This is a genomic window from Paenibacillus sp. NMA1017 (genome assembly GCF_058895805.1).
The window spans coordinates 115,343-173,013 of the sequence record NZ_JBZXYR010000001.1; the positions used below are offsets into that span (position 1 = coordinate 115,343).

At 44.7% G+C, this 57,671-nt stretch carries 51 protein-coding genes (2 of these 51 running past the window's edge); 9 read left to right on the forward strand and 42 right to left on the reverse strand.

Annotated elements, in window-relative coordinates; genetic code table 11:
- Both AC5ELV_RS00535 and AC5ELV_RS00540 read right to left on the reverse strand, forming a co-directional pair.
- Window positions 1-281, reverse strand: partial view of an ATP-binding cassette domain-containing protein gene (locus AC5ELV_RS00535; protein WP_493428741.1) — the 5' end (the start) only. The gene continues 739 nt to the left of window position 1, outside the view; the window shows 281 of its 1,020 coding nt (coding positions 1-281); its start codon is at window positions 279-281; its stop codon lies beyond the left edge, outside the window.
- Between the two features lie 78 nt (window positions 282-359).
- Window positions 360-689: an antibiotic biosynthesis monooxygenase family protein gene (locus AC5ELV_RS00540; protein WP_493428742.1), complete on the reverse strand. Its 330-nt coding sequence runs from the start codon at window positions 687-689 to the stop codon at window positions 360-362.
- A 107-nt stretch (window positions 690-796) separates the two neighbouring features.
- On the opposite strand from AC5ELV_RS00540, the gene AC5ELV_RS00545 reads away from it, so the two are divergent.
- The gene (locus AC5ELV_RS00545) at window positions 797-1,681 is read left to right on the forward strand and encodes a LysR family transcriptional regulator (RefSeq protein ID WP_493428743.1); all 885 of its coding nucleotides are present in this window, start codon (window positions 797-799) and stop codon (window positions 1,679-1,681) included.
- A gap of 5 nt (window positions 1,682-1,686) precedes the next feature.
- Here AC5ELV_RS00545 and AC5ELV_RS00550 read toward each other — a convergent pair whose 3' ends face one another.
- From AC5ELV_RS00550 to AC5ELV_RS00580, 7 genes are all read right to left on the reverse strand, one after another.
- Window positions 1,687-2,874: a GTP-binding protein gene (locus AC5ELV_RS00550; protein WP_493428744.1), complete on the reverse strand. Its 1,188-nt coding sequence runs from the start codon at window positions 2,872-2,874 to the stop codon at window positions 1,687-1,689.
- 340 nt (window positions 2,875-3,214) lie between these two features.
- Window positions 3,215-4,189, reverse strand: coding sequence for an aldo/keto reductase (locus AC5ELV_RS00555; protein ID WP_493428745.1), 975 nt, complete (start codon window positions 4,187-4,189; stop codon window positions 3,215-3,217).
- Between the two features lie 406 nt (window positions 4,190-4,595).
- On the reverse strand, window positions 4,596-7,271 hold the full coding sequence (locus AC5ELV_RS00560; RefSeq protein WP_493428746.1) for a YhgE/Pip domain-containing protein: 2,676 nt from the start codon (window positions 7,269-7,271) through the stop codon (window positions 4,596-4,598).
- Window positions 7,272-7,480: 209 nt separating this feature from the next.
- Window positions 7,481-8,032: a DUF2062 domain-containing protein gene (locus tag AC5ELV_RS00565; RefSeq protein WP_493428747.1), complete on the reverse strand. Its 552-nt coding sequence runs from the start codon at window positions 8,030-8,032 to the stop codon at window positions 7,481-7,483.
- A 191-nt stretch (window positions 8,033-8,223) separates the two neighbouring features.
- On the reverse strand, window positions 8,224-10,677 hold the full coding sequence (locus tag AC5ELV_RS00570; RefSeq protein WP_493428748.1) for a glycogen/starch/alpha-glucan phosphorylase: 2,454 nt from the start codon (window positions 10,675-10,677) through the stop codon (window positions 8,224-8,226).
- 45 nt (window positions 10,678-10,722) lie between these two features.
- Window positions 10,723-11,826: a glucose-1-phosphate adenylyltransferase subunit GlgD gene (gene glgD, locus AC5ELV_RS00575; protein ID WP_480282431.1), complete on the reverse strand. Its 1,104-nt coding sequence runs from the start codon at window positions 11,824-11,826 to the stop codon at window positions 10,723-10,725.
- Between the two features lie 23 nt (window positions 11,827-11,849).
- The gene (locus AC5ELV_RS00580) at window positions 11,850-12,995 is read right to left on the reverse strand and encodes a glucose-1-phosphate adenylyltransferase (protein WP_493428749.1); all 1,146 of its coding nucleotides are present in this window, start codon (window positions 12,993-12,995) and stop codon (window positions 11,850-11,852) included.
- A 255-nt stretch (window positions 12,996-13,250) separates the two neighbouring features.
- Between AC5ELV_RS00580 and AC5ELV_RS00585 the strand changes: the two genes are divergently transcribed.
- Window positions 13,251-13,388 carry a hypothetical protein gene (locus tag AC5ELV_RS00585; protein WP_013370876.1) on the forward strand — a complete coding sequence of 46 codons (138 nt, stop codon included), beginning with the start codon at window positions 13,251-13,253 and terminating at the stop codon, window positions 13,386-13,388.
- 115 nt (window positions 13,389-13,503) lie between these two features.
- On the opposite strand, the gene AC5ELV_RS00590 is transcribed toward AC5ELV_RS00585, so the two are convergent.
- The 6 genes from AC5ELV_RS00590 to AC5ELV_RS00615 all read right to left on the reverse strand — a co-directional run bounded on the left by AC5ELV_RS00590 (window position 13,504) and on the right by AC5ELV_RS00615 (window position 20,759).
- Entirely contained in the window at window positions 13,504-14,316 is an 813-nt protein-coding gene (locus AC5ELV_RS00590) for a DUF3891 family protein (protein WP_493428750.1), read from the reverse strand.
- Window positions 14,317-14,448: 132 nt separating this feature from the next.
- Window positions 14,449-15,237 (reverse strand): response regulator transcription factor, encoded by a 789-nt coding sequence (locus tag AC5ELV_RS00595; RefSeq protein ID WP_493428751.1) that lies wholly within the window; start codon window positions 15,235-15,237, stop codon window positions 14,449-14,451.
- Entirely contained in the window at window positions 15,209-17,173 is a 1,965-nt protein-coding gene (locus tag AC5ELV_RS00600) for a sensor histidine kinase (protein WP_493428752.1), read from the reverse strand. The genes AC5ELV_RS00595 and AC5ELV_RS00600 overlap by 29 nt, the downstream gene beginning before the upstream one ends.
- A 45-nt stretch (window positions 17,174-17,218) precedes the next feature.
- Window positions 17,219-18,865 carry a type 2 periplasmic-binding domain-containing protein gene (locus tag AC5ELV_RS00605; protein WP_493429332.1) on the reverse strand — a complete coding sequence of 549 codons (1,647 nt, stop codon included), beginning with the start codon at window positions 18,863-18,865 and terminating at the stop codon, window positions 17,219-17,221.
- A gap of 26 nt (window positions 18,866-18,891) precedes the next feature.
- Window positions 18,892-19,779 (reverse strand): carbohydrate ABC transporter permease, encoded by an 888-nt coding sequence (locus tag AC5ELV_RS00610; protein WP_493428753.1) that lies wholly within the window; start codon window positions 19,777-19,779, stop codon window positions 18,892-18,894.
- A 14-nt stretch (window positions 19,780-19,793) separates the two neighbouring features.
- Complete coding sequence (locus tag AC5ELV_RS00615) at window positions 19,794-20,759, reverse strand: ABC transporter permease (protein ID WP_493428754.1); 966 nt, start codon at window positions 20,757-20,759, stop codon at window positions 19,794-19,796.
- A gap of 253 nt (window positions 20,760-21,012) precedes the next feature.
- Between AC5ELV_RS00615 and AC5ELV_RS00620 the strand changes: the two genes are divergently transcribed.
- Window positions 21,013-21,903, forward strand: coding sequence for a hypothetical protein (locus tag AC5ELV_RS00620; RefSeq protein WP_493428755.1), 891 nt, complete (start codon window positions 21,013-21,015; stop codon window positions 21,901-21,903).
- Between the two features lie 260 nt (window positions 21,904-22,163).
- Here AC5ELV_RS00620 and AC5ELV_RS00625 read toward each other — a convergent pair whose 3' ends face one another.
- The 4 genes from AC5ELV_RS00625 to AC5ELV_RS00640 all read right to left on the reverse strand — a co-directional run bounded on the left by AC5ELV_RS00625 (window position 22,164) and on the right by AC5ELV_RS00640 (window position 26,784).
- A complete protein-coding gene (locus AC5ELV_RS00625; RefSeq protein WP_493428756.1) occupies window positions 22,164-23,021 on the reverse strand; it encodes a DNA-binding protein in 858 nt (285 codons plus the stop codon).
- 181 nt (window positions 23,022-23,202) lie between these two features.
- On the reverse strand, window positions 23,203-23,649 hold the full coding sequence (locus AC5ELV_RS00630; RefSeq protein WP_493428757.1) for an acetyltransferase: 447 nt from the start codon (window positions 23,647-23,649) through the stop codon (window positions 23,203-23,205).
- A gap of 124 nt (window positions 23,650-23,773) precedes the next feature.
- Complete coding sequence (locus AC5ELV_RS00635) at window positions 23,774-25,273, reverse strand: UxaA family hydrolase (RefSeq protein WP_493428758.1); 1,500 nt, start codon at window positions 25,271-25,273, stop codon at window positions 23,774-23,776.
- Window positions 25,274-25,290: 17 nt separating this feature from the next.
- On the reverse strand, window positions 25,291-26,784 hold the full coding sequence (locus tag AC5ELV_RS00640) for a tagaturonate reductase (protein ID WP_493428759.1): 1,494 nt from the start codon (window positions 26,782-26,784) through the stop codon (window positions 25,291-25,293).
- A gap of 314 nt (window positions 26,785-27,098) precedes the next feature.
- On the opposite strand from AC5ELV_RS00640, the gene poxB reads away from it, so the two are divergent.
- On the forward strand, window positions 27,099-28,823 hold the full coding sequence (gene poxB / locus AC5ELV_RS00645) for a ubiquinone-dependent pyruvate dehydrogenase (RefSeq protein WP_493428760.1): 1,725 nt from the start codon (window positions 27,099-27,101) through the stop codon (window positions 28,821-28,823).
- A 99-nt stretch (window positions 28,824-28,922) separates the two neighbouring features.
- On the opposite strand, the gene AC5ELV_RS00650 is transcribed toward poxB, so the two are convergent.
- From AC5ELV_RS00650 to uxaC, 3 genes are all read right to left on the reverse strand, one after another.
- Window positions 28,923-29,927, reverse strand: a complete 1,005-nt coding sequence (locus AC5ELV_RS00650) for a LacI family DNA-binding transcriptional regulator (RefSeq protein WP_493428761.1) — start codon at window positions 29,925-29,927, stop codon at window positions 28,923-28,925.
- An 87-nt stretch (window positions 29,928-30,014) separates the two neighbouring features.
- Window positions 30,015-31,415: an MFS transporter gene (locus AC5ELV_RS00655; RefSeq protein ID WP_493428762.1), complete on the reverse strand. Its 1,401-nt coding sequence runs from the start codon at window positions 31,413-31,415 to the stop codon at window positions 30,015-30,017.
- A gap of 173 nt (window positions 31,416-31,588) precedes the next feature.
- Window positions 31,589-33,013, reverse strand: coding sequence for a glucuronate isomerase (gene uxaC, locus AC5ELV_RS00660; RefSeq protein ID WP_493428763.1), 1,425 nt, complete (start codon window positions 33,011-33,013; stop codon window positions 31,589-31,591).
- A gap of 518 nt (window positions 33,014-33,531) precedes the next feature.
- On the opposite strand from uxaC, the gene alsS reads away from it, so the two are divergent.
- A complete protein-coding gene (gene alsS, locus AC5ELV_RS00665; RefSeq protein ID WP_493428764.1) occupies window positions 33,532-35,235 on the forward strand; it encodes an acetolactate synthase AlsS in 1,704 nt (567 codons plus the stop codon).
- Window positions 35,236-35,398: 163 nt separating this feature from the next.
- Window positions 35,399-36,145 carry an acetolactate decarboxylase gene (budA, locus tag AC5ELV_RS00670; RefSeq protein ID WP_493428765.1) on the forward strand — a complete coding sequence of 249 codons (747 nt, stop codon included), beginning with the start codon at window positions 35,399-35,401 and terminating at the stop codon, window positions 36,143-36,145.
- A gap of 591 nt (window positions 36,146-36,736) precedes the next feature.
- Here the strand turns inward: budA and AC5ELV_RS00675 are convergent.
- The 9 genes from AC5ELV_RS00675 to murI form a co-directional block, all read right to left on the reverse strand.
- On the reverse strand, window positions 36,737-37,345 hold the full coding sequence (locus tag AC5ELV_RS00675; protein ID WP_493428766.1) for a TIR domain-containing protein: 609 nt from the start codon (window positions 37,343-37,345) through the stop codon (window positions 36,737-36,739).
- Between the two features lie 68 nt (window positions 37,346-37,413).
- A complete protein-coding gene (locus AC5ELV_RS00680) occupies window positions 37,414-39,285 on the reverse strand; it encodes an SLOG domain-containing protein (protein ID WP_493428767.1) in 1,872 nt (623 codons plus the stop codon).
- A complete protein-coding gene (locus AC5ELV_RS00685; protein ID WP_493428768.1) occupies window positions 39,282-39,827 on the reverse strand; it encodes a TIR domain-containing protein in 546 nt (181 codons plus the stop codon). The genes AC5ELV_RS00680 and AC5ELV_RS00685 overlap by 4 nt, the downstream gene beginning before the upstream one ends.
- Window positions 39,828-39,849: 22 nt before the next feature.
- Window positions 39,850-41,211 (reverse strand): AbeC-like domain-containing protein, encoded by a 1,362-nt coding sequence (locus AC5ELV_RS00690; protein ID WP_493428769.1) that lies wholly within the window; start codon window positions 41,209-41,211, stop codon window positions 39,850-39,852.
- A gap of 170 nt (window positions 41,212-41,381) precedes the next feature.
- Window positions 41,382-42,362: a S8 family peptidase gene (locus AC5ELV_RS00695; RefSeq protein ID WP_493428770.1), complete on the reverse strand. Its 981-nt coding sequence runs from the start codon at window positions 42,360-42,362 to the stop codon at window positions 41,382-41,384.
- Between the two features lie 204 nt (window positions 42,363-42,566).
- Window positions 42,567-43,961 carry an MATE family efflux transporter gene (locus AC5ELV_RS00700; RefSeq protein ID WP_493428771.1) on the reverse strand — a complete coding sequence of 465 codons (1,395 nt, stop codon included), beginning with the start codon at window positions 43,959-43,961 and terminating at the stop codon, window positions 42,567-42,569.
- Window positions 43,962-44,035: 74 nt separating this feature from the next.
- Window positions 44,036-44,458: a metallothiol transferase FosB gene (gene fosB / locus AC5ELV_RS00705; RefSeq protein ID WP_493428772.1), complete on the reverse strand. Its 423-nt coding sequence runs from the start codon at window positions 44,456-44,458 to the stop codon at window positions 44,036-44,038.
- Window positions 44,459-44,472: 14 nt separating this feature from the next.
- Complete coding sequence (locus AC5ELV_RS00710; protein ID WP_493428773.1) at window positions 44,473-45,321, reverse strand: phosphotransferase; 849 nt, start codon at window positions 45,319-45,321, stop codon at window positions 44,473-44,475.
- Window positions 45,322-45,410: 89 nt separating this feature from the next.
- Complete coding sequence (gene murI, locus AC5ELV_RS00715; RefSeq protein ID WP_493428774.1) at window positions 45,411-46,265, reverse strand: glutamate racemase; 855 nt, start codon at window positions 46,263-46,265, stop codon at window positions 45,411-45,413.
- Between the two features lie 240 nt (window positions 46,266-46,505).
- Between murI and AC5ELV_RS00720 the strand changes: the two genes are divergently transcribed.
- Window positions 46,506-47,132, forward strand: coding sequence for an FMN-dependent NADH-azoreductase (locus AC5ELV_RS00720; RefSeq protein WP_493428775.1), 627 nt, complete (start codon window positions 46,506-46,508; stop codon window positions 47,130-47,132).
- A gap of 142 nt (window positions 47,133-47,274) precedes the next feature.
- Here the strand turns inward: AC5ELV_RS00720 and AC5ELV_RS00725 are convergent, their stop codons facing one another.
- The 9 genes from AC5ELV_RS00725 to zwf all read right to left on the reverse strand — a co-directional run bounded on the left by AC5ELV_RS00725 (window position 47,275) and on the right by zwf (window position 55,351).
- Complete coding sequence (locus AC5ELV_RS00725) at window positions 47,275-47,784, reverse strand: hypothetical protein (RefSeq protein ID WP_493428776.1); 510 nt, start codon at window positions 47,782-47,784, stop codon at window positions 47,275-47,277.
- Window positions 47,785-47,957: 173 nt separating this feature from the next.
- Window positions 47,958-48,113, reverse strand: coding sequence for a hypothetical protein (locus tag AC5ELV_RS00730; RefSeq protein WP_493428777.1), 156 nt, complete (start codon window positions 48,111-48,113; stop codon window positions 47,958-47,960).
- Window positions 48,114-48,823: 710 nt separating this feature from the next.
- Window positions 48,824-49,909 carry a lactonase family protein gene (locus tag AC5ELV_RS00735; protein WP_493428778.1) on the reverse strand — a complete coding sequence of 362 codons (1,086 nt, stop codon included), beginning with the start codon at window positions 49,907-49,909 and terminating at the stop codon, window positions 48,824-48,826.
- Window positions 49,910-49,978: 69 nt separating this feature from the next.
- Window positions 49,979-50,425: an OsmC family protein gene (locus AC5ELV_RS00740; RefSeq protein WP_493428779.1), complete on the reverse strand. Its 447-nt coding sequence runs from the start codon at window positions 50,423-50,425 to the stop codon at window positions 49,979-49,981.
- A gap of 55 nt (window positions 50,426-50,480) precedes the next feature.
- Complete coding sequence (locus tag AC5ELV_RS00745; RefSeq protein WP_493428780.1) at window positions 50,481-51,689, reverse strand: MFS transporter; 1,209 nt, start codon at window positions 51,687-51,689, stop codon at window positions 50,481-50,483.
- A gap of 234 nt (window positions 51,690-51,923) precedes the next feature.
- Entirely contained in the window at window positions 51,924-52,049 is a 126-nt protein-coding gene (locus AC5ELV_RS00750) for a hypothetical protein (RefSeq protein WP_493428781.1), read from the reverse strand.
- A gap of 21 nt (window positions 52,050-52,070) precedes the next feature.
- Entirely contained in the window at window positions 52,071-52,745 is a 675-nt protein-coding gene (locus AC5ELV_RS00755) for an SOS response-associated peptidase (protein WP_493428782.1), read from the reverse strand.
- A gap of 155 nt (window positions 52,746-52,900) precedes the next feature.
- Window positions 52,901-53,794 (reverse strand): phosphogluconate dehydrogenase (NAD(+)-dependent, decarboxylating), encoded by an 894-nt coding sequence (gene gnd, locus AC5ELV_RS00760; protein ID WP_272640535.1) that lies wholly within the window; start codon window positions 53,792-53,794, stop codon window positions 52,901-52,903.
- Window positions 53,795-53,848: 54 nt separating this feature from the next.
- Window positions 53,849-55,351 (reverse strand): glucose-6-phosphate dehydrogenase, encoded by a 1,503-nt coding sequence (gene zwf, locus AC5ELV_RS00765; protein ID WP_493428783.1) that lies wholly within the window; start codon window positions 55,349-55,351, stop codon window positions 53,849-53,851.
- Between the two features lie 290 nt (window positions 55,352-55,641).
- Here zwf and AC5ELV_RS00770 point away from each other — a divergent pair, with 290 nt between their 5' ends.
- Both AC5ELV_RS00770 and AC5ELV_RS00775 read left to right on the forward strand, forming a co-directional pair.
- Window positions 55,642-55,962 (forward strand): winged helix-turn-helix transcriptional regulator, encoded by a 321-nt coding sequence (locus AC5ELV_RS00770; RefSeq protein ID WP_007430161.1) that lies wholly within the window; start codon window positions 55,642-55,644, stop codon window positions 55,960-55,962.
- 142 nt (window positions 55,963-56,104) lie between these two features.
- Window positions 56,105-56,434: a hypothetical protein gene (locus AC5ELV_RS00775; protein WP_493428784.1), complete on the forward strand. Its 330-nt coding sequence runs from the start codon at window positions 56,105-56,107 to the stop codon at window positions 56,432-56,434.
- A gap of 10 nt (window positions 56,435-56,444) precedes the next feature.
- On the opposite strand, the gene AC5ELV_RS00780 is transcribed toward AC5ELV_RS00775, so the two are convergent.
- Together AC5ELV_RS00780 and AC5ELV_RS00785 are read right to left on the reverse strand one after the other, a co-directional pair.
- The gene (locus AC5ELV_RS00780) at window positions 56,445-57,368 is read right to left on the reverse strand and encodes an NAD(P)/FAD-dependent oxidoreductase (RefSeq protein ID WP_493428785.1); all 924 of its coding nucleotides are present in this window, start codon (window positions 57,366-57,368) and stop codon (window positions 56,445-56,447) included.
- Window positions 57,369-57,602: 234 nt separating this feature from the next.
- Window positions 57,603-57,671, reverse strand: the final stretch of a protein-coding gene (locus AC5ELV_RS00785; protein WP_025722870.1) for a nitroreductase family protein. It continues 534 nt past the right edge of the window; only the last 69 of its 603 coding nucleotides appear in the window; the start codon falls outside the window, past its right edge; its stop codon occupies window positions 57,603-57,605.

Here is a 57,671-nt window from a genome sequence, read left to right on the forward strand (position 1 = left end):
TACTGGCCTGTCACCCCGATCAATTGACGCACAACCTGCGGTTCCTTTACTGCATCGTGCCCGAAGATACGGGCCGATCCCCTATCAGGCCGCAATAATGTTGACAGCATTCGGATGGTAGTCGTCTTACCCGCTCCATTAGGACCGAGCACTCCGTAGATCGTGCCAGCATGTACATTCAGGTCGACACCGTCAACCGCATGCTTATCACCAAAAACTTTAACGAGTCCCCTTGCCTCAATGGCCAAGGTCTCTTTTCTGTCTGTATAATCCACATTCATATCCTCCCTATACGGTTTCTATAGAGAGGATAACCCACGTTTATGAACTGAATATGAATAGAACGATATTGAACCTATTTACACTGTAAAAAAATAATCTCGTTCTACCTTGCTCACTCTTAAACCAAATGTTTTATACCACTCGGATTTCCCTTTTTCCTGCGCTACCTTGTGCAGCTCGTTATGTTTCCAATTTTTTATAGCGTCTAGAGACTCCCAATAGGAAACTGTAATGCCTACTCCATTGTGGTCACGAACACTTTCCACACCTAGAAAACCAGGCTGCTCGGCAGCCAGTTCCACCATTTTGTCTCCCATCACTCCATATCCACCATCTCCTTCATTACGTTCAGAAGTAAAGATAGCCGCATAATAGGGCGGACGAGGAGTTTTAGCAATTGAGTTCATATGTTCCTCCTAAAACAAAAATAAATAACCTTTCTTAAATTTGATTATAATCATAAATATTAAATAAAAAAAATGAATATATCTGATATGATGCATGAATATATTTCATGGAGGTAGGAGGGAACACGAATTTGTTTAAATATAAGATTTTTCTTTGCGTAATTGAAATGGGAAGTTTCACAAAGGCCGGGGAAGTTTTAAATCTTACACAATCAGCAATCAGCCATGCGATCTCTGGATTGGAACATGAATTAGGGTTGACTCTTCTGATCCGAGGTCGTTCAGGCATCCGATTAACCAATAACGGGGAAAGATTGATGAAGCGATTTAGAGAGATCGTACAAATGGACGAAAAGCTCTACCAAGAGGTAGCTTTAATTAAAGGATTGGAACTCGGAACCGTAAAGATCGGCACATTTTCAAGCGTCTCCATTCATTGGCTGCCCCGTATTCTAAAAAAATTCAATGAGCAGTTTCCTCTTATTGAAATAAAACTGCTCGATGGGAACTACCATGAAATTGAGAGCTGGATAGTCAGTGGGGAAGCTGATTTTGGCTTTGTGAACCTACCCACGGTAGACGCATTAGAGACAATGCCATTAAAAGAAGAAAGCATGCTTTGTCTACTTCCTTCCGATCATATTCTTGGGAAGCAAGCCTCAATTCGAATAGAACAGCTCAGAGATGAGCCTTTCATTATGCCTGTTGCAGGCTGTGACACGGATGTAAGAAATATTTTTTCACAGCATAACATGTCACCCAAAATTAAATATGAATTAGAAGATGACCATGCGATTATGGCTATGGTGCAGAATGGCCTAGGCGTGAGTATTCTTCCTGAAATGATCCTGTCTCACATTCCTTACGACATCTCTATTCGTCCTTTGGATGAAAAGCATTCCCGTACTATCGGTATCGCTACCGCTTCCTTAAAAAATGTTTCTCCAGCAGCTAAAAAATGTATGGACTTTATTACTGAATGGATCAACTAGCTTCATCATGTCGGCCAAGGAAGCGGATTCTCAAAACTGGACCAGTCCATATCCATTTCGTTATCGTTCAGTAGACACTCATCTAACTCTTCTTCCAAGTCCGGTCGATTCATTGCGATACCTATCATGACGATTTCGTTCATGCGGTCGCCCCATTGTTCATCCCAATGGTCCAGAGCCTCAGGGTCGGCTGCAACGATCTCCTGCCGTTCTTCTTCAGATAACGCAGCAAGCCAGCTTCCCGCAGGGCCAAATTGAATAGATGGTCCTGCCTGGCTAATACTCGCTGCCCAATCCTGCGGGGTGGCAATCCAGGCCAAACCTTTGGCGCGAACGACCTCCTGCGGCCAGTAATTCATAAATTCAGCCAATCTCGCAGGATGAAAAGGTCTTCTACGACGATATACAAAGGAATTGATCCCATATTCGTCCGTTTCCGGTGTATGGCTCTCAAGCTCCAGCTCACGAATCCATCCAGCGGATTGACTAGCTTTGTCAAAATTGAACAGCCCTGTATTCAAAATGTCCGAAGGAGCGACCTTTCCCTTGGAAGTGCGAATGATTCGGGCTTCAGGCTGTAATCTCCGCAGCACACCCTCCAGCTTGTCCAGCTCCGCAGGCTGAACCAGATCGCACTTATTCAGAATTAATACATCACAGGTCTCAATCTGGTCAATCAGCAAGTCCGAGATATCACGCGTGTCATCTTCACCAGTAGCCTGCCTGCGATCCAGTAGCGTTTCTCCTGATTCAAAATCATGCCAGAAACGGTTCGCATCAACTACGGTCACCATGCAATCCAGTTTTGCCAGCGAAGCCAAATCAATGCCAGTTCCTTCATCAGCGTACGTAAAGGTTTGAGCGATTGGCACGGGCTCACTGATGCCTGTAGATTCGATTAAAATATAATCAAACTCGCCTTGTTCCGTCAGCTTCTTGACCTCCAGTAATAAATCCTCACGCAATGTGCAGCAAATACAACCATTAGATAACTGGACCAGTTTTTCTTCTGTTCTGGACAAGCCGCCCTCTCTTTTAACCAGCTCGGCATCTATATTCACTTCACTCATGTCATTGACGATGACTGCCACTTTCATTCCGTCCCGATTGTTTAATATATGATTCAAAATCGTTGTTTTTCCTGCTCCCAAATATCCGCTCAGCACTGTTACCGGTATTGCTTTCTTATTCATCGCTGGTACGCTCCCTTGAATATTGGCTTTTCATTTGCGTTTTATTAAATCGTAATAATTACTATTAACATCAACTTTTAGTAATATACAGCATCCCTTTTGCCTTGTCAACTGTAAAGAAACTCTTGAAATGTATGTAACACATCATAAGAAAACCACTCAGCCAATAATATCTAAAAAGATAGATCCCATTTAGTGCATATTTATTCTTGTCATGGTCGTTCAAGTGTGGATAGACACCCGAAAAAAAGCAGCAGATCAAAGAGAGGCTCCTGATCTGCTGCTTTTTGCCGATTGTTTCTCACAAAGAATGATGCTTTATGACGAGTACGAAGTATTATTACCAAGCGTAGGCTTCTGGCGCAGGTTTTCCCGGACCCGGGAAAATCTCATTCAGCTTGGCAAGCACATCTTCGCTCAACTTGACCTCAGGTACCCGTAGAGCATCCTCTAACTGTTCTAAGGTTCGTGGTCCGATAATTGGAGCCGTTACAGCCGGATGGGACAGTACCCAAGCCAGTGCAATCACGTCTTCCTTTTCACCCAGCTCGCGGGACAATGCTGCAAATTGCTCCAGCTTCGCACGATTCTGCTCCACCTTTTCCTTGGCGCGCGCGCTGCGGGAACCTGTACCAGCTAACGCATTCCGTCCCAGCAGTCCGCCCGCCAGCGGGCTCCATGGAATCACACCCAGCCCCAGCTCTTGAGCTGCCGGTAATACTTCAAGCTCTGCGGAACGTTCGTTCAAGTTGTACAAATGCTGCTCAGATACAAGCCCCAGAAAACGCCGTGCCTTCGCTTCGGCCTGCGCCACCGCAATATGCCAGCCCGCAAAATTACTGGAACCGATATAACCCACTTGTCCCCGATCCACCACGGACTCGAATACGCCCCACAGTTCATCCCATGACACGTTTCGGTCAATGTGATGCATTTGGTATAGCTCTACATGGTCGGTCTGCAGACGTTTCAGAGACGCATCCAAATGGCGGCGAATTTTGTAAGCAGACAAGCCTGATCCTGCATTGGGTCCGTCATATTCATTTTTCATATCTCCGTATACCTTCGTTGCCAACACGACCTTCTCGCGTCTTCCGCCGCCCTGCTGGAACCAACGTCCGATAATTTCCTCTGTCCAACCTTTACGATCATGGCCATATACATTAGCCGTATCAAAAAAGTTAATGCCCGCATCCAGCGCGGCATCCATAATTTTAAACGCATCCTTTTCTTCGGTTTCTGGTCCGAAATTCATCGTCCCCAGACATAACCGACTAACCTTTAAGCCTGACTTTCCTAAGTATGAATACTCCATACTACCTCCCGCCTTTGCCTAAGGATTTTAAAATTCCGCAAAATGACATGCCAAAAAGACCATACTCCGTTTATTCACCAGAATAAACCACTTTGAAACACCCCCAAATGCAATTTAAAGGTTGAAGAGCGCATGCAAAAAAGCCCCACGCACCGCCGAAGCAGCAAGCGCGAGGCCATCTCCCCTCATACTACCCGCCAAATATTAAAAGAAATGACTTTACGGTGGTTACCAGCGGAGCGGAGAATTTGAATCTGGAGAAGCGGAGCGTTCGCCTTTGCCACGGGATTTTTACCTTGTCATGTCCTAATCCAATCCAAAGAATCCCGTGGCAACAGCGATCGTAAGATCAAATCCTTCGCGGAGCGGCTCACTTCAGCCACCGTAACTCACTCTCTTTTTACAATCAAGGAATCAATTTCGTTTCTTTCGCTCGCTCAGCCATTTTTTTCGTATGCTTGCTGAGCGGCTTCTTCAACACCAATCCAAACAGGAAGCAAACACCGATAAATACAAACAGCATCACCACATCCCGTGTCACCGTTGAAGGCAACATCCCTCCTACTGTCTCTCGTAAAAGACTAACCGCATAGGTGAATGGTACAAATGGATTCAGCGCCTGAAAGAACGGTGTACTTGTCGCAATCGGGAATGTCCCTCCTGAACTGGAGAATTGAAGCACCAGCAGGATGACCGCCAGTCCCTTGCCGATATTGCCGAACACAGAAACTAGTGTATAGGTCATCGCTGTAAACACCAGACTGATCAGCATAGAGGACAGCACAAAGGCTACTTTGGCATCCACATACGCCCCGAGCAGGAACAAGTCACCGAGAGATACGCTCAGCGCCTGAAAAATACCAATTGTGGAGAATGTCATCAGCCGTCCGAAATACACTTGGTAGCTTTTAAATTGTCCTTCCGGGTCATCCACATCTACCCTGAACATTGATACCAGTAGCATCGCACCTACCCAAATCGACAATGTAGTGTAAAAAGGTGACATCGCAGAACCATAGTTAGGGATTGGGTATATCCGTTCCTGCTTCAACGATACTGGACTGCCGAGAAACTCACTTTCCTTTTTCACATCCCCCTTGAGCAATGCAATAGCGCGTCCGAGTGCATTTTCGCCCTTAAGCTTGCGAATGGTATCTGCAGCCTGACGTATGGAATCTTCGGCAGCTGGAAGATCGGTCCTTACAAAATTGGCTACTTGGTGTACCGCTTTTTCCGCTTCAGGAAATTTATTTTCAATTAAGTCAGCCATTTTGACAAACTGTTGTTCCGCTTTGGGCAAATCATTACGCACAAAATCTGCCGCCTGATGAATTTTACTTTTAACCGTCGGCAAATCGTTATTTACGAAGTCTGCTGCTTTGTTCACAGCATTCGTAAACTCTCCCATACGTCCCTGAATCGTTGTCGCCGCTTCATGCAGTTTCTGACGGTATTGTGGCAGATCCTGCTGGAGACGTGTTAGCTCTTGCTGACCGAATTCTGCTGCAGCCTGTGCGTCATTTAATAGCTTTTCAATATTCGGTAGCTGCTCTTGAGCTGTAGTCAGCACATTGGCAGAATTGCGGGCAACGGATTTGATCTGATCTAGCGCCTTTTGAATGGCGGGTGCATACTCCGTATCATAATTGCCCAAAATGCTGTCAATTCCGCTACTGATTTCTCCAGCAAGGCGATCAGTGTCATCCAGCAGATTTTGCGCAGGCTTTTCACCGCGCTGGATGGCATCCCCAATGCTAGTTACTGTGCTATTCAGACGACGGAAACGATCCTCCACCCCGCTCACACGGGAAATAAGTGAATCCAGAGGTTGACTTGGCAAATATCCGTTCACACGGTTCAGCAATTGAGATATATGATCCAGCACCCCCACGGCAGTTGTCAGCCTACCGCTGACACGATTCACCGCAGCTTGTGCTGCTTTAGGATCAAAATCCACACCACGAATGATATCTGTAATCTGAGAAACTTCATTCGCGATTTGTTGTACCAGCTGTAAGTCTTCTTTAACTATGGTACCCATCGAATCAAGCGCGCCCTCGTTTTTGTCCAGAAATTCAAGTAAACCGGTTGTAAAGTCTTTGCCTGTGTCCGCTATCTTCTGTACTTCTGGCAGTGCTTTCTGAGCAGCATTAATGACTTTAAGAGCTGTTTGCGTGTCCTCTAGGGCGGTGGCCAGTGCGCTTTCTACCTTACTAAAATTTTGATCCAGTTCAACAATTCGATCACCGGCCTTTTGAATATCAGGTAGTCTTTTTTGGATATCCAGAATAACAGTGGCTACCTTGTCCAGCTCAGGCATGTTTTTGTCAATTTTGAGCACCAGGTCACCGGCACGGTTAATTTCAGGAATTTTCTCCTTCAATGCAATGATCTTTTGTCCCTGTGCCTTAATTTTCGGCAGATTTTGCTCCAGCTCCAATGCCTGTTTGCCCAACCTTTCGATATCCGGTAATCGATTATTCAGTTCCAACACCCGGTTCTCAATGTTACGAATCGTCGGAAGTTCCTCCTCCAGCTTTACTCCGGCTTCCTTCAACTTCGTCAATACCGCCTGGCTTGCAGTTTCAATAAAGTTTTGGCTAATCTGATTCGTTAGAGAGGTTGCCCCCGAAGATGTAATTTTCGGAGCTACTGCATTAATTTTTTCATTTACGGCGTAATCAATTTCTGGCTTTTGCGGATTTTCCGTCAGCACACTCGTAATTTTCTCTGAAAAATCTTTCGGGATCAGCAGGCTGGCATAATAATCACCCTCCAACACACCTTTTCGTGCATCCGCTTCATTGACAAAAGTCCAACCCAGCTTCTTGTTATTTTGAAGGTTATGCAAAACCTCATCGCCGATATTAATCTTTTTACCATTCACTTCTGCACCCTGATCTTGGCTGGTTACTGCAATTTTAATCCCAGATGTATTCGCATACGGATCCCACATCGCTTTCAAATTCACCCATGCATAGACGGAAGGCAAAAGAATGATGCCAATGACTAATAAAGTCCCGGTCGATACTTTGAATACATTTCTCCAGTCTGTTAAGTAGATTTGCCATATCTTCCGCAACTTCATCACTCCTTGTATGTACATTAACCTGTCGTCCATTGTTGTATGCACACGTATTGTAAACGATTCGAGTGAATGAAGCCAATCCCGTTACAAAATATGCCAAAAGCGCATGCCTCTTATAGAGGTCATACGCTTTTTCTTGCCCCAGCTCAAAGAAGCCCTTCGGACCTAATAATAGGCTCGAAGAGCTTCTTTCTTATGCATCGTTATCCATTCTTCAGCAGTCTGGCCGCCGAAAATGCTGCGCCATGACGCAACTTCCGCTTTTCCAACCGTTTGTGCAGCGAACGATTATACAGAACCTGAATGACAAAATACGAGATAATGCCCAGCACCACACCGAAAATCGACATACCGATCAGGATGTGCAAGCCTCCGTGCAACAAGTCTCTGAATACAGACCAGTTGCCGTGAAACAGCTCCATAAATGAATGCTCGTGAAGTCGTCCGCCCCTGACATGTACCGGATAATGAGATGGATAAATCCAAGCCCCCACTTGCTTGGCGAATGGCATCAGTACAATTGGCAAAAAGGTCAGCTTACCTACAACGTTACCCACAATGGCCGCAGGCAGCGAGCCGCCGGACAGACGAACAATCGGATAAAAAACAAGGTATACCAGAGAAGCCGTGGAAATCACAATCATCTCCAGCGCAAAGCCAATGGCGAAGCCCAAAGAGATCTTTTTAACTCCACCAGGGGCGCGCAACAGCTTGATGAAATTCAGCCGAATCGCACGCCATATATTTTCAAACATATTATATTTCTTCTTCGATTTATGAGGTTTGAGCCTTTTCGGATTGAGCTTTATCAATAGGAGGACTCCTTCAACAGTACAATTCAAGTTCAGGAATGAGTATATGAAGCTCCCCATCCTTACTTATGTCTATACTGTCATTATAACCCTCAGCGTTCGAAAAGCAATGTTATTCCGCCTGTTTCGCCGTTTTAGGACAGAATTCGCTTGTTGACATCGTTTTGGAGAGGCACAATGTCCCAAATCTCAGCCGCGTATTGCTGAATCGTACAATCACTAGAAAATTTCCCGGAGTGTGCCATATTGACAATAGCACGCCGAGTCCACTCCGAGGGATTCCGATACACCTGTTCAATATGAACCTGTGTATCCACATAGGCTGCGAAGTCTTTGAGCACAAAGTATTCATCATTATGATCAATCAGGGATTGATAAATGGCCTCAAATTCCCGTTCATGCCGCGTAAAAGGAGCATCGTTCACGAGTTGATCCAACACTTCACGCAGTCTTTCGTCACTGTTGGCTGTTTTGCGCGCCGAATACTGGCCGTCCCGGTAATATGCCTCGATCTGATCCACCTTCAATCCAAAAATGAACATGTTGGCATCGCCTACCATTTCATGCATTTCAACATTGGCTCCGTCCAACGTACCCAGTGTGAGCGCACCGTTCATCATAAATTTCATATTCCCTGTGCCTGAGGCTTCCTTGCCTGCCGTGGAAATCTGCTCACTGACATCCGCCGCAGGAATAATCAGCTCCGCCAGCGAGACCGAATAATTTTCAAGGAAAACGACTTTCAGCTTGTCCTTGACATCTACATCCCGATTGATGGTGTCCGCCACGTTGTTAATGAGCTTGATCGTCTGTTTGGCGAGAAAATAACCGGGGGCGGCTTTGGCTCCAAAAATAAACGTGCGTGGCGTCACATCCAGGCCAGGATTACTTTTAAGCTGGCTGTATAGATGCATCACATGCAAAATGTTGAGCAGTTGTCGCTTATAACCATGCAACCGTTTGACCTGTACATCAAAAATGGAGGACGTATCCAGTCGTACGCCCTGTTTTGCAAAAACATGCTCAGCGAGCCTGACTTTATTATTTCGCTTAATCGCCCGTATCCGTTCTTTGAACGACTCGTCCCCACTGTAACGCAGCAGGTCGATGAGTTCCCTTGGACGGGTCCTCCAGCGTATGCCGATGGTCTCATCGTACAAGCTTGCCAGCTCCGGGTTGGCGTGCATCAGCCAGCGGCGGTGGGCAATCCCATTTGTTTTATTGTTAAAACGGTCAGGGTACAGCTCGTGAAACGACTTCATTTCTCGTTCCTTTAATATTTGCGTATGCAGCGCAGCCACCCCATTAACGCTGTAGCTGCCGACGATTGCCAAATGGGCCATACGGATTTGTTCGCCGTGAATAATCGCCATTTCACCAATTTTGATGTCCTGGCCTGGGTAACGCTCCAGTAGCATAGCGCAATAACGTTTGTTAATTTCTTCAATGATTAAGGAAATACGAGGAAGCAGCTCCCGTACCATATTGACAGGCCATTGTTCCAACGCCTCACTTAATATCGTATGATTCGTATATGAAACGGTTCGCGTCGTAATATCCCATGCTTCGTCCCAGCCCAAGCCCTTCACGTCCATCAGAATACGCATCAGTTCCGGTATAACCAGGGTCGGATGTGTATCGTTAATGTGCAGTGCTATTTTATCGGGCAGTTGGCTATAGGGTAAACGAAGCTTTTCGAATGTACGCAAAATACTTTGCAATCCGGCCGAGCACAGGAAATACTGCTGCTTCAAGCGAAGCAGCTTTCCCTCATAATTGGAGTCATCCGGATATAGAAATGCCGAGATGGATTCTACCGATCGATTGTAGTCGAGAAAGCGGTAATAACCGCCCTCGCCTCGAATCGGTCCTCGAACGGGATCAAGTGCTGATTCTGCACTCCAAATCCGCAGCGTATTCACCTGCGCATGACCATAGCCTACCAGCGGAATATCGTAAGGGACAGCCCAGACTGTTTCGGCATCCTTTGTCTCGAATACAAGACGGCCCTCTTGTTCACGGGTTTCCACTCTTCCCCAAAAATGAACCTCGACCTTTTTGTCAGGACGGCGTTCCTCCCAGACATTCCCTTTCTGTAGCCAGTAATCCGGCAGTTCAACCTGATTGCCGTCCACAATACGCTGTTCAAACAGACCATATTTATACCGGATGCCGCAGCCGTGTCCTGCATAGCCAAGGGATGCCAGCGAGTCCATGAAGCAAGCCGCCAGACGGCCGAGACCCCCATTGCCTAGCCCCGCGTCTGCCTCCTGTTCTTCAATTTCCTCCAGATCCCAGCCCAGTTCACCCAATGCCTGCCGAACCATATCCAGTACGCCCAAATTCAACAGATTACTGCCCAGTAGACGACCTATCAAAAATTCCAGTGAAAAATAATAAATCTGCTTCTCTTGTCCTTCTTTGTAGGCTTGGTTCGTTTCTGCCCAATTCTTGCCGACTTGTTCACGAATCATGCCACCCAAAACCTTATATACGTCTTCCGACTGAGCCTCCTGCATCGGTTTGCCCAGCCTTCCGACCAGTTGCTCTCGAAAAGCCTGCTTAAATGCTTCTTTATTGCTGAACAAAGTTGTACCTCCTGTTATTTCCGTTTTAATGGCTAAGTATATCCTTTAAATTACGCTATTCTTGGCAATGACATAGGGCACTCTAATGTCTCCAATCAGAGTTCGATCTGGTGAAAGCTGTACATCTTTATCTAAAACCACATTCTCCACAACTGCCCCTTTACGGATGACACATTTTTGCATAATAATCGAGTTGCTTACCCGCGCGCCCTCCTCCACCCGCACTCCACGGAAAAGAATACTATTCTCGACCTTGCCTCCGATGGTGCAGCCATTGGCAACAAGTGAATGATCCACCTCGGCGCTGTGCGTATAGCGGGTCGGGGCTTCATACTTGATTTTGGTATGCACCGGCTGATTCTGAAACAGTGCTTGATACTGCTGCTGATCCAGCAGCTTCATGCTATTTTTATAGTAGCTCTCAATAGAATTAATAACCGCATGATAACCTTCATAACGATACGCATAAATGCGCAGCCCACTTGGGTTTTTCTGGATGGCATCGCGAAAGAAATGATTATCCTGATGGGCAATGCAATGCTTCACTTGATCCAGATATAAGCCTTTGTCCATCACGAACATTTCCAGATAAATATTATGATGATCCTGCTCCTGATGAATACCCGTCACTCGTCCGTTCTCATCAATCTCCAGTCGTGCACAAGGAGCATGCTCAGATTCGAGCTGGTCGATGGGTTTATATACGAGGGTAACATCTGCATTTTTCTCCCGATGATAACGGTATACATCCTCAATATCAACCTTATTGACATGCTGAGTTCCTGCGTGAACAATGGTTTGCCCCGATGAGCGATGGAAAAAGTCCAGATTGTTGTGCACATGCTGCAAATCCCCACGTGATGCATCCGTCGGATCATTCCAGTCCGGTGGCAAAATAAACAACCCGCCCCGTCTGCGGTCTAAATCCCAAGGCCGACCTTCACCCAGATGATCCAGCAGCGAACGGTATTTGCGACGGATAAACAGTGCAATATCATGCACCCCTGCATGCATCATGTTGGATAAGGTAAAATCAATGAGCCGATATCGACTGGCAAAGGGAACTGCGGCCCCGCACCGGAAATAGGTCAACTCCTTCAACTGATCCAGTTCGTGATCCAGGTTGATAACTCCAATGAGTCGGCTCATAGCAGACACCGTCCTTATCCGGGTTAAATTCGTGCATGAAGCTGGCTTTCCTGATCGAACAAAATAATCTCGTCAGAACTATCTTCAGGTCCGATAAACGCGTTGTCTTCAATAACGATGTTCTCATTCACGATAGCCCGGTGGATACGTACATTGCGCCCAATTTTTACGTTTGGCATGATGACAGAATCCGTAATGACGCTCCCTTCACCTACTTCGACCCCATAAAATAGTACAGAGTGCCTTACTTCTCCATCCACCATGCAGCCTTCATTTACAATGCTGTTTTTGAGAATCGCCCGTTGGGTTATATACTGGGCCGGTTGATTGGGACTGCGGGTATAGATGCGCCAGAAAGGATCGTTCAGATCCAAAGGCGGGTCCTGAGCCAGAAGATCCATATTGGACTCCCACAAGCTCTGAATGGTACCCACATCCTTCCAATACCCAGCAAACGGGTAGGCATACAGCGACCGGCCATGCTGAAGCAGCAATGGAATGATATCCTTGCCAAAATCATGTGAGGATTCAGAATCGCTTGCGCTTTCCAGTAAATAGCGTCGCAACACCTCCCATTTGAAAAAATAAATACCCATGGAGGCCAATGTACTTTTCGGCTGTTCAGGCTTCTCCTCAAAGTCATATATTTTCAGATCATCGTCGGCGTTCAGTATCCCAAATCGTTGGGCTTCCTGAATCGTGACATTGATAACAGAAATGGTGCAGTCTGCTCCCTTCTCCTTGTGATAGTGGAGCATTCGACTGTAGTCCATTTTATAAATGTGATCCCCTGACAGAATGAGTACATGCTCCGGGTCATACTGATCCAAGAAATGCAGGTTTCGATAAATTGCATCCGCCGTGCCCCTGTACCAGTTGTTTCCATTTTCTTTCTCGTGCGGAGGTAAAACGAACACTCCTCCATCCAGGCGATCCAAATCCCAGTCGCTGCCTACGCCGATATAGGAATGAAGCACCAACGGCTCATATTGGGTCAATACGCCTACGGTGTCTATACCAGAATGAGTGCAATTGCTGAGAGGGAAATCAATAATGCGGTAAGTTCCTCCAAAAAATACAGCCGGTTTAGCCAGTGTACGGGTCAGTCCTTTGAGTCTTTTGCCTTGTCCGCCGGCGAGCAGCATGGCAACCACTTCCTTCTTTCTCATAACAAAGACCTCCCTGTCATGTGCGTCTGAAGCAATTGCGGCAGGATATTTGATAATATCCATTAAACGTGAAAAGACAGTCGTAATCGTTTCATTGCCAAAGGAACGGGTAAGATGTGATGGAAAGGGTAAAATCATAGTTATGCGGAACGAGTGCAAGCAATCACTAAATCGTAAAATCCCGTTCATCTTTTCACATTTTGGATGCTTTTAAGCATTTGTGTATGACAACATGATCATAAGGAGGCGTTATTCATGAAGAATAAAAAATGGGTGGTAGCAGCATTGGGAATGGGTGTGACGTATCTGATGAAAAATAAAGGGGCACGCGATAAGGTATTGAATAAGGTACAGACTATGGTCAATCGTGCGAAAACATCTGCAAAATCGTAAAATGTTAAAGCTAGGAAAAAGCGAGCCTCTCTGAATCATGGTTCAGGGAGGCTTTGCTCTGACTTTTCTCTGCGTCTACGAACAAAATATTGTTCGAGGCTGTATCCGTAGAGGGTCAGGCATTCTCCTTATGTTCTTCTACTTCCATGATATGTTCAACGGTAAAGGTTCGATGCGTCCATTCGGAAGAACGGTAGGCCTCTAGGAGGCCGAAGGTGCGAATTTTCTCCTTGTCCACCTTCTTAAAGGTATGAGTAATCCCTACCTTGCCCTTGAAAGGAAAAAAAGAAAGACCTACAGCCTGATCCGATAGCCACTCGGCCCAAACTCGCCCGCTTTCATGACGAACAGCCGGGAAGCTCAAACCTTCAGCAAACCATTCATAATCTGCTGTAGGCGTACCCGGCTCTCGACTGCACAAAAACAGACTCAATTCGTCGCAAAACAACATTCTCCGTACATCCGTCCGCACCTGATGGTCGAAGGTTACGCCACATGCCAGCTCCTGTTTGAGCCTATGACGACGCTGTCCCTCCGCTTCCTGATAAGCATGCGTAATCTGCTTGTCCTGAGCGTTTTGATGCTCGGTCCGTCCGACTAGCTCCTTGTACATCAAGCTACACAGCAACGCCGCATACGTATTACCTTGTTCGACTTCATCAATCCCAAGACGATAGAAAACAAAACGTGGACTGAGCGGAAAATCAATAAACGTATAAGGTGCAGACACATGATCATTCCAGAAAGGAGCAGCGTCTAACTGTATCCAACCCCGATCATGCTCCCTTGCTGCATATACAAAATCCTGCTTATGACGTCTATTCTTGAAGGCATTCTCTTCCCATTGTGAAGCCAACTCACCTGAAATATGAGCATGGTCATGCTGTGTCGTCATGATATAAGCTTGGTCCGTTTCATAAATAACCATATGCTCTCCCCTTCCATTCGGCGATTCGTGTGATTGTGTACAAACTCTCTGATTGAAGGCCATGGTTATGCTTACGTTTATTATATCAGGATAAGGTTAAAAAGGCAGTGAAGGTTTTCCGCCTCTTTATATCTAATTACCCCTTTGATTCTGTACTCGAAACTGCTGCGGGGTCATCCCCTCCAGCTCCCGAAACACTTTGTTAAAGTGCTTTGCATTGTCAAAGCCCACGTTAGCCGCAATTTCATAAATCTTGCCCCCTTGGCACTCCAGCAGCTTTTTGGCTTCTGTAATGCGCAGCCTTCTTACATATTGAACAAAGCTGAGGCCTGTATAGGCTCTGAACGCTTGACTAAAATACGTATAATTCAAGGATACTGAATTGGATACTACTGCCATATTCAAATCTTCGCTGTAATGAGCATGGATGTATTGGATAGCACGTGTCATGCTACCGTTTCTATCGGCGATGACACTCCCGCCAGCCAGTCTATCTTTCTCTACGCTGACAACACTATCGTCTATGAGGTGGTTCCTCTCCTTCAATTCCTCATTCAAAACTGCCAGCGCACCGAACAGTTCCTCCCTTACGATCGGCTTGAGCAAATACTCCCGTGCCCCGCAGCGAATCGCTTCGCGCGCATACTGGAACTCGTCATATCCACTGAGAATGATTACCAAAGGTCTGCGACCCGGCTCCAGCTCGCGAATATGCTGCATCAGCATAATGCCATCCATAACAGGCATACGGATATCCGTTATCACCAACTCGGGCAAAAACTGCTTCACATGCTGCCAGGCTTCCATTCCGTCCTTGACCAGTACACATTCATAGAGATCGGAAAATTCCCGTTCGATCATGGCTTGAAGTCCCATTCGAATATTTTTCTCGTCATCCGCAATCAACAGCTTGGTCGTCATGGTCTACCCCCCTCATCATGTAACGTTTAGGCATAATCAGGGTCACTGTCGTCGATTGTCCGGGGATGCTGTCCAGTCTTAAGCCATACTCTTCGCCATACTGCATACTCAAACGGCGATTCACATTATACAAACCGATTCCCCCATTCATTTCGGGCTCGTGGGAATCCATATCCGTTCGCGTTAGACCAGCCATGATAGCGTTTCTTCTTTCTTCAGATATCCCCACTCCGTTATCCTGTATGCGCAATTCTATAATATCCTGCTTAGGGCAGGCTTCAATCGTGATGCTGAATGGGCTTTGCAATGTACTCCAACCGTGCTTGATAGCATTTTCGACTATAGGCTGCAGCGACATTTTCAGCATCTCCAGTTCCATAAACGCCGACGATAGATGAATTTCCAATCCAATTTGGTTATCATGGCGAATGTTCATGATGGCCACATAATGCTGAATATGGCGGATTTCATCCTGCAACGCAACACACGACCCCGACCATTGGAGATTATAACGCATCATCGAGCCAAGGGAGGTAAGGGCATCCGACAGCGGATACTGTCGTTCTATCTCCGCCATCATTTTTAAATTTTCCAATGTATTATAGAGAAAATGGGAATCAATCTGATGCTTGAGCGCTAGCAGCTCAGCCTCCTGAGCAGCGGCCTGCTTGTGTACTGCCTCGGCAATGAGTCCGTTAATCCGACTCAGCAGACTGCAAAAATATAGAGCCAGCTCAGCCACTTCTCCCCGCCCATACACTGGAATTCTAAGCTGAAAGTCACCCTCCTGCTCTACTTTTTTCATGGATTCACGCAGTGTATGTAGCTGCTTGAGAATGAAGGCATGCAGGGTATAAGAAATGACGGACATCAACACAATCAGCATACTAATAATGAGCAGCATGTCATTGCGTTTCTGACGGAGATCACCCAGCGGACCGTCCAGCGCCACCACATTTAGCAGATAGGCATTCAACCCTTCTATATAACGGTACATACCGAGATAAGGTTTATTCTCATAGGAAAAATCAAAAGCACCATCCGGTCCCTGAACCTGGGACTGAAACAGATGGTGCACATGGGACAGCGGGATCGAAATTGAATCTGACTGAGAGGAAGCTGTAGCTATATCGCTAGAAGACATTGGTTTGTCAGCGTTCCTTGAGCTGGAATCATCGCCGTCCAGAATGAACATTTGCCATGCGCGATCACGTTGTGGGATTCCAAATACTCTAGGTGAAAATAGCTCCAGCCTCATGTTTGTTTCTACCAACCCTGCGTGTCTTCCACCGGTAGACTGGATTTCACGCAGCAATGCCATATACTGCACTGTCTCACTTTCCTGCCGGGATTGTCCCCCAAGTAAGCTTTTCGGCCCCTTGTACATTTCCCACCATATTTTCCCTTGTCGGAGTTGAGCCGTTTTCTTCCAGGAAGCCTTGGGCAATCGTGATTCATTGAAAATCATCGGCCATATTTCATGTGCCTGGGGATTACTCGTATACAGCCGAATGTTCTCTACGTTGGGATTACTGTACAGCAAGTGCTGTAAATTTGGAAACACATTCAAGTTGAATTGAACCAGCTCATCACTGCTTATTTCACGTTCCTCGGTCAGATAACGAAGTACGTTACGATCTGAAATCGCAAGCTGTGTGGTCCGCTCCATAATTTCCATATTGCCGTGAATATGGGCCAGCTCTGTATCCAACACATACTGATTTTGTACGGTGATGTCTTGCATGGTATTCTCGTACAGTTGGTGAAAGGTATATAGCGAGAACAATACCACCGGGATTAAAATGACTCCGATATACGCGACAATGAGCTTGACTTGAAGGGAGCAACCGCCAAGCCGATCGGCCGTATCCGTCAGCCACTGCCAAATACGGCGGCGCAGCAGGCTCTTCATCTGTGAACGTACACGGCCTGGCATGAAATCACATCCTTAGGGTTCAATAGATAAATTTATTGAATTGGATTATTTAGTGAACTGTTCAATTTTCTTAAGGTTTTCCTCATATGCTTTTTGCTGATAGGCCATAACTTTGTCATATCCTGCTTTTCTGCGGTCTTCCAAAAAGCGAGCAAACAGCTGGTCGAATTCCTCATCCGAGGAAGCCAGCAGCAGCTTCGGCAATGCCTTGCCCCAAATTTTATCTATCTGACCTGATGCAATGCCCTCTGTCGAAGTCCCCCTCGGTTTGATGTTGTCATATTGGGAGAAGCCTTTCGTCTTGCCTTTCGTCCAATCCTCTGGCTGCTTATACGGCTCCACGCTGGGCGGGGCCCACTGCAAATTCATATTCGTATCCATCAGCATCCAGAAGGTAAAGGAGGCGCCATATTTTTTATCAAAAGCAGAACGATCCTTGTTCAGCAGCTCCTGCACCTCCGGCTTGAAGGCTGGCTTACCGTTAACCATGTCCCACAGCTTGCCCTGCTCCCCCAGATACAGGTCGCGATTTCCTTCCTCACTAATCAGATAAGTCAGAAATTCAATAGCCCGCTCCTTGTCTTTGACATCCTTCGAAATAAGCGTCACCGTCCAGCCGGAAATACCCGGCCCAGCCAGCGTCGGCGGGTCCAGCTTGCTGTTCGAAGGTCCATCCACCGCGATATAAACAGAGTTCGGGTCCTTCGCATATAACATCACCTGTTGTGTAGCAAAGTCGGAACGCTGATATAACATGGCAAAATATCGACCCTGTGCCACCTTTTCCTCCATTTGCGGACGTTTGTCGATAAATACGTCCTTGGCGATCAGGCCCTGCTCATTGGCTTGACGGAATGTTTTGAGCCAGCGAATATACTCTTCGTCCGAACGACGATCATATAGCTTGCCGTCCTTTTCATGAGGAATGGCTAGGAAATTAAGTAAATAGTCTTCAAAAGAATAATTTCCGTTATCCGTAAATTCGTGGAATCCTATCGGGATAAGAGGCTGATCGTTCACCTCCGGAAATTTCTCTTTCACTTTTTGAAGCGCTTTCAAAAATCCTTCTGGTGTTCTCATATCCGGCTTGCCGATCGCCTCGTACATGTCCTTCCGAACCATAAACGTCTGGTTGGAAACAAAATTTTGGCCGTATTTTTGATAATCCTGTGGCGAAGAAGAAGCGTTAGGATACCCGTATACATTCCCGTCCGTTTGGCGATACCAGGACATTTTCGCCGGATCAGCTATTTTAATCAGATACGGATCGTATTTCTCGGCCAGCTTGTTGAGCGGAAGCACCATCTTGCCCTCAATCATTTTTTTGACCGCATCCTCTCCCCAACCCAGCGTGACAAAATCAGGCAGCTTGCCGGAGGCCAGCATGGTATTGAGCTTTTCATTTTCATTCCCTGCGGGTACGATAAAATTAACACTGACCCCGGTCTTTTGCGTAACATACTTCGAGGTCATATCCGTTCCCCACTTGTTCGGGAACCAGGAAAAATTCAAATACCAGTCAAACGTAATCGGCTCCATATCCGCCTTCCATCCCGGTGCATCTGCCGTAGCCTTGGTCTTCTCGTCCTTCAATTCCGTGACAGTACCGCCTCCGCCGGACGTACATGCCGCGAGCAAACCCACCAGCAGAACAGATGCCAACAGCCCCTTCTGCCATTTGCGAATGTTCATCATAAATCTCCCCCTTGGATGATGTGCTATCCCTTGATCGAGCCGATCATCAGACCCTTGACGAAATACTTTTGCAGAAAAGGATATACCAGTACAATCGGCAGTGTCGTCACAACCATCGTCGCCAGCTTGATCGATTGCGAAGTGACGGACTGGGCAACGATCCCCGGTGCAGCAGCCATCATCTGATTAGAGCTGGATTGGGCAACAACCCGGTACAAATACGTTTGAATCGGCTGAAGATCCGTATTATTAATATAGATCATTCCGGTAAAATAATCGTTCCACTGGTATACCCCATGAAACAACGCAATCGTCGCTACTACCGGCATGGATACAGGAAGCACGATCCGGCAAAAGATACCAAAATCGTTCGCACCGTCTATTTTCGCCGCCTCTTCCAGTGCATCTGGCAGTTCTCGGAAAAAAGCCATAAAAATAATAAGATCAAAAAAGCTGAACATCGCAGGAATGATGTACACCCAAAAGCTGTCCAGCAGTCCGAGATCACGAATCAGCAAATACGTTGGAATCAATCCCCCACCGAAAAACAGGGTAATGGTGCCAATCAGCATATACAGCTTGCGCCCGATCAACTCTTTACGGGAATATGCATATGCAATCATAGCGGTAAAAAACACATGAACAATCGTGCCGATAAGTGTCTTGGCAATAGTCACTCCCATCGCAGTCATAATACCGTTGTTAGCAAATACGGCCTGATAGCTGCCCAGACTGAAGACTCTCGGCCACCAGTAAATGCCGCCCCGCATAGCGTCTGCTCCTTCGTTAAAGGAGTTCACCAGTACATACCACACGGGATACAACGTTACAAAACAAATGATCAGCATGAAGACGTTGTTTATGAAATCGAATATCGCTTCGCCTGCTGTTCTACGTTGCAATAGCTGCATGCATCCGTCCTCCTTCAAAATAGGGATGTATTATTTACCCGTTTGGTCACCGAATTGGCAATTAGCAGCAAAATGAGAGCAAGAACCGATTTTAGCAAACCCACCGCGGTAGAATACGAGAAACGGCCCTGCTGAATACCCACCTGATATACATAAATATCAACTACATTACTTGCACTTTCATTCAGCGAGTTACGCAGGACGAGAATTTGATCGAAGTTGGAGTTCAATATGCCGCTAACCGCCAAAATAAATAAAATAGATATTGTCCCCTTGATAGCGGGAAGGGTGACGTACCACATTTTCTGAAACCGTCCGGCTCCGTCAATGGTGGCCGCTTCGTACATGTCCGTAGATACGCCCGCCATTGCTGCTAAATAGATAATGGCTGACCATCCTAGCTCCTTCCAGATATCCGAGCTAACGACAATAGTCCAAAAGTAGCTCGGCTCTGCCAAATAACTGATCGGCTGGTCAATCCAACCCCAGGCTAGCAACAGTTGATTGATCATCCCGGTATCTGCCAGCCACGTCGTTAAGATCCCGCCAAGAATGACCCAAGATAAAAAGTGAGGAAGGTACGAAATGGTCTGAATAGATTTTTTGAACCGAATAGATCGTATTTCATTCAGGAACAGAGCAAATACAATGGGCAACGGGAAGCCAATCGCCAGCTTGAGCAAGCTAATGCCCAGTGTGTTTTTGACAATGTACCAAAAGTTATCATCCTCCAAAAAGGCCCGAAAATGCTCTAACCCCGCCCAAGGTGCGCTTGATATGGTTCCAATGATGTCAAAATGTTTGAACGCAATTAAAATACCGTACATCGGAATGTAATGAAAAATAATCATCCAAACCACCCCAAGCAGCGCCATGGTCTGCAAATGTCTTTGTTGAACCCATTTGCGCGCTAGTGATGATGCCCCTCTACCTGATCGAACCGGCGGCTGTGGCTGCGGATTTTTCCATCCTGTACTCATACAGAAGACCTCCCTTCTCTTCAATGTAAGCACTTACATTATAATTTTAGAGGCTTCTGCTTCGAATGAGTAGTACCGTTTTTTTTGATTTTGGTATCTAAAGTTCAGGTGGGGATCTGACTATACGTGAAAATCTCCTTCCATCCTTTGGATCTTTATATCTATTCATTTACGAAGAAGACTATCAAATGGTACGATAAGACTATATGTGATTCCAATCATTACCTATATACCTAGATCAGGAGGATTAAGAATGGAAGAATTGGTTCGTTCGATTCAGAAACAGGTTCGAATTAAAAAGGTTGCCTGCTGGGCGGGGCTCATCATGTTTGGTCTGTGTACTTTAGTTGGCGTTGCAGCTCAGGAATGGCTTATGACGCTCTTGGCGCTCGCGATGACCATTTTATCCGTCTATGGATTAAGCATGTTGCGTGGCATGACAAAGTTTACTAAAGAGTATCAACCGGGAAAGGGCTACGGTTATTATCGCCGTACGATACAACAAAAGCTGCGCTATCTAACTTGGGGACAGTGGTTAGTAGGCGGCCTTATTGTCCTGATGTTCTTTATATTTAACGTACGACTTAGCGCTTTTCTCATTGCTATCTTGGGTATCCTGACTATTCAGTTCAGTATCAAAAAACGTATTAAAAATCATCAGGAACCCGATGTCACTGAGCTGGAGGAGTTTGTACGGATGGGGATTGTTTCTCCGCATGAGCAGACTATTGGGGTATATAAAGATTTTCTACACCTGAGTCATACATTTCGGGGTAATCAAATTGTTATCGTTACAGACAAACGCCTGATTTCTGTATTTGTGGAGGAACAGGGGCGTGCGGTGAAGACGGAAATGTTACTCTCGGGTATAAACAAAATACGCGCAATCGGTACGGGCTTTCAGGGTCAAGGCTTATTGCTGTCTGTAAGCAACCGTGACCATAACGAGCTTCACATTCATATGGTCGGGAAAAGCATTTTCTTTTCTCCAGAGCAATTCATAGGTTCCTTGCTACGGGCACTGGATGCAGCGTTAAAAAGTGGATCATACAGTACGGAAGAACCCTTCCCGGTTTACCAACAGACAAGGATTTCATTGCATCCATCAGAACAGGGTTTACTACATAAACCTACAACAGCTTAAATTTTTTTGGGACATGTACCAACGTTATATATATATATATATATATGCGTTATGATCGTTCATCAGAATACGTCAAATAGCAAATAAGCCCTGATCTTAATGAGCTTACTTGCTATTTGGTGTACTTCCACATCATATTTTCAAATCAACTACCTACCTGCTAAAACAACTAATTTTCTACTGTACTTCTGCCTTCTTAATGATTGGCTCCATGATAAAACACCGTGATGAGATCATGACTTGTAACAAACACTAGCAAGCTAAACAGACTGAGCGACAGAGGGCGTGAAATCAATTTTTTCATCCTTTAACACTCCTTTTAAAATAGTTATATATTGGTCTTGCTGTGTTGCTGTAGCTTGGGATCTGAAAATTTCAAATATAGCGGTACATTTCCTAAACTCATGTTCATGTTCCATACCCAGAGTATCGGACAGCATGAGAGATTGCAGGATATAGCCCAACGCAACCGTAAACTGTTGTTGCTTAATATAATAAAGAGCCAATTGATAGCAGAAGCGAAAATAATAAGATACATTCATAGGCTCTTCAAAATATTTAAAACCTTCAATTTGTTCGGCAAATGATTCAAGCACAGCCTCTAAAGGATAGTCATATCTCGACGCTCCCTCAACGATGGAAAGAAGCCCCGGTAACAGCTCTTCCGGATTGTTACGAAGAAATTGGATGTATTCCTGCAACACTTCGGCATGGCCTGACAAAATATCAAGGGCATACAAATTAGCTCTGGCAGCATAGCGGTAATATTCGACCTCTGCTTCCCCATATTGATCAAGACCATTAAACCAGCCCAATTCTGCATATTTTTCGATGCAATCGCGAGCGGCCTCATACTTGCCCTGTTTTTGGAAGGCCATGCCTTTCATGAGATGACTGTAGCCGTAGTAGTAGACTAGCGGCCGTTTGGTATGTATGGGTTGCAGAGGTTTCTTGCGCGCTTTGTAGAGCTGCAATTCCTGATACTTTTGGTTGACATGGCTATACAGCCGGTCGCATAAAGCAATCATATTGGCACCATCCGCAAATGAAAAAGACAGCTTAATCATGTTGACAAGTGTGTCTAGATCTGTGATGTCGGAGTGAACAAGATCATCCACCTTTTCCGCCTCCTTGTCTGACTTTTATATTCACCAAACAAAAGTAAGATCTAAATCCTAACTAAAAATAACTTAATTACGTATTTATTACGTAATTAAGTTATATCATAAAATCAAACATATGACAAGTACATTATGATAATATATTCCAGTTTTTAAAATAGCGATGAAAGTGGAGCGTTCACTTGTTCAATTCCATGTGAAGCAAAGGAAATGCCCTACCTGATCCATCCAGTGCAGATCGCCCCGTTTGTACAAAGCCGTAATGTCTGTAGAAAGCATGCGCTTTCTCGTTCTGCTCATTCACGTCCACTTTGAGATGCTTCCCTTTTATTTTTTCAGCATGCTGGATGAGTCGGCTACCTATGCCCTGCCCATGCCGTTCAGGGTCCACAAACAGCATCTCTATTTTCAATCCGTCCAGCCCGATAAAACCTGTTGGTTCTTGACTTGTATTCCATTCCATCCAAACTTCAAGTTCTCTTAAAACACCATTGCGTACGATATGATGATAAAATTGAATGTCCTCTTCCGACAAAAATGTGTGCGTCCGGCGTACAGCCCGCTGCCAAATATCAACGAGTTGATCATGATTTTCTTCCCGATAAGCAACAATTTCATTTTGCACGGTACTTCCCCCTTATTTAAATATCGATATTGCATGTTTTGCAGTAAGTCTAACATGCCTATTTAGAAGCATACAAACTCAAAAAGGGAAGCGGAATAATTCCGCCTCCCTTACACTACAGCCTTTACAACGTAACACCGTTTTTAAAAATAGCGAGCTCTCTGAAATTGTTTTTCTCGTTGTTCACCCAGGTTCCGCTGGCTACATCGACGATGTAATCGACAAAGTTGCGGAGCGCATCTTCCATACTGACATCCTCCACGAGTGAACCGGCATTATAGTCGATCCAATGAGGTTTAGCCTTATACAGCGGCGAGTTGGTTGAGACCTTCATCGTCGGAACGAAGGAGCCAAACGGCGTACCGCGTCCGGTTGTGAAAATGACGAGCTGGCAGCCCGCTGCGGCGAGAGCAGAAGATGCCACTAGATCGTTGCCCGGCGCGCTAAGCAGATTGAGTCCCTTGGTCTTGAGACGTTCCCCGTACTGAATGACATCAGTGACCGTGGAAGACCCGGATTTTTGCGTACAGCCCAGTGATTTATCCTCCAGCGTCGTGATGCCCCCTGCTTTATTGCCTGGTGATGGATTTTCGTATACTGGCTGCTTATAATCCAGAAAATATTGTTTGAAATCGTTAATCAGATGTACGATCTTACCAAATACTTGCTCATCGGCAGCGCGCTCCATTAAAATCGTCTCCGCGCCGAACATTTCAGGTACTTCTGTCAATACCGTTGTTCCACCTTGCGCTGCCATATAATCCGACAATCGTCCGAGTAGTGGGTTGGCAGTAATACCCGATAAGCCATCAGATCCACCGCATTTCAAGCCGATGTTCAGCTCAGACAAAGGTACAGGTTCCCGTCGATCTTCTTGCACGGCCGCAAAAATTTCATGAAGCAGCCTTACCCCTTCCTCTACTTCATCCGACACATCCTGGGAAAGCAAAAACTTTACCCGCTCCGAATCATATTCCCCGATGGCTTCCTTAAATTCTTTCATTTCATTGTTCTCACAGCCCAAACCCAGTACAAGTACGCCACCTGCGTTCGCATGCTTCACAGCATCGATCAAAATCGTGCGCGTATGTGCATGATCGTCACCCAACTGAGAACAACCATAGTTATGCTTGAGCACAAGTGCATTTTCAAAAGGTGAAATATCTCCCGCTTCCTGCTTGAAACGATTTAAAATAAGTTCAGCGATCCCGTTCACACAGCCGACCGTCGGCACAATCCACAACTCATTGCGAATCCCCACACGACCGTCCTTTCGCCGAAAACCTTGAAACGTACGACTCTCCTGTTCATATAAATGAGGAGCTGGCTTAGGCTTATAAGTGTACTCCTCCACGCCTGTCAGGTTCGTCTTTGTATTATGCGTATGCACATGCTGACCTGCCTGAATGGGCTGAATGGCATGACCGATGGGATATCCGTATTTCAGAACATGCCCACCTTCAGCTATATCCTGCAAGGCGATTTTATGCCCACGTGCTACATCCTCGGCAAGCTCCACCCGTTGTTCTTCTTGTGCTCCCCACGCCAGTGTCTCTCCCTGCTTGTAATCACGCAAGGCGACAGCCACGTTATCTTGATCATGAATTTGAATGAATTCCAGCATTCCGGTCTCCTCCTTGCTTATGCTCTGGACACGCTGTTCCCGGTTAGAGAATCGAGCGTCTCCTTCATTCCTCTGCTTGTAATTTCATACACGTGCTGTGCCGTTTGTTCAGCCAGCCCTTCGATCTGATTCAGGTCTTGACCCCACCATGTCTGCCGGCCAAGTACCAGCGCAGTCAATTGCTTCGCCCCGGCGAGAGTACCGTCATATCGACTCCACAGTTCACCAAACGTACCCAACACTTCAGCTTCGTCTGCCAACACAATCGACTCGCCATTTCTGTCACCCCGGTAAAATACGAGCAAGGACGCCAGTGAAAATACGATTTTGACAGGCAGCGCCTTACGTTGTGCCACATACTGGAGCAAAGATGGCAAATTCCGTGTCTTGAACTTAGACACCGAATTCAACGCAATACTCATGACATAATGACTTACATATGGATTACGGAATCGTTCAATAACATCGTCGGCATATACATTCAATTCCGCCTCTGGCGAGTCCAACGTCGGAATAATTTCTTCTCGAATCAGCGACTGGATAAAGTTTCCCATAATATCATGCTCGACCGCCTGCCCCACCGTGTCCAGGCCATATAAATAAGCTACAGGTGTAAGCGCCGTATGTGCTCCATTCAAAATGCGCACTTTCCGTGTACGGTATGGTGCCATATCGTCAACAATCAGGACATTCAATCCTGCCAAATGAGCAGGTAATTCCTCTTTAAGCCACTGTGGCCCTTCAATAACCCATAAATGATACTGTTCGCCCACAACAACCAAATCGTCCTTGTAACCCAATTCCGCTTGGATTTCATGAATCCGGTCTTTGGGATAACCAGGTACAATTCGATCCACCAAACTGTTGCAGAACGTATTTGCTTCCTCTATCCATGCAATAAACTCAGCCCCAAGCTTCCATTGATTCGCATATTTCAGCACGATTTCCTTGAGAGCGTCTCCATTACGGTCGATGAGCTCGCACGGAATGATCACCAGTCCCTTGCTCTGATCGCCCCCGAAGAATTGAAAGCGCTTGTACAGAAAGGCGGCCAATTTGCCTGGAAAGCTCTTTTGCGGACGATCTTCTAGCTGATCCTCTGGGGCATAAGCGATTCCCGCTTCCGTCGTGTTCGACACGACAAAACGCAGCTCCGGCTTTTGGGATAATGCTTCATACTCCAAAAAGTCCGAACCGTACGGATTAATCCCACGAGTGACGCACTCCACAACGGTATGCTCCTTCATGGCCTTCCCATCCTTAATCCCTTCAAGAATAACCGTATACAGGCCATCCTGCTCGTTAAGCTTCTCCACGAGGCCTCCTGGCTGCGGTTGTACAATCACAACTCCCGTATTCCATTCTGCCAGCTTATTCATTTTGTCAAATTGCCAGTCTACAAAAGCACGCAGGAAGTTCCCTTCCCCGAATTGCAGCACCCTCTCGGGATGTGGTTCAGTAACGATAAAGCTTTTTCTGTTTAATTGGTCTAATTCATCTACTTGTTTCATCCGGAGTAACCTCCCACAATTACCATAATGATTTCATCATTATTTTATCACAATGCACACGTTAACAAAATAGTTTTATCAACATTTTTAGTTTAAAAAAATAATAATGACAATAATATGAACACGTTAACATATGCGTTTATATAAAAATCTGCAAGGATATCGCCCTTTTTCTGTTGTTTCGCATCTGATCCAAGACGGTTAAGGCTAACTATCACCCTATCCCGAGACCTTGTTCTTATATACATTTCAGGAGAATAGACGCAAGAAAGCACGGGCAGGATAACACTACCTACTAGGCAGGAGGAACATCTATGAAGACAATCGCAGATACTATTGTACAAGTTTTGGTCAATGCAGGGGTCAAGCGGATTTATGGCATTGTTGGAGATTCTCTAAATAATATGGTTGATTCCATTCGCAGCAATGGTCAAATCGAATGGATTCATGTAAGGCACGAAGAAGTGGCTGCCTTTGCAGCCGGAGCGGATGCTGACCTTAGTGGCAGCATTGCTGTATGTGCTGGAAGCAGTGGTCCCGGAAATTTACATCTGATTAATGGTTTATATGATTGCCACCGCAATCGGGTGCCTGTACTGGCTATTGCCGCTCATATTCCAAGCGACGAAATCGGAAGTGAATATTTTCAAGCTACACATCCTGAGCATCTTTTCGGAGAATGCAGTCACTTTTGTGAGGTTATTACGACACCGCGTCAAATTCCCAGAACGGTGACGATGGCCATTCAACAGGCAATTTCACGTTCAGGTGTATCCGTCATTGTTCTTCCCGGTGATGTAGCAGCATTGGAGGCGGAAAAGGTACCCGTCCCTGAACATGTCTACCATCCCACTGCACCTGTAGTGCATCCGTCAGCTTCTGAAATTTCCCGACTGGCCGAATATTTGAATAAAGGCAAACGAATTACGCTACTATGCGGCGCCGGCTGTTCACAATCTCATGAATTGCTCATGCAGCTATGCGACAAGTTAAAATCCCCCATGGTATCCGCTCTGCGAGGCAAGGAATATCTAGAGTATGACAACCCTTATTATGCTGGATTAACGGGACTGATCGGGTATTCCTCCGGGTACCATGCGATGATGGATTGTGACGTCCTGCTTATGCTCGGAACAGACTTCCCTTACAGACAATTTTACCCTGAAGATGCGATTGTCCTACAGGTAGATATAGAGCCAGCACATCTCGGCAGACGTACTCCGTTGACGTATGGTTTATGCGGGGATGTAAAAGCCACATTGGAAATGCTGCTACCGCATTTAACGTCAGAGCATGATTCCAAGCATCTAGAGAAAACCGTCTCCCACTATACCAAGGTACGCCAGGAGTTGGATGACCTTGCCGTCGGTAAACCAGGTCATACGCCGATCCATCCGCAATATCTCGCCAAGGTCATCAGTGACGCCGCGCAGGAAAATGCTATTTTCACCTGTGATGTCGGTACTCCCACTGTATGGGCGGCGCGTTATTTGCAGATGAACGGACAGCGTCGGCTTCTCGGCTCGTTCAACCACGGCACGATGGCAAATGCCCTGCCGCAGGCGATCGGAGCGCAGGCCACTGAGCCTGACCGACAAGTGATTGCCCTCTCAGGCGATGGCGGACTCACGATGCTGATGGGCGACCTGCTCACCCTGAAGCAACATCAGCTGCCTATTAAAGTCATTGTTTTCAATAATGGCGCTCTCGGTTTTGTCGAGCTGGAAATGAAAGCGGCCGGATTCCTGGAAAACGGCACTGAACTGGTGAATCCTGATTTTGGTGCTGTAGCGCAAGCCATGGGACTCAAGGGCATCCGGGTTGAAGACCCGACAATGCTGGAGGATGCCATTCAGCAAGCATTGGCTCATGACGGTCCTGTTGTGGTAGATGTGGTGGTGAACCGTCAGGAGCTGTCCATGCCACCCAAAATTAATCTTAAACAAGCAGAAGGATTTACACTGTGGATGATGAAAGCGATGCTGAACGGACGTGGTGACGAGATTGTAGAACTGGCTAAAACCAATCTCTTTCGTTAAATACAGACGAAACAGAGCACATTTCAACCTAAAAGGGGCAGAAACCATACATCTAGCATGGTTCCTGCCCCTTTGGCCTGCCTGTTAATCAAACGAAACTTAGTGTGGTCTGCCTGCCGTTGATTTCCGCTTCATGAGCGCGGTCTCCATAAATATGAGCTCACCCTCATTAGACGGTGACTGAATTCGTTCCAGAATGCAAGCGGCTCCGCGCTCGCTAATTTGCTCAATTGGTCTTTTGACCGTCGTTAACGGCGGGGTCGTATACATCGAGAAACCGATATCGTCAAAGCCAATGACAGAGATATCGTCCGGTACCTTCAAGCCGTTTTCGAATACCGCATTCATTGCCCCAATAGCCATATCATCATTAGAGCAAAATACCGCTGTCGGTGGCTCCTGCAAGGAAAGCAGTTGCTTCATTGCTTGGCTTCCGCTTTCAGTATCATAATGACCTTGCACGATATATTCATGTCGAATCGGCTTACCACTATCAATCAGCGCATTCATAAAGCCCTCGCGGCGTTGCTGGGTAGACTTGAAGCCTTCTACTCCTTCGATGATCGCAATGCGTTCATGCCCACTTTCAACGAGAAAGGAGACTGCTTCATAGGAGCCTTCCTTATCATTTGAAATCACATTTACAATCCCCGCCCCGGACACCTGCCGATTCAGTACAACAAGCGGAATACCTTGACCGAGCACATGATAAATAAAAGGGTTGTCCGCCTCGCTCTGGCTCATCAGAATGATACCATCAAAACGCTTGCGGTGAATGGCCGAAAAATCGGCGTAATCGTCAATCCCTCGCACAAACAGATTGTAATCCACCCCGATGACATGATTAACTCCACGGATGGTATCCGCAAAAAAACTGGAGCTGGTGCCTTCAGAAATACTGGTGAAAAACAGGCCAATCGTATGCGAGCGCTGAAGAACCAGGCTTTTGGCATTAAAATTTGGAATGTAATTGAGTTGCTCTGCCAACTCCATAATTTTGCGTTTCGTATCTTCTTTAATCAGCGGGCTGTTATTGAGCGCCCGGGAGACGGTTGTATGGGAAACATTAGCCAATTTGGCAATGTCTTTAATGGTAGCTGCCATATACGTATCCTTTCCTTAGTGAGGCTCTAAAAAAATTATATACCCACCATACCACAGGAGCCGCCCGGAAAAGAAGACTTTCACAAATTATACGCGGTTATCCGCATGTCGACGCTGTAACTCTTGAACCATTTCTGCATGTCTGCTGTCCGTCAGCTTATACATTTTACCGATGACCAGCATGGCCAAAGCCAAAGCAACAGCCGGATAGAGACAAAGCAAGGCTTTGATCCCAAGCAGCGTTCCAGAGGACTGAACCACATTCGGAACATACCCGATGAGCGCTAGTCCAATACCCGATAGAAAGCCAGACAAGGATTGAGCCAACTTACGTGAAAAGTTAAATAACGAGTAAGTAATCCCTTCTTTACGCTCCCCAGATGACCATTCGCCATAATCAATGATATCGGACACGAATGCCCAGGTCACCCCGTTAGGAATACTAATACCAATGAACGAAATACTGGCCAGGATTGTAAAAATATATACATTGGAAGGCATAAAAAAGTTAATGGAGTCGGCAATGACACTAACCAGCATCCCCAGTATGGCTGTTTTTCGTTTACCGAAGCGCCGTACCAGCTTGGGCAGGAACAACACACCCAGCAACGACGAACCAATAATAATAAAATTCATATAAGCCATTAATTCTACATGCCCCAAGTTATATTCGGCAAAATAGATCAGCAATGCGGACTTAATATTGTACGCGGATATGGTGAAAATCGTCATCAAAACGAGTACCAGTAAAGGCTTGTTATTCGTAAAGGTATGCACGATAACGCCTATAGATAGCTTCTCTTTTGGTCCCGACTGGCTAATAATACGTTCTTTCGTTCCTCGGTAACATATGATGAAAGCGATCACACCAATGAGTGACATAATCCCCATCACAACCGGATAGCCAACATGATGGTTAGGAAACAGTAAAATAAGTGGCATGACAACGACACTGGTGACGAATAATGCGCCCAGCGATCCCGCTTGACGGAAAGATGACAATGAGGCACGCTGATGAGTATCCTGCGTAATGGCGGCGCCCAGCGAGCCGTATGGAATGTTTACAATAGAGTAACCGATCCCCCAGATCATATAGGACGCATAGGCGTAAATGAGTTTGCCTGTGGGTGAAATATTCGGCGAAATAAAGGTAAGAATCGTAAGAATTGCAAGGATAACGCTTCCAACGATAAGAAAAGGTCTAAATTTTCCACGTGTACCGATATGTTTGCGGTAATCAACAAAGGACCCGACAATGGGATCACAGACGGCGGCAAACAGCTTGCTGACCAAGAAAATGCCTGCGGCGGCTCCTGCAGAAACCCCAGCTACATCTGTAAAAAATTTCAGCAAATACAACTGCCCCAAATCAAACATGAATCCGTTTCCAAAGTCACCCATACCATACGAAATCTTTTCTTTCAGGCTAATAAGCTCGCCTGTCTTGTTGTCAGGTTGGACGCTCTCCTGCACGATAGGCACTCCCATACCTACACACTCCTCTATGTTTGTAATTATTTTCACATAATTAGTTCAGGATTTTGCAAAATCCTCAGTTGATAACTATTTTGTTTTCAAGGGCTCTTGCTGGAGTTTTGAAACAAGCTCCTGGCAAGAGCCCTTTCTTATGAAGTTAGTGAGTTCTCACCTAGGCAATAACTTCACTTACTATGAACAACCGTTGGGAAATTAAAATATTGCTCAGCGTTATTGTAGCAAATGTTTTGTACCATGGCTCCGAGCAGTTCCAGATCCTCAGGCGCCTTACCCTCCTGAACCCACGTTCCAATTAAGTCACAGAGTATACGGCGGAAATATTCATGCCGTGTATAGGATAGGAAGCTGCGGGAATCCGTCAGCATACCAATAAAGCGGGACAGCACTCCGTAGTTAGCCAGTAGCTTCATCTGCTCCTGCATACCTTCGATGTGGTCGTTATACCACCATGCCGTGCCAAACTGGATTTTCCCTACAGTTCCACCAGATTGGAAGCAGCCTGCGAGACTTGCCAGTACTGGATAATCAACCGAATTAAGCGAATACAAAATAGTTCTCGGTAATCCTCCTGCCAGCTCCTGTGCGTCCAGCAATGCCGCCAATGGACGTGCGATCGAGCCATCATTTACGGCATCGTAGCCTGTATCCGGTCCCAAATGACGGAACATAGCCGTGTTGTTGTTACGCAGCGCGTGAATGTGATATTGCATTGCCCAGCCATGTTCTGCATACTGTTTTCCAAGAAAAACCAGAACGTACGATTTATATTTCGCCTCCTCTAAAGGAGTCACATGATCTTCTTCCAGCGCCTTGCTGAATATGGCTGCTGCTTCCTCCAGTGTCGTTTCTTCATAGACAACAGTATCGAGCGCATGATCAGATACCCGACCTCCGGCAGCATGGAAATGGCGCACCCGGCTCGCCAGCGCATTCAAAAATCCTTCCAGGCCAGAAACATCCAGTCCGCTGACTTCACCCAACCGAGCCACCCAAGGCTGGAAAGTTTCACGATTAATTTCCAAAGCTTTGTCGGGGCGGAAGCTTGGCAGCACTGCCACTGGGAAATCGGTCAGCTTGCTGATTTGTTTGTGGTATTCGAGATGGTCCGTCGGATCATCCGTGGTGCACACCACAGTTACCTTCGAGTTCACAATCAGATCACGTGCGCCAAAGCCCTTTCCCTGTAGCTTTTGGTTTACCTTTTCCCAGATCACAGGTGCGTTCTGTTCATTCAGCAGCTCATAGACACCAAAAAAACGTTGAAGCTCTAAATGCGTCCAATGGTACAACGGATTGCCGATTAGTGTAGGTACGGTTTTGGCCCAAGCCAAAAACTTGTCATAATCTTCGCCATCCCCCGTGATCAATCGTTCCTCAACCCCATTGGCCCGCATAAGTCTCCACTTGTAATGATCTCCGTACAACCAAGCTTCCGTAATATTCTTGAACGCTTTATTTTCATAAATTTCTTGTGGACTTAAATGACAATGATAGTCAATAATCGGCATATCCTTGGCGTACTGATGGTACAAGATTTCAGCCGTTGGATTGCTCAACAAAAAGTTTTCGTCTAAAAACGCTTTAGTCATTACTCTCTCATCCCTTCTATAATCGTGTTTCCTAATAAATTGTTAACGTTAACAAAAATGCTTGTACTGTACTCGTTTTTCAATAATAGCATTCTCCATCACATAGCAGGTCTCGTGATTAGACAAGATAATATAGCTATAATACGATACCTGTACATCATTTCAAGTTGGATTACTTCACCTTAAATTTAATGTTTACGTTAACAACAATTACATTGTAACCGCTATCCTTTGTGGAGGAAAGTGATTTTTATCATGTGAGAGGACAAAAAAACCGCCTTCCACCCTTTGGAGCAGATATGTTCTATATTTTCTCGATGACTAATACCAAAAGAAAATTCTACAATTTTTAATTTTCCCCGATAAATTAAACTTTGAAAACGTTTTATGTATTTTTCTCTTTTTTTCAGAAAATTTCTTTCTTGAAAATACCAGTTATTGCATTATAATTGTAATATACATCCATTGTTTTACATTGAAAGTATTTCATTGGTTTATTTCAAAGACGAAAAGAAGAGGTGGTAGCATTGAGTACCAAAGTTCAAGCTGTTCAAACTAAAACTAAATCCGATACAAAAGGAGCCGACCTTGTTGTCGATTGTTTGATCAAGCAAGGGGTTACGCATATTTTTGGCATTCCAGGTGCCAAGATCGATTCTGTTTTTGATGTTCTTCAAGATCGGGGTCCAGAATTGATCATATGCCGTCATGAACAAAATGCTGCCTTTATGGCCGCTGCAGTCGGTCGATTAACTGGAAAGCCGGGCGTATGTCTTGTCACCTCTGGCCCCGGCGCATCCAATTTGGCGACAGGACTTGTCACCGCGAATGCAGAGAGTGATCCTGTCGTCGCCATTGCTGGTGCAGTCCCAAGATCAGAACGCCTGAAACGCACGCATCAATCTATGGATAACGCCGGACTATTCGAACCCATCACCAAGTACAGTGTAGAAGTAGAACATCCTGATAGTGTACCGGAAGCAATTACTAATGCATTTCGGATTGCGACCTCAGCCCAGCCTGGAGCCACCTTTGTCAGTCTGCCGCAGGACGTGTTGACTTCGTCATCTGAAGTAACAGCTATTGAGAAGATCTCCCTTCCCCAGCTTGGAATCGCACCAACCGGAGTCATCAAACAAGTCGCAGAACAAATCAAAAAAGCCAAACTGCCTGTACTCCTCCTCGGTATGAAAGCCAGCACGCCCGAAGCCACAGCAGCCATCCGTGCACTGATCAGAAACACGGATTTGCCTGTAGTTGAAACTTTTCAGGCCGCTGGAGCTATTTCCCGGGAGCTGGAAAGCCACTATTTTGGAAGAGTGGGCCTGTTCCATAATCAGCCGGGTGACATGCTTCTTGGAGCGGCAGATCTGGTACTGACGATTGGCTATGATCCTATTGAATATGATCCAAAAAACTGGAACATTCCTGCAAACCGAACCCTCATTCATCTGGATGATCATCAAGCAGATATTGATCATGATTATCAACCTGATTACGAGCTTATCGGGAATATAGCCCTGATTGTGAGTGGCCTTGCAGAAGAATTGCCTACCTTAAAGCTACCTAAAGCCTCCTGTGACCAATTAAATCGTCTTCGTCATGATCTGAACGAGCAAGAAGCTGTTCCTGTACACAGTCATGACTATCTGATTCATCCATTACAATTTATTCGTACATTGCGCAGCCTGATCGACGATAATGTCACTGTCACCTGTGATGTTGGTTCACACTACATTTGGATGGCACGATATTTCCGTTCGTATGAACCGCGTCGCCTTCTATTCAGCAACGGGATGCAGACGTTAGGCGTAGCACTTCCTTGGGGGATTGCTGCTACACTCGTCAACCCCGGTCAAAAAGTCGTTTCTATTTCCGGAGACGGAGGATTTCTTTTTTCATCTATGGAGCTCGAAACCGCCGTACGTCTTAACTCACCGTTAGTGCATATCGTATGGAGAGATGGTACCTATGACATGGTCGCATTTCAACAACAGATTAAATACGGAAGAACTTCTGGTGTAAAATTTGGAGATGTTGATGTAGTGAAATATGCCGAAAGCTTCGGGGCCACTGGATTACGCGTGCACTCTCCTGAAGAACTGGAAAGTGTATTGCAGCAGGCACTTCATACCGATGGTCCTGTGGTTGTCGATATTCCGATTGATTATCAGGATAACATCCAGTTGGGACGTAAACTGCTGCCTAACCAATTAAACTAACCTTAACCATGCCTCACTCGTGACGGCTTTATGACAATTATGGAGTATAACGTTTTTTTTTATGATTTTTTTGAGTTATTCATGTTATTTACTGAAATTTTACGTTTATTATTGAAAAAGAAAGAAAATAAATGTATACAATTACAAAAGGAAGTGTATTGCCATGACCGTTGCACAATTGGAAACCAAGCAAGAAACTGATCATGATATTTACCAAACGTCCACCATGCTTGCTTTATTAGATGGTCTTTATGACGGAGTCGTTGCCTTTGAGGAGTTGCAAAAGCACGGGGATTTCGGAATTGGTACATTTGATCAACTGAATGGCGAGATGATCGCGTTCGATGGTGAATTTTATCACTTGCTTCCAGACGGTACGGCCCATCGCGTAAAACCGGAAGAAACCACACCTTTTTCCACCGTCACCTTTTTCCAGGAAGATTTCACATATACTATTGACCGTCCCATGCATCGTGAAGAGCTGGAAGCTCTGCTGTTAAAGCTGTTTCCAAGTCGTAATCTGTTCTATGCCTTCCGTATGGATGGCACTTTTCGTGAAGTAAAGACACGTACCGTGCCTCATCAAGTGAAGCCTTACAAACCTTTTATTGAAGCAACCAAGTCACAGCCTACCTTTACTTTTAATGATGCTTCTGGGGTGATTACAGGTTTTTGGACACCTGCCTATGCTCAAGGTATTGGGGTAGCCGGATTTCATCTGCATTTTATTAACGATGAACGCACTGGGGGCGGGCATGTCTTTGATTTTATCGTCGAAAAGTGTACCATCCGCATTTGTCAAAAATCCAATCTACACCTGGTCCTGCCCGATACCCCGGATTACTTGAAGGCCAACCTGTCCAGAGAAAACCTGGAGAAGGAAATCGCCGTTACCGAGGGAGCACAGTAATCACAGCGTAAAATTCAGCAGCTCTATCAGTTTTGTTTATACATGAAATTGTACCTCATGCAGAACCTAAAACTAAAAGATCACAGCTCGGAAAAGAGGCTTCATGCTCTCTGGCTGCGATCTTTTTTGATATACAAATTCAAAAAATATACGGTGCTGCTTTAGCTCACGCATTGGTCTACTTATGCCTCGACCTGATCCAATTTATTTGCATAGATTTAAATTAGGATAACGCCATACCCACGCTTTTTTTATAATATGCAACCGCTTCTCTCCCTAAGCCCAATGCATCATACGCCCAAGCTGTCTGATACCACAGTTCTGCATCTGTTCTAATGCCCTCAAAAGAAGCTTTTGTGCTTCCTCTGCTTGCCCTGTGCGTCTAAGCTCGCCAGCTTGCGCGATGATATCGTTCTTGTCAGATCACTCGTTTCGATATTAGCCAATATTAAATAAACGTCCTTAATAACTCTCACTAAAATAGTTTTAATTCTAAAATCTAATTATTTAAAAGTTGTTTCTACAAGTGCAGTTGTATAGAAAGATAGTATTTTCCTGTCTACTTAGTAATGTTACAGTTATTCAACTGTTTCATCTTGTTTTAGAAATTTTATAATTTCGAAGTTTTTTACTTTTATTATAAGCATTATCAATATATTTATTAGGATTATTAAAAAATTCCTCTTCATTTACTAACGAAATATATGAGCCTTGAAGAGCATCTGTATTTTCGCATACTTCACAGGTATACTCCTTTGGATCTTGATTAAAGCGATTATTAACAATAATGTCATATAGGTATTCATTATTTGTTTGTATCGCTGTATGTCCATCGTGGTTAGTAGTTTTTGGTCTAAGCCAAGAGTAGTCTCCATTATGCTTCATGACTACTCCAAAAACACCATTAGTACCGGATTTTTTATCCCCTCGTTTAATTTGCTTTAATGAATATTCAATTTCCCAATCAATCCAATTACTATTTTTGATATTCGGGGAAATAACAACTATTGTGACGGATGTCGAGTAAATCATATCCTTTAACTTATCTTTAATATAATCAGTGGTCTGATCAGAAAAATCAGGAGAATCGCTTGTTTCACCTTGATAATAGTTTGCATCTTCTCCTAAAGACTCAAGAATACGATCTCTGAGTTCTCTCGCTTCAGAATACTTATATGAAATAAAAGTTTTATAAGCCATATTTTATTCACACCTTTTTTGAGTAAGAATACTTACTTGAATATTAATGTGCTCCACTTAATTACAAATCAAAAACCTAATGATTGTAAGATTTCATCTGCTAACGACCTGAAGTCTAAACTTGTAAGTAGCTTTTTATTCTGTTCTTCAGTTAATGTATTGATTGGATTATTTCCCTTTTGTATAATTTCTTTCGCCATTTCTGAAGAGCGTCCGCCTACTGACCCAATAATAAATGCGGGTATCCCTTTCTGTTGAGCCAATTCTAATTCCTCATCAATCCCTGGTTTAATGTGTGTATGTTGCTTTCCACCGAGCAAAACAATACCAGCTACTTCCTCGTCTGAGATCATGGCTTGACGCATAGTGGTTAAACTTTCTGTACGATCGTTGTTAACAATTTCGGTTGCATATACAGTTGCTTTATTAGTTATTTCGTTAATAGTGGCTTGAGTAACAAAGTACTTTGAAATATACATATGGACAGCATTTATATAATCTTTCGGGCGCTGCCTTCTGGCCAAGTCTAATATCATATGTTGAAAGGTAGGGTGGCTTCCAAAAATAATAGTCCCTCCTTTATCTAATACTGCTTTAGCAATGCAAAAAACTGCATTTATGAGTTGTTGCTGGAACTCCGGTTCATAATCTGGAAATGCTCCAGAGATGATAATTCCTTTTTTAGACAACTCTATTTGATCTGATGATAGATATTTTTGAAGTGATGTTACATATCCATCAATTGAATCTACACAAATAGGTTCCCTGGAATATGTTGAATTTAATGATATATTTGGACCAAGTAGCAGGCCCGAATCAAAGTGGTATCCAAAATCCGGGTGTAACTGAAAGCCAAGGTCAGAAATTAATGGTTCAAAACTGTTTCGGTCTATAGTTTTCGGATTTCTACCAAATAATTGAAGAACATGACTCAACGAACGCTGATAATACTTAAATTCCCTCTTGCTTCTAGGGATTTCCACCCGATAGACCATATTTTTTTTATTAATAGGAAACAGTTTGATTTTATCAGAACTTGCAAGCTGTTGAAGCCTATTAAAATGATCTATAACGCTCATAGCATTATTTCTGCTAATCTGGAACGCCTTGTGAATTATGTCATCGATAATATTTGATGGCTGTTGAAGCCCATCTATATCCAGATATTCAAAATTAAAATGTGGACTGTCCCCTGGCAAAACATTAAGCCTTGCTCGTTCGGATGGTGAGCCCACCTTTACCCAGACTATAGGTAGATTTAATCCCAAAGCGATTTGTAATTCCTTCTCGACCCACTTTGATTCTCCGCACAGAGGAGTATCAATGAATATAACAGCATCACTTTGATACAAATTATTTTCTATTTCTTGCTGCGCATTTTGTCCTACTTTAATGCTAATTAAGTCCCTAAAAGCTTCCACTTCGTCGGCACGTCTTCTAAATTCATTGTAAAATTCCGCCGCTATCTCTTCCCCATCTATTCGTCGATGACTTATGAAGAGATCCATGCGATCTACTGACATGGTTGGTTGTATTTTAGACATAATCAACCGAGTCAGAGCAAAAGCAACTGTATCTATATTGCTATGAGTTAATCTTCTTTGCCGCAATTGATCAACTACCTCAAAACTCTGAATATGAGAAATAAGAGTAGCGGGAGCTCGCGATTGTTCATATAAAGATACTGGAATAATAGCACAGTCTCTGTCCAATGCATGACGTAAAAGCGCCAAAATATTTTCAGAATATTCCTGATCCTGATTATTGAAGATAACCAATACTTCATCAGGTTGTAATGAAGCTGAATGTATATGCATAGCCGTTTTAAGACTTCTTACATCTGTGTATTCTTCTAATTCGGAACGGAATTTATGGTAAAAAGCGTTTGCGACTGGATCATCCCCGATTGTAAGGTTGGGATTTATAAGGATTGCACTCATATTCCCCCCTCCACTTTAAATAATTTCTTATAAATTATCTCCGCAATGTCCTTCGCACTGTACTCCCTACCATCCAGATATGACCATTGATTCGTAATTTCGCTGATATTTGAATCATCCAGTAATACCAAGAGCAAGCTGGTCTTCTGTTCCAAAAGTTGTTTTGACCTTATGCCGCCCCATTCTACTTGGGTCCACTTCTTTTCTGTATATGAAGCCGAGTGAAATACCACTGTATATTTACACTGATTAACATATACATCTGTTAGATATCTGTATAAGTCATTTCCCCATATTTGGGCTACCTCATCCTTGTCATAAAAATACCGAATCTCGTATTTCCTAATATGATGAAGTACCATCTCTACAAAAGCACGATCTTCGTTTGCGAATGACAGGCCAATATCATATTTTTTATCCTGCTTTGAATTCCGTTCTGAAGATTGTACTGACGCGGATACTTGTTGTCCAACAACACTACTATTTTGTACAGTTCCACCTGTAATCATGACCCCATTATTAACTATAGAACCAAATTTCATAGCCTACACAGCTCCTTCAAATTTAATTTCTCATTTGTTCGTTCACTTTTACAAACGTATTTTGAAAAATTCCTTTACCAGCTATTTGAGAGTTGTTAATCTGTCCTCCACTTGCAACCATAACCCCATTATTTACAATCACATTCTCTCGTGCTTTAAACTCTCTTGTATCCACATTAACTTCTTCAAGGTACTCGAGAATACTTTGTAAGAGCCTTTTCTCTATTCTTTTTCTATACATATCCACGTCCGATTCCTGAAAGAAATTATGCAATTTATGATCTGCTGCAAGTTCTCTTATGCTCTTTCTAGCGCCATAGTTGAAAATTTGATTATGTTTAATTTCCGTACGGGTCATCTCTTCTTTATAAGATTGAGCTACAAATTCTTTAAATCCTCGTATAACACCACCAATAGATTTAAAAAGCCCTGTAAACGTTGGGATTATAGAAGAAAGAATGCTTTTTATAACAAAAGGCACAGGAATATCAGAACCATGCTTATCTATTGCATAAAATTCTTTTTTTAAAGGAGGCAAAAGATAATTCTGCATTTCAACAAATAAGTTTTGCGCAGTAAAATGCACTCTGAAAAACGTTGTAAATACAAAATCACCATCCCATGCTGTTATTTGAACTGATTTGTAGAAACGAATGTGTTCTTCTTCTAGTTCAGTGTATTCTTGCAAATATTTTGCATCAATTTTCCTTTTGGGAGAACTCATTTCTTTCTCTAGGAACCTTGAATCATTCCTAATCTTACTGCCATCTACATAAAGAGCATTTGAAGTAGTCATGTGAGAGATACTCAACTCTTTCATCTTGCTATCAATGTATGTATACAGGTCAGCGTTGTTAAGTTTAATATATTCATCCGAGTTTTTAATTTTTGTTTCTGCTAAAAAAGACCATCCTGATAAGCGATTACCAGCTCCTACAAATGGCGAATCCCCTCCGAAATAGATTACGTTGCCTTCCTGATTTATCTCCTCCATTTTTTTTGAAAAATCATTCCCTATCTCTTTAAGATCAGGTGCTTTATCACTTGAAATATTTTTTGAAGAAAGCTTGTTTGTTACATACCAGTAAGGGTATATTCTAAATCCAATGTTAACTAGAAAGGATAAGAATAACGGCCAAGAAAGCAATAAATCTGTGAAAATCGCCGTAACAAACCATCCCAAAAGAAATAATAAGGCGCAATCCATAAAAAAGTCCCGTTTTTTTGCCTGTATACATTGAGCTGCAACTTTAGCAATATCTGTTCCATAGCTAGGAGCTACAAAGCAGTAACGATTATAAACGATTTGCTCTAACACCTTTTGCCGAAAATTTCGATCTAGTTCTGCAGCAGCACACAAATAACGCGTTATTCCCGTTTTCATTAGTTATTTAGAACCCCTTTTCAAATTTATACAAACTTTAGTACTATATCATTATGTTGAAGTATGTAATATTTTGTCAACCTAAATTTTCTTCATAAGATAAATTTTTGCACAAAAAAACGACCCTCCCTTTAGGAGAGCCGCTCTATATCCGAAGTTGAAGTCACGGTTTATTTAACTTTCAATGATCCTGTAGTTAGTATTCCCGCTACACGCTGTGCGTCGAAAATACGAGAGAGCTCCTCCACTGCTGTCAAGTACAGTAGACCATTGCCCTCCAGCTTAGGAGAATTGCCGAGTGGAATCGTGCGTTTGATGAGTTGTGCGTATAATTCCGGTTCGGTGAGATCACGCTCAAAGCTCGCATTCGCCAGCTGCTTAATCAACGCCAATGCACCTGCTACGTGTGGAGTAGCCATCGAAGTTCCGCTAAAGGTCGCATATTTGCCGCCCGGCACGGTGGACAAAATATCTTCTCCCGGTGCAACCAAATCCACCTCATTATTAGAATTACTGAATTCTGAGGCGTGCCTGTCAAAGTTGATAGCACCTACGCTAATCACTTCATTATAGCAGCCGGGGTAGCCGAGCTCGTCCGTTCTGTCGTCACCGTCTCCCTCATTTCCAGCTGCACAGATGACTAAGATTTGGCTAGCTACAGCCTTTTTTACTGCTTCATGAAGCTCTGGGACATCCTCAGGACCGCCAAGTGACATCGAGATGATATCTGCCTTTTGCTCAATCGCATAATAGATGCCTTGAATAATCCAGTCATATTGACCGGAGCCCTGCTTGTTTAGCACTTTGATGATGAGCAGGTCTGCCTCTGGAGCAACACCCACGACACCATCTGCATTTTCTGCTGCCGCAATGGTCCCTGCCACATGTGTACCGTGACCGTTGTAATCCTTGAAAATTTCCGGATTACCTTGATCATCATCCGTGAAATTCCGGCCGCCAACAATGCGCGCCTTCAAATCAGGATGGTCCGAATCACAGCCCGTGTCCAGCACCGCCACCTTCACGCCTCGGCCTCGAGTCTGGTTCCATACCGCTGGAGCCTGAATCAGCTCTACACCTCGCGGTATTTCATTCACTTGTTGCTCCTGCTTGATCACTTGGTAAGGAATGATATGCACTTTACGTTCCATTCTATTCCCTCCTTCATGGATTCAATCGGAAACCACCCGTCTTTGAAACTCTGAAACTTTGAAAACCTCTACTACATTCGAGGTTACTATATTCTAGCAATTTTTGAAAAGTTTGAACATCCCCATTTTGCTTATTTTTGTAAAAAAACAGACATCCCCCAATTCGCTTGGAGAATGTCTGTTGTAGAATCTCTTCTTTCAGCCTTAGACTGATTCCGCCTGAAGCTCAGCCTTAGATAACAGCGACTTGTGCTGCCACTTCCGACCTTTCCAGCGTAAATAGTGAAAAATACCTCGTACCCACTCATCGCAGGCATGTGCAATCCACACACCCAGCACACCATATCCCATATGAATGCCCAGCACATATGCTAGCGGGATTTTAATCCCCCACATTGAAATAATGGCCATCATTAACGGGAACTGAACATCTCCCGCTGCTCGCAAGGAGTTAATGACCACGTGGTTGAATACACGGCCCGGCTCCAGCAATATACAGAACAGCAAAATTGCTGCCCCCAATTGAATAATTGCTGGCTCATCCGTAAAGATCGCCATCACTTCATATCGGAAAAAGGATACTGCTACGATCACCAAAATTGTAATGACCAAAGACCATTTCAGGCTTCGTAAAAGTTGATGATACGCCTTTTCCTTGTCTCCTGCTCCAATCAGGCGGGCAACAATAATCTCCGTCCCCTCACCTACAGCCATTCCAAATACCATAAAAAAGTACACAATTGTATTCGTATAAAAATGGGTTGCGATCGCCGTTGTACCCATAAAGCTGACAAACCGGGTCACCATCATTTGGCTAAGTTGATAAGACAACCATTCCAGCCCGGCAGGAATACCAATCTTCAGGATGGCTACCAGCTTACTCCATTGAAGCTGTACATAATACCGGATGCGAATCGGCGCACTTACACGCTTGTACAGCAGTAAAAAAATCCAGACACATGCTACAGCACGGCTAATAACCGTTGAAATCGCTGCACCCGCCACTCCCATCTGCGGCAGACCAAACCAGCCATAAATGAGCAGCGCATTCCCCACGATATGCAATATATTCATACCAATGCCCACGATCATCGTGTCTTTAGTAAAACCATGCGATCGAATAACCGGACCTGCGGTTAGCATAAGCGCTTCCAGAAACAGCGAACCCCCTGCCAGCATCATATAAATCTCTGCATTTTCCTTTATCGTCGGGGTAATATGGTAAAAGGATAGCAAAAAGTCCCGGCTCACAATAAACATCAAACTCAGCGCCAGACCAAACACCAGATTAAAGGTTAGTGCCGAAGCCGTAACACGGCTTGCATCCACATGCTTTTGCGCCCCCAATAGCTGAGCAATGATCACACCTACACCAAGACCAAGCAGATTGAACAGTATAATTGTAAATTCAATCAACTGTCTTGATACACCCACAGCCGATACAACCTCATCAGAAACATGGCTTAGCATGAACGTATCCACGCTACCCATCAAAATGTGAAACAACATCTCTATAAAGATCGGCCAAGTGATTGCAAAAACCGTCATCGTTTTAACGACTTGTGCTTGCTTGGAACCGTTTTCTTGAGACAATGACATCCTTCCGTATTCCTCCTAAATGCGACCCAATTATTACTTAATACCTACACGTCAATATCGATAATAACACTTACTCAATCATAAAAAGTCATATGCTTTTTTTCATTTTTATAATATTGCAGGCGATCCTGCAATTGTCCTGTATGGAATTCAAACTTATGTCCGTCTGGATCTGTAAAATAGACCGACCTTTTGTCCTGTTCATTCCGCTCTCTTCCGGGCAAAATGGGGACATTGAAAGTTCTCAGCTTGTTGAGCATACTCTCAAAATCAGCTTCCGCTATCGAAAATGCAATATGCGTATAAGAATGATGAATATCATTTCTTGGAATATCCTGCTCCACATTGAGAGCCAGCCACATTCCCAAACAGTCTAGGTAAGCCAACTTACGTCCTTTGACGAGCAGTTTTCCATCTAATACATTCTGATAGAATTGTATAGACTTCTCCAAATTAGACACCGAAAAGCAAATGTGATTCCATCCTTGTATGCTCATGCTTCCTATTCCTTTCAGCGAACCCTGTTCAGCCAGTAGTACCATGCTTCTGTATACTGGTCTAGATCTTCCGGATGATGGCGAATGCAGGTAGCTATACGAAAGTATAATCCCAGTAACACTTCCCTGTTCAGCTCGTATTCCCCTGTCATCTCCGGCCCAAGCTTCTCTAAGGCAGGCAAAATAGTATCGACGGTCAGCCTATCCGGTGAAGAACAAAAGGCGTATATCAAATCGTACAGAGGCTCTCCCACGACTGGGTCAGGATCGATAATGCCTGTCAACGTACCATTTTCGGCAAACACAAAATTATGTACTCCAAAATCGCCATGAAGCAAATATTTAATATTCTGTTGCGGCGATCCGGCCACAAGGGTATGGACGAACCGATGATCTTCTGGGGGTAAAACGTCTTGTATAATTTTTTCGGATTCTTTCGTTCTGTGCAGCAGAAAATCTCTCCATTCCACAAACGGATGATCCGAATAACCATAATGCCGTTCCTCACCAATAGGCTTGTAGTGCGAGATCACCTCCGTTGCCAGACGAAGCAACAAATCGCTTTTGTTGCGTCCATGATACTGTGTGAGCCCTGACCTAAACGTGTATACCAAATAACGGTGCAGCGGATCTACATAAACCAAACGCGATAGTTTCTCAATCTGTGCATAGGTATGTAAGAATTCCGCCTCGGCTTCTACGACAGCGGGATCATTTTGCTTAATCACGTATCGCGGCTCAGTTCCGTCCATGACAACAACCACTTTGCTCGAAGTTCCACCGGTCAGCGGTTTGAGATTTAGCATATGGCTTTCAAGCACGCCTGTCTCATGCAGCTCATTCAGGATCAGTTGAACATCCATTACACGCCTCCCTCCATGCGTCTGATCCACAATGCGGCTGGCGATTTGGATATTTCATTAAGATCCCACGTTCACCAGCCGCTCTTCTTTTAAAAATAAATCTTTTCATGCTCCGCATAGATTTCAAGCGCCCGCTCCATTTTATGCACATAAGCCTCATCCTGACTAGAACATAGAAATGTAATGTGTCCCTCCTGCGATGGACTGGATTTTGGCGAAGGTTCCAGCAAATTACGCTCAGACAACACCTGTTTCAACCGTCTAACTGTTCCCTGACTCCCGTCAATTAACTGAATATGAGAAGGCAGTAGTTCCCTTAGAATTTCCTTATAAAAAGGATAATGAGTACATCCCAAAACCACCGTACCATATATGTCGAGATTGAACGGAGACAGCTCACGGTTAAAATATTCGGACATTTCTGCCCGGTCAAAATTTAACTGTTCGCAATAATGTACTAGCTCCGGCAGAGGTAATGAGTCCACGCTCCCATGATCGTCAACTCTGGATACCAGCGCTGCATAACAGGATTGTTTCAACGTCAATGGTGTAGCTAACACCAGAACTCTTTTACCATTGGCTCGGTTCATCTCGACCGCTGGCTTCACTGCTGGCTCCATACCAATAATCGGAATAGGATATTCCTTTCTTAGCTCCGCAACTGCGATACTTGTAGCCGTATTGCAGGCAATGACCAATGCCTTAACATCTTCTTTAAGGATCGTTTGTACTGAAGCCTTGACATAACCAAGCACCTCTTGAGGAGTTTTCGTCCCGTAAGGCACATGAAGCGTATCCGCCATGTATACAAAATTTTCGTTTGGCAAACGTCTTAGTGCCTCGGACAATACTGTAATTCCACCCAATCCTGAATCAAAAAAACCTATCTTCAAGCTACTCACCTTTTTTCGTTCAACTATTGTGCCATATCTTACAGGCACCATGTTCATTTTCTTCTTCGCCTACTCAAACCATTCTCTTCATTAGACTTTACATTTAAATTTTACCGCAAAACTGATATTTTGCAAAAGAAACACGTAAAATTTACAGTGTAAAAAATAAAGTAGCTTTTCAAAGTAAATTTAATATAAAAGTGTTGACAGATATTATCTTTATATTGTAATATTACGTGGTAACTTACTAACTTAACTTACTTATTCAACATACTTAGGGGGAAATAAATCATGTCTAAAGTATTATTTGTTAAAGCTAATGATCGTACAGCTGAGGAATCTGCAACAGTTAAATTGTATAACGCCTTCGTGGAAAGCTACAAGTCTTCACACCCAACTGATGAAATCACTGAGCTGGACCTGTTCTCCGTCGAGCTTCCTTATTTGAACGCTAACATGATTAACGGCACGTTCAAATCTGCTAGAGGCATGGAGCTGAACGCAGAAGAAGCTCGCCTGGCAAACATCGCTAATGGCTACCTGGATCAATTTCTGGCAGCAGACAAAGTCGTATTTGCTTTCCCGCTCTGGAACATGACGATTCCAGCTGTACTGCATACGTACATTGACTACCTGAACCAAGCTGGTAAAACATTCAAATACACTGCTGAAGGTCCTGTTGGTCTCGTAACTGAAACTAAAGTAGCCCTGTTGAATGCAAGAGGCGGCATTTATTCCGAAGGACCAGCTGCTGCAGCTGAAATGTCTTTGAACTACATGAACAACATCTTATCCTTCTTCGGAGTGAAAGACATCGTGAAAGTTGTTCTGGAAGGACATAACCAAGCTCCAGATCAAGCACAAGAAATCGTTGCTTCTGCCGTACAACGTGCAGTGGACACAGCAAAATCGTTCTAATCATATATTATGAAGAGAAGAGGATATCCGCGCCCTATATGGGCTGGATATCCTCTTTTTTGTTATAAAGTATAAAAACACGTGCTCTCCTGATCTATAATCAAGTGAAAGCACGTGTTTGTAAAATGAGGTTACTTCTATTTTAAGGAATGAATTGCTGCACGATTTTTACAACTTTACCCTCACGAAGCGTAACATGGTATGGAAATTGACTGAGGTCTAGAACGTCCTTTTTAGCAAAATCTTTCTCAAACTGTGCCAGCGAAATCGATTCGTTCCATTGCACGTCTGTATCTTCTATGTTACCCGTGTGATCATAAATCTGCACCTCTACCGAAGCATCTGGTGCAACCTGATACACGTCATTTTGCACAGAATTGTTTACGATGTAGTAGCCATCCGGAGCTCCATCCAATCCTGTATTTCCTTCATGTTCCAACAATGCTTTGTCTGCCGCCGCGCCTTCATACCATTCAATCGGGTCTGCCGACAAATAAATTTGTCCGTCACGAATCTCCATTTGGTTTATATATACGGTCTCCTGATTTTCAGCAGTTGCTACAGGCGTGTAGCCTTGCGCTGTTGCCCCCGCCGTCGTAATCAGCATCATCATTAAAGCCAATACGGTCCATTTCGAAGCTAGTTTCATCATGTCTGATCTCTCCTTGCCGTTTGGGTATGTACACGGTGTCTGTAAGCTTCATTACCCTTGTGTACTTATCATAAACGTTGCACGGTTAAAAAGTGTATCAGATACATAAAAAATAAGTTACGATTTTTTAAGACTTGGTCTTAAAACTTGATAACATGTCCTATTTATCTTTGCTATCTTAACAACCCGACCTGACGTGCCTGTTCTTCGGTGAGAATAAACTCTTCATTTTGCCATACTTCGTCGTCTTTGGTTACAGCAAACATCCCCATGATCTCTGTCCATATTCCTTTGTCGACGGCTTCCTTTTGAGTAATAATAATTTTCATGTGAATCCCTCCATTAATACTCTTATCGGTCTGTGCGGCCCACTACGCAAACAGATGGTTTCTCCGATCGCTGTTGGAACCTGATTTTTTGAATTATATTTTTAATGGTTAAAATCAGGTTCCAAAGGCGAACGCTACCGCTTCTCCGAAATCCATCTGCCCGCTTCGTTACTCAGTTCATCTCTACCATCCTTGTGAAGTTAGAGGCTTGATCTCTATACTGAGCCTTAAATTAAACTTCCATTTAAGAAATCTTCTAATCCTTATATTGAATTTGCAATGCTTGTCCTAGACTTGCATTAGGGATCATTGTTCTGCTTATAACATATGTACCCTTTTCCTACCGATATTATTCGTATCTTATTTGTAACCTTAAAATTTTATATTATTTTCGTAGGTAATGACTTCTTTAAAAATAAAGAGGTCATAAAAAGAAAAACGCCCGCAGGTTTAAAACCTACGGTCGTAATTCTCAAGATTTTTTTTATATTTGATTAATCCAAGTAACCTTAAAAGTTGCCAAAAGCACCAAAGCAGCGGAGAGGACGGAATCGTTCTGAAGAAGCGGAGCGTTCGCCTTTGCCCCTGGATTTCTACCCTTGAACATACAAACAAGAAATCTGGGGGCAACAGCGATCGGAAGAATGATCCGTTCTCGTAGCGGTCACTACCCGTATACTGTTACTTATTCATCCAGCCTCTATCAAACTTTATACAGAAAAGTAAAAAGGCTGTACGCATACTGGCTTGGACACGGTTACTTGTTGCCCGGTGTAGGTCAAGCGTCCACTTGTCTTGTCCACTTTGAACGTAACGATGTTGTTGGTGTCGCGGTTGGCCACGAGCATATGGTCACCATTTGGAGTCAAAGCAAAATGGCGTGGATGCTCTCCTTCGGCAGGTACATGCTCAACCAAGCTCAACTTGCCAGTTGCTCCGTCTACAGCGTATACCACAATGCTGTCATGCCCGCGGTTGGACCCGTACAGATAAGCTCCATCCCCCGAAATCGCAATTTCAGCAGTTGTGTTTTCACCTGTAAAGTCAGACGGCAATGTCGGTACGCTCTCAAGCTCAGTGAGCTTGCCAGCCTCTGCATCATATGCAAAAGAAGTAATGGAAGAATCCACTTCGTTAATCACAAAAGCAAATTTACCATTCGGGTGAAACGTCAAATGACGTGGACCTGCACCTGCATGGGTTTTTGTTTCACCATGAAGCACCAGTTGTCCTTTGCTGTCATCAATAGTATAAACGCGGATCAGATCCAGACCGAGATCTTGTACGAACAGGAAGCGGCCATCTGGACTAAAGAAACTGGAATGTGGATGTGGACGATCCTGACGTTCAGGATGCGCTCCTTTACCCTCGTGCTGTTTAACATCCAACAACTCACCGATACGTCCGTCCTCAGTCAGAGACACTAGTCCCACCATACCTCCGTGGTAGCTGACTACAATAAGGTAACGATCAGACGGATCACGCTGAATGTGGCAAGTTGTTGCACCCACGTTTTCCGCACGATTCAGCAATGTAAATGTTCCTTTAACCGGATCAATTTCGAAAGCAGAAGCTTCGCCTACCTTCGCTCCAGCAGCAGAAGTCGTCTCTCCAATGGAGTACAGCTTCCGATTTTTGACGTCCACATTTAGGAATGTAGGATTTTTCAAGCCGGAGAACTCATCCTGTAGTGTAAGTGCTCCTGTCTGTTCATTAAAAGTGTACGAATATACTCCGTTACCTTCCAATTCGGCGTAAGAGCCTGCGAATACGAGCAATTTTTGTTGTGCTGTCATGGTTGTGTCCTCCTTGGATTAAAAAAATGATGGGCAATGGGAATGATTACTCCTGTTACAAATATCGCTTTAAGAGGCGCGCTCCACCACGGGCTCTGTGGACAACGCCACATTTCCCGCTACGGCACGCGAGATCATGCATGAGGTTTCTGCCTGCTCTGCCAGTCGCAATGCTTGTTCGATCTGCGATTCTGTCGCATCGGTGGCCAATTGAACCTGCGGACGATGCACAATTTGGCGATATGTAAAAATATTGTTCGTTACATCGACGATCCCTTCGGATTCTAGCGCCAGTGATGCCACCGGGAGACTCGCGCGCTCCATCATCGCCGCCAAAGTAATCAAATAGCAGGTAGCGGCGGCACCGAGCAACATTTCATCTGGATTGGTGCCCACACCGGGGCCTCCCATCTCAGCCGGGATCGAAATTGCAGTCCGCAACTGTCCAGCCTCAATACGGCCGTCGCTGTTGCGCCCCCCGTTCCAGTCTGCCTTGAGCAGAAAGGTATGCTCCATTTCAGGTCACTCCTCTCTCTTATATTATGAATCTTTACACAGGTGAATGTAAAGGTTAGTCAATCTCCTGGTTTTTGGTTTCCGTACCCAGAAACCATACAGCCGCTGCTCCGATCAAGATAGCTACGAAGAAAATCACAAAAATAGATGGTAACGCTACGCCCTGTCCTACGAGTATACCGACCGCAAAGGGCCCGATAACGCCTCCAATACGGCCAAACGCAGCCGCCATACCCACACCAGTTGAACGTACAGCTGTCGGGTACAATTCCGGTGTATAGGCGTACATGGCTCCCCATGCACCGAGATTAAAAAAGGACAAGCAGATACCAGCAGCCAGCAGCATTCCCGCCGTTTCCGAGGTCCCAAACCAAATGGCGGACACTGCTGTGAGCAGCAAGTAGATGATCAGTACGAATTTGCGCCCCAGCTTTTCAATTAGATAGGCGGCGGTGAAGTAACCTGGTAGTTGCGCAAGTGTCATGATCAGCACATATTCAAAGCTTTTAACCAGTTCGAAACCCTTCATAAACATGATGCTCGGTAGCCACAGGAACATGCCGTAGTATGAAAATACAACTGTGAACCATAAAATCCACAACATCAGCGTAGACTTGCGATGGGGTCCCGACCAAATCGAAGCCAATCGTGCACGCAGCGGAAGTTTAACGCTCTGCTGCTTGTAACGCGGTGAATCATCAATAGCTCTGCGCAGATAAAGAGCGTACAGCGCAGGTACTGCACCGAGAATAAATGCCATTTGCCAACCATACTTTGGAATAACAAAATAAGCAATAAGAGCCGAAAGGATCCAGCCCGCCGCCCAGAAGCTTTCCAGCAGCACAACTGCTCTCCCTCGTTCTTTCACAGGCACTGATTCTGACACCAGCGTCGAAGCAACAGGCAATTCCCCACCCAAGCCTGCACCAGCAATAAAACGCAGCACCAACAGCATTCCGAGGCCTGTCGCGAAAGCGGATAAGCCGCTGGCAATAGAAAAGATCAACAATGTCCACACTAATATGGCGCGTCTGCCGTAACGATCAGCCAAAATCCCCGCCAAAGCGGCTCCGAACACCATTCCTATCGAATTCATTGCAGTGAGCAGTCCAATTTGCTCAGATCCCAGATGCCACTCCTTTGCCAACGCTGCAACTATAAATGAAAGCAGCCCCACATCCATAGCATCAAACAACCAGCTGAGCCCTGCGCTAAACAGCAATTTTCTTTTTTTGGCTGGTGGTAATGAAGTTAATTCACTCATGATTCGCTCTCCCTTAAAAATATATCGTATGTAGACGTATATTCAGGTGTCTTGTCACCTGCAGCCTAGCATCTATTGTACCGTAAGCTTCCTTAATCTGCGAGCTTTTTAACACAGAAAAAAACGGAAGATTGCCTACGGCAATTCTCCCGCCTTCTGGAACCTGCCACTTACCGGTTTTGGACCAGACCGATGATCGTCACCATGAGCACCAGCAGCTGGATGAGTGTATCGTTACTCATACCAATCGCCTCCATCCCATATGAGATACTCCTTCGGCCGTTTCCCCTCTCCCCGGATCATGACGCTTGTTCCCCAATACATACCTATGCAGGTGGCGGGAAGCTTATGATCAATCATGGATGAAAATCTCCATACGTTTTAAGGTTTAATCCAGGACCACTGCAAATCCATTTCCTGAATACATTCACGGTTATCATGTTCATCATTGGCCACCAGTGGGGTCACTGGATAGATGCTCATGTCTCCTTGCTCATACGTGCGCAGTAGAGGTAGCAGCTCATCTATGTTCTGGACAGACGGGTCCAGCCATGCATCTATATGATCAGCTTCCAAAATAGCTGGCATACGGGTATCGAATTCACGTATATCCGTATTGGCATGAACTGTCATCATCGTACAGGTGCGTAAAGGCTCCTTACGACTATCCTGCCATACTTCATATAGCCCCGCGACTGCAAACATCTTCTGTTCCGGCAATACCACCCGTACAGCACACATGCGTTTACCCAATTTTCTCCAATAATAAAATCCATTGCATGGAATGATACAGCGACGGGTTTCCGCCATCTTGCGATAACTCGGGTTTACCCGAACTGTATTCAAGTCTGCATTGACACAATCCTTGCCCCAGTAGGGAATAAATCCCCAGCGAAATTCATCAAGTACCCGTTCTCCATCCTGATGCAGCACAATTGGAACATGCTGGGTAGGGCTCATGTTATAGCGTATTTTGTAATAATACATGACCCGTTGTATACCAAAGTGATCCCTTACCTCATCCAAATCAGCCGATAACGAAAACCTTTTGCACATATGCTATTCATCCTTCCGCCTTTTTCACCTATTGTGCGGATATACAAGGAAAAATATGCATATGCAGGTATTGCAAAAATCCAATAAACGACAAAACAATAGCAATATCCCCGCAGTTGTGAAGCTACGGGGATAGATACTAGCTTATATTGTTATTACTTCTTTTCTACCGCGTGACCGCCAAATTCATTGCGCAGCGCAGCAACCACTTTCCCGTTGAACGTGTCCGCATCAAGAGACCGGTAACGCATCAGCAGGGACAAAGCAATGACTGGAGTTGCAGCCTGAATGTCCAGCGCTTCCTCAACCGTCCATTTCCCTTCACCAGAAGAGTGCATAACCCCACGGATTTCGTCCAGGTTTGCATCTTTGGAAAATGCACGTTCAGTCAAGCCCATCAGCCAAGAGCGAATAACAGAACCGTTGTTCCACACACGCGCTACTTGTTCATAATCAAAGTCAAAGCTGCTTTTCTCCAGCACTTCAAATCCTTCACCGATGGAAGCCATCATACCGTACTCCACACCGTTATGAACCATTTTCAGAAAATGTCCGCTTCCGGATTTACCTGCATACAGATATCCATTTTCCACTGCTGTGTCGCGGAAAATAGGCTCAACAACCGCCCAAGCTTCCGGATCGCCACCGATCATATAACAAGCGCCATTGCGTGCGCCTTCCATCCCGCCTGAGGTTCCGGCATCCATGAAACTGATACCATATTCTTTTAGACGGGCATGACGAGCAATAGACTCTTTGTAATGAGAATTACCACCTTCAATAATGATGTCCCCTTTGGACAACATCGGTTGAAGCTGATCCAGCACAGAATCCACAATTTGGTGAGGAACCATAATCCACAATACTCTAGGGGATTGAGTTGCTTGTACAAGCTCTTCCAATGTAGAAGCACCTGTAGCTCCATAATCCTTCATTTCTTGAATTGCGGCTGCATTGACGTCGTAAGCGACAAGTTCATGCTTATGATCGATCAAATTTTTTCCGAGATTCAAGCCCATTTTTCCCAAACCAATTAATCCTACTTGCATAGTAAAGGCCTCCTGCCGTAGCAAACATATTTTGTATATACTTTCTTATAAGTGTTAAGAACGAACGACTGCTTTCTCAGAGCTTTCGGACTTTTCGTCCAACCACCATGTAAAGCCTTGCTCCTCTAACAATTGATCTGAAGCTTCTGGACCGTAAGAGCCTGCTGCATACGTGTGAAGTGGAACCTCACCACGAGCAAAAGCTTCCAGTACAGGTTGAACCCACACCCATGAAAGCTCGACTTCGTTCCAATGAGCAAAAAAGGTGGAATCGCCGCGCAGCGCATCAAAAATGAGGCGTTCATAGGCTTCAGGTACATCCTTGGCTTCGGAATGATAATTCATCAGAACCGTCTCCAGTTGACCAGCGTTTAGCGGGTCTCTGCTATTCAGACGCAGCGTTACCTTTTCATCCGGGTTAACATGGATGATCAGCAAGTTCGGGGCAGTCGGTTGCCCTTGAGCAGCATAAGGATCTGTGCTGTCCTTTTTGAATTCCACGACGATACGAGTAGATTTTTCTTTCATACGTTTGCCGGTACGAATATAGAACGGCACACCCGACCATTGTTCGTTGTCAATCCATAGGCGAGCTGAAATGAAAGTATCATTTTGTGAATCTGGACCGATGTCCGGCTCTTCTTTATAGGAAGGAACTGCTTTTCCGTTGATCTCACCGTTTGTATATTGACCTCTAACCACGTTGGAAGCAATATCGGAAGGATCAAGCGCACGAAGCGCGTCCATAACCTTACTTTTTTCATCCCGCACCTGATCAGCTGTGACATGTCCTGGCTTGTTCATCGCCGTCATCATCAACACCTGCAGCATGTGATTTTGTACCATATCACGAATAGCGCCGGAATGATCATAGTATCCTGCTCGCTCCTCCACCCCTACAGTCTCGGATGCGGTAATTTGCACATTGGCGATGTATTGATTGTTCCATATCCCTTGAAGCAATGGATTAGCAAATTTTAAGGCTTCCAGGTTTTGCACCATGGGTTTACCTAAGTAATGGTCAATACGATAAATCTCATCCTCAGCAAAGGTTCTGCTTAGGCGATCATTCAGCTCACGTGCGGATTCCAGATCATGTCCAAATGGTTTCTCGATAATGAGCCGTTTCCAACCCTTTGTTTCAGCTAAACCACTCTCCCGAATATTGAGGGCAATCACATCAAAAAATTCCGGTGCCACCGATAAGTAAAACATGCGGTTCCCCGGAATTCCCAAGTCATTTTCACGTTGCTCAGCAAGCTGCAGCAGCTTTTTATAATCTTCCGGGTGGTTGACGTTCAATGCACTGTAACGGAAAGCACTTAAGAACTGATCCATCTGTGCACGGTCTTTATTCACGTGTCTGGAAAAATCCTTAATGGATTGCTCTACATTACTTTGAAATTGCTCGTCCGCCACTTCACGACGCCCCATCCCAATTACAGAAAAGGAAGCCGGAATTTTACCTTCTACAAACAAATTATACAAGGCAGGGTAAATTTTGCGTTTGGCCAAATCCCCTGTCGCTCCAAATAAGACAAATGTCATTGAATCCATGAATTATTCCTTCTTCCCATTATAAAGATGAGGTTATTAAAAGTTACCTGAGGAATTAACGTAACCCATAATACACCCAAAATAAGGGGCAAGTCAATCAAATTTTAGCGAAATCGTGAACATTCGATATATCCTGTAATGATAACGTTTTCTGTGGTATGATTGACGAAAGGAAAGAGAAAAAACTGTTAAATATGTCACAGTTGATACAAAGCGTTATAGTTACTATTGGTATACAGAGTTACTTTTAGTATACTGTTTAAAACAACAATGAAATTGAGGGGATTCAGATGAGCGACGACAGGCAGCCTAAGCTTTTGTGCGGTAAGGTGGAACAGTCCTTTCAGATCATCAGCAAAAAATGGACCGCTCTCATCATTCATACTTTGATGGAACATCCCAAACGATTTAGTGAAATTCACGTCTCCATACCTGATCTTAGCAAACGCATGCTGAACGAACGCATCAAGGAACTAGAGCTTTCCGGCCTGATCCTTCGCAATGTCATCACAGAGCGGCCTGTGCGTACTGAGTATTCGCTGACACGCAAGGGTAAAGAGCTAGGTGATGCATTGAATGGTGTGGAGAGCTGGGCCGAGAGATGGCTTTAACCGCTAACAGGAGATCGTCACACATGGTCTCCTGTTATTGTGTTACCCCATGTGGATCATAATACAAACTACAGTACGAAAATAATGGGACAACCGCGTAGCAGCTCATGATTTCAGAATGAGCCAAGGAAGGATGAGAACGATGGCATTTGGCATTACCCGGCAGGAGCTTATGACCTGGAAAAAAGAGGTCGGTCGCGGCGAAGTTGCTTTTCTGACACATTACTGGCTGGATGATCGCTTTCCAGGCATTACAACCGTCACCAAGGTGGGATGTTCTGATTTGGACAAGCTGCGTTTATGGTGCAACCATAACGGATTGGACCCCCAATATATTCATCAGCGTCAGCCCTATCCACATTTTGATCTTATTGGCAACAAACAGACGGAAATTTTACGTAAGTACGGTATGAGCGATCAATTAAAACGCTTCAAACTTCATCTCCCAACGAGTACACGCCCATCGTTCTAAACCGCAGCTCTCAGAGCTGCGGTACTTTTGTTTTCATACCAGTTAACACCTTGTGTATCCAAATCCCTGACATGGCTCCTTCTCCCATCGCCACAGTCGCTTGCTCGGCATGTGCTCCTAAGTCCCCGGCTACCCATACATTTTCCACATTTGTCATTTTGCTGCGAGGATGAGTTTCAATGTGCTTATTATGCAGCAGATGTACACCCAGTTGCTCTGCCAGCTCTGAATGAACATGATTGCTGCCAAAAGCTAAAAAGCCCCGCTCTGCTCGAACCACTTGTCCATCAGCCAGCCGCACTCCTTCAAAACAGCCCGGTTCTCCGGTTAAAATCTCAGAAATGGCTGCTTCCTTATAGCCAATCCCTTTTTCCTGCAGCTTTACGATCAGCTCGTCCGGCACCTCTGAACGCTCATGATTGACATATACAAGTTGATCAGTGCGCGCTGATAAAATTAGAGCCATAGAAGCTCCTGCTTTGCCTGCCCCCATAACGACTGTGCTGCGATCCTGAACCTCATAACCGTCACAGTCTGGGCACACATATACACTGTTGCCCAAGCAGGCTTGTAACCCATCCAGCTTTGGAAAACGATCCGTTAGCCCTGTGGCCAATAACAGCGTTTTTGACGTATATACTGACCCTGCGTCCACTTCAATGTCAAAAAGCTCATCTCTCTTGGTTGCTTTTACCGCCTTGCCATCAACAAATTCAGTGCCTAGCTTCGTGGCTTCACTACGTCCAAGCCGTCGCAGTTCTTCACCAGAAATTCCGTCAGGAAAGCCCAAAATATTATGATACTGATGGCACAGCGTAGATCGGCCATAGCCCGAATCTATAACCAGCACCCGATGACTGCTGTATCTCCCCAATTGAATCGCTGCTTGCAATCCAGCAATTCCCCCACCAACAATAATGCAATCATAGTTCATCACTTTTCCTCCTTTGAATGCGCGTTATCCTAGACATCTGCATAAAACCGCAATAACACCTATGTAAACTTCTCATCCAATTTTAAACATAATATCACCCACTAACGGATGAATTAACCCCTTGTCCATATATATCAAAGCTTACATGGCTTAAAAATGGAATGGCAAAGAGCACTGTAGATAACCACAGTGCTCTAATCAGGCTGAACCTGAAACGTTATTTTATCGTGAACATTATTTAAATGTTTTTACGCGTTCCTCAACAGGCTGGAATTCTTTCTCACCTGGTTGGAATGTCGGTTT

Bases quoted from the DNA above. Each gene is read 5' to 3' on its own strand.
- AC5ELV_RS00540 (WP_493428742.1), bottom strand. From the start codon at position 689: ATGAACTCAATTGCTAAAACTCCTCGTCCGCCCTATTATGCGGCTATC.
- AC5ELV_RS00545 (WP_493428743.1), top strand. From the start codon at position 797: ATGGAGGTAGGAGGGAACACGAATTTGTTTAAATATAAGATTTTTCTT.
- AC5ELV_RS00550 (WP_493428744.1), bottom strand. From the start codon at position 2,874: ATGAATAAGAAAGCAATACCGGTAACAGTGCTGAGCGGATATTTGGGA.
- AC5ELV_RS00555 (WP_493428745.1), bottom strand. From the start codon at position 4,189: ATGGAGTATTCATACTTAGGAAAGTCAGGCTTAAAGGTTAGTCGGTTA.
- AC5ELV_RS00565 (WP_493428747.1), bottom strand. From the start codon at position 8,032: ATGTTTGAAAATATATGGCGTGCGATTCGGCTGAATTTCATCAAGCTG.
- glgD (WP_480282431.1), bottom strand. From the start codon at position 11,826: ATGAGCCGACTCATTGGAGTTATCAACCTGGATCACGAACTGGATCAG.
- AC5ELV_RS00580 (WP_493428749.1), bottom strand. From the start codon at position 12,995: ATGAGAAAGAAGGAAGTGGTTGCCATGCTGCTCGCCGGCGGACAAGGC.
- AC5ELV_RS00585 (WP_013370876.1), top strand. From the start codon at position 13,251: ATGAAGAATAAAAAATGGGTGGTAGCAGCATTGGGAATGGGTGTGACG.
- AC5ELV_RS00590 (WP_493428750.1), bottom strand. From the start codon at position 14,316: ATGGTTATTTATGAAACGGACCAAGCTTATATCATGACGACACAGCAT.
- AC5ELV_RS00595 (WP_493428751.1), bottom strand. From the start codon at position 15,237: ATGACGACCAAGCTGTTGATTGCGGATGACGAGAAAAATATTCGAATG.
- AC5ELV_RS00600 (WP_493428752.1), bottom strand. From the start codon at position 17,173: ATGCCAGGCCGTGTACGTTCACAGATGAAGAGCCTGCTGCGCCGCCGT.
- AC5ELV_RS00605 (WP_493429332.1), bottom strand. From the start codon at position 18,865: ATGAACATTCGCAAATGGCAGAAGGGGCTGTTGGCATCTGTTCTGCTG.
- AC5ELV_RS00610 (WP_493428753.1), bottom strand. From the start codon at position 19,779: ATGCAGCTATTGCAACGTAGAACAGCAGGCGAAGCGATATTCGATTTC.
- AC5ELV_RS00615 (WP_493428754.1), bottom strand. From the start codon at position 20,759: ATGAGTACAGGATGGAAAAATCCGCAGCCACAGCCGCCGGTTCGATCA.
- AC5ELV_RS00620 (WP_493428755.1), top strand. From the start codon at position 21,013: ATGGAAGAATTGGTTCGTTCGATTCAGAAACAGGTTCGAATTAAAAAG.
- AC5ELV_RS00635 (WP_493428758.1), bottom strand. From the start codon at position 25,273: ATGCTGGAATTCATTCAAATTCATGATCAAGATAACGTGGCTGTCGCC.
- AC5ELV_RS00640 (WP_493428759.1), bottom strand. From the start codon at position 26,784: ATGAAACAAGTAGATGAATTAGACCAATTAAACAGAAAAAGCTTTATC.
- poxB (WP_493428760.1), top strand. From the start codon at position 27,099: ATGAAGACAATCGCAGATACTATTGTACAAGTTTTGGTCAATGCAGGG.
- AC5ELV_RS00650 (WP_493428761.1), bottom strand. From the start codon at position 29,927: ATGGCAGCTACCATTAAAGACATTGCCAAATTGGCTAATGTTTCCCAT.
- AC5ELV_RS00655 (WP_493428762.1), bottom strand. From the start codon at position 31,415: ATGGGAGTGCCTATCGTGCAGGAGAGCGTCCAACCTGACAACAAGACA.
- uxaC (WP_493428763.1), bottom strand. From the start codon at position 33,013: ATGACTAAAGCGTTTTTAGACGAAAACTTTTTGTTGAGCAATCCAACG.
- budA (WP_493428765.1), top strand. From the start codon at position 35,399: ATGACCGTTGCACAATTGGAAACCAAGCAAGAAACTGATCATGATATT.
- AC5ELV_RS00675 (WP_493428766.1), bottom strand. From the start codon at position 37,345: ATGGCTTATAAAACTTTTATTTCATATAAGTATTCTGAAGCGAGAGAA.
- AC5ELV_RS00680 (WP_493428767.1), bottom strand. From the start codon at position 39,285: ATGAGTGCAATCCTTATAAATCCCAACCTTACAATCGGGGATGATCCA.
- AC5ELV_RS00685 (WP_493428768.1), bottom strand. From the start codon at position 39,827: ATGAAATTTGGTTCTATAGTTAATAATGGGGTCATGATTACAGGTGGA.
- AC5ELV_RS00690 (WP_493428769.1), bottom strand. From the start codon at position 41,211: ATGAAAACGGGAATAACGCGTTATTTGTGTGCTGCTGCAGAACTAGAT.
- AC5ELV_RS00695 (WP_493428770.1), bottom strand. From the start codon at position 42,362: ATGGAACGTAAAGTGCATATCATTCCTTACCAAGTGATCAAGCAGGAG.
- AC5ELV_RS00700 (WP_493428771.1), bottom strand. From the start codon at position 43,961: ATGTCATTGTCTCAAGAAAACGGTTCCAAGCAAGCACAAGTCGTTAAA.
- fosB (WP_493428772.1), bottom strand. From the start codon at position 44,458: ATGAGCATACAAGGATGGAATCACATTTGCTTTTCGGTGTCTAATTTG.
- AC5ELV_RS00710 (WP_493428773.1), bottom strand. From the start codon at position 45,321: ATGGATGTTCAACTGATCCTGAATGAGCTGCATGAGACAGGCGTGCTT.
- murI (WP_493428774.1), bottom strand. From the start codon at position 46,265: ATGGTGCCTGTAAGATATGGCACAATAGTTGAACGAAAAAAGGTGAGT.
- AC5ELV_RS00720 (WP_493428775.1), top strand. From the start codon at position 46,506: ATGTCTAAAGTATTATTTGTTAAAGCTAATGATCGTACAGCTGAGGAA.
- AC5ELV_RS00725 (WP_493428776.1), bottom strand. From the start codon at position 47,784: ATGATGAAACTAGCTTCGAAATGGACCGTATTGGCTTTAATGATGATG.
- AC5ELV_RS00730 (WP_493428777.1), bottom strand. From the start codon at position 48,113: ATGAAAATTATTATTACTCAAAAGGAAGCCGTCGACAAAGGAATATGG.
- AC5ELV_RS00735 (WP_493428778.1), bottom strand. From the start codon at position 49,909: ATGACAGCACAACAAAAATTGCTCGTATTCGCAGGCTCTTACGCCGAA.
- AC5ELV_RS00740 (WP_493428779.1), bottom strand. From the start codon at position 50,425: ATGGAGCATACCTTTCTGCTCAAGGCAGACTGGAACGGGGGGCGCAAC.
- AC5ELV_RS00745 (WP_493428780.1), bottom strand. From the start codon at position 51,689: ATGAGTGAATTAACTTCATTACCACCAGCCAAAAAAAGAAAATTGCTG.
- AC5ELV_RS00750 (WP_493428781.1), bottom strand. From the start codon at position 52,049: ATGATTGATCATAAGCTTCCCGCCACCTGCATAGGTATGTATTGGGGA.
- AC5ELV_RS00755 (WP_493428782.1), bottom strand. From the start codon at position 52,745: ATGTGCAAAAGGTTTTCGTTATCGGCTGATTTGGATGAGGTAAGGGAT.
- gnd (WP_272640535.1), bottom strand. From the start codon at position 53,794: ATGCAAGTAGGATTAATTGGTTTGGGAAAAATGGGCTTGAATCTCGGA.
- zwf (WP_493428783.1), bottom strand. From the start codon at position 55,351: ATGGATTCAATGACATTTGTCTTATTTGGAGCGACAGGGGATTTGGCC.
- AC5ELV_RS00770 (WP_007430161.1), top strand. From the start codon at position 55,642: ATGAGCGACGACAGGCAGCCTAAGCTTTTGTGCGGTAAGGTGGAACAG.
- AC5ELV_RS00775 (WP_493428784.1), top strand. From the start codon at position 56,105: ATGGCATTTGGCATTACCCGGCAGGAGCTTATGACCTGGAAAAAAGAG.
- AC5ELV_RS00780 (WP_493428785.1), bottom strand. From the start codon at position 57,368: ATGAACTATGATTGCATTATTGTTGGTGGGGGAATTGCTGGATTGCAA.